52 protein-coding genes are annotated in these 57671 nt (G+C 50.1%); 40 read left to right on the top strand and 12 right to left on the bottom strand.

Annotation, left to right across the window (positions count from 1 at the left end; translation table 11 throughout):
* The first annotated feature begins 167 nt into the window (after positions 1–167).
* Complete coding sequence (glnL, locus tag ACN0R1_RS12945; protein WP_417583490.1) at positions 168–1241, top strand: nitrogen regulation protein NR(II); 1074 nt, start codon at positions 168–170, stop codon at positions 1239–1241.
* Positions 1225–2652 carry a nitrogen regulation protein NR(I) gene (glnG, locus tag ACN0R1_RS12940; protein ID WP_417583488.1) on the top strand — a complete coding sequence of 476 codons (1428 nt, stop codon included), beginning with the start codon at positions 1225–1227 and terminating at the stop codon, positions 2650–2652. Before glnL ends, glnG begins: the two co-directional genes overlap by 17 nt.
* 78 nt (positions 2653–2730) lie before the next feature.
* On the opposite strand, the gene ACN0R1_RS12935 is transcribed toward glnG, so the two are convergent.
* The 6 genes from ACN0R1_RS12935 to leuS form a co-directional block, all read right to left on the bottom strand.
* On the bottom strand, positions 2731–2907 hold the full coding sequence (locus tag ACN0R1_RS12935; protein WP_417583486.1) for a hypothetical protein: 177 nt from the start codon (positions 2905–2907) through the stop codon (positions 2731–2733).
* Positions 2908–2955: 48 nt separating this feature from the next.
* On the bottom strand, positions 2956–4332 hold the full coding sequence (locus ACN0R1_RS12930) for an ammonium transporter (RefSeq protein ID WP_417583484.1): 1377 nt from the start codon (positions 4330–4332) through the stop codon (positions 2956–2958).
* 288 nt (positions 4333–4620) lie between these two features.
* On the bottom strand, positions 4621–4974 hold the full coding sequence (locus tag ACN0R1_RS12925) for a c-type cytochrome (RefSeq protein ID WP_417583482.1): 354 nt from the start codon (positions 4972–4974) through the stop codon (positions 4621–4623).
* Complete coding sequence (gene holA, locus ACN0R1_RS12920; RefSeq protein WP_417583480.1) at positions 4971–6005, bottom strand: DNA polymerase III subunit delta; 1035 nt, start codon at positions 6003–6005, stop codon at positions 4971–4973. The genes ACN0R1_RS12925 and holA overlap by 4 nt, the downstream gene beginning before the upstream one ends.
* A gap of 2 nt (positions 6006–6007) precedes the next feature.
* On the bottom strand, positions 6008–6544 hold the full coding sequence (lptE, locus tag ACN0R1_RS12915) for an LPS assembly lipoprotein LptE (protein ID WP_417583478.1): 537 nt from the start codon (positions 6542–6544) through the stop codon (positions 6008–6010).
* Between the two features lie 9 nt (positions 6545–6553).
* Positions 6554–9148 carry a leucine--tRNA ligase gene (gene leuS, locus ACN0R1_RS12910; protein ID WP_417583476.1) on the bottom strand — a complete coding sequence of 865 codons (2595 nt, stop codon included), beginning with the start codon at positions 9146–9148 and terminating at the stop codon, positions 6554–6556.
* A gap of 162 nt (positions 9149–9310) precedes the next feature.
* On the opposite strand from leuS, the gene ACN0R1_RS12905 reads away from it, so the two are divergent.
* The gene (locus tag ACN0R1_RS12905) at positions 9311–9862 is read left to right on the top strand and encodes a zinc ribbon-containing protein (protein WP_417583474.1); all 552 of its coding nucleotides are present in this window, start codon (positions 9311–9313) and stop codon (positions 9860–9862) included.
* Here ACN0R1_RS12905 and lnt read toward each other — a convergent pair.
* Genes lnt through miaB form a run of 5 tightly spaced genes read right to left on the bottom strand, consistent with a single transcriptional unit; the run spans position 9800 to position 15000 of the window.
* On the bottom strand, positions 9800–11296 hold the full coding sequence (gene lnt / locus ACN0R1_RS12900; RefSeq protein WP_417583472.1) for an apolipoprotein N-acyltransferase: 1497 nt from the start codon (positions 11294–11296) through the stop codon (positions 9800–9802). The two genes, ACN0R1_RS12905 and lnt, sit on opposite strands and share 63 nt — an antisense overlap.
* Before the next feature lie 3 nt (positions 11297–11299).
* Positions 11300–12142, bottom strand: coding sequence for an HlyC/CorC family transporter (locus tag ACN0R1_RS12895; protein ID WP_417583470.1), 843 nt, complete (start codon positions 12140–12142; stop codon positions 11300–11302).
* Positions 12143–12150: 8 nt separating this feature from the next.
* Entirely contained in the window at positions 12151–12606 is a 456-nt protein-coding gene (gene ybeY, locus ACN0R1_RS12890) for an rRNA maturation RNase YbeY (RefSeq protein ID WP_417583468.1), read from the bottom strand.
* Complete coding sequence (locus ACN0R1_RS12885) at positions 12606–13622, bottom strand: PhoH family protein (protein WP_417583466.1); 1017 nt, start codon at positions 13620–13622, stop codon at positions 12606–12608. Before ACN0R1_RS12885 ends, ybeY begins: the two co-directional genes overlap by 1 nt.
* Before the next feature lie 28 nt (positions 13623–13650).
* On the bottom strand, positions 13651–15000 hold the full coding sequence (gene miaB, locus ACN0R1_RS12880; RefSeq protein ID WP_417583464.1) for a tRNA (N6-isopentenyl adenosine(37)-C2)-methylthiotransferase MiaB: 1350 nt from the start codon (positions 14998–15000) through the stop codon (positions 13651–13653).
* A gap of 181 nt (positions 15001–15181) precedes the next feature.
* On the opposite strand from miaB, the gene ACN0R1_RS12875 reads away from it, so the two are divergent.
* From ACN0R1_RS12875 to ACN0R1_RS12850, 6 genes are all read left to right on the top strand, one after another.
* Positions 15182–15505, top strand: coding sequence for a DUF1820 family protein (locus ACN0R1_RS12875; RefSeq protein WP_417583462.1), 324 nt, complete (start codon positions 15182–15184; stop codon positions 15503–15505).
* A 93-nt stretch (positions 15506–15598) separates the two neighbouring features.
* Positions 15599–17044 carry a sigma-54 dependent transcriptional regulator gene (locus ACN0R1_RS12870; RefSeq protein ID WP_417583460.1) on the top strand — a complete coding sequence of 482 codons (1446 nt, stop codon included), beginning with the start codon at positions 15599–15601 and terminating at the stop codon, positions 17042–17044.
* Positions 17041–18114, top strand: a complete 1074-nt coding sequence (locus ACN0R1_RS12865) for a sensor histidine kinase (RefSeq protein WP_417583458.1) — start codon at positions 17041–17043, stop codon at positions 18112–18114. Before ACN0R1_RS12870 ends, ACN0R1_RS12865 begins: the two co-directional genes overlap by 4 nt.
* Before the next feature lie 3 nt (positions 18115–18117).
* Positions 18118–19503, top strand: coding sequence for a sigma-54-dependent transcriptional regulator (locus ACN0R1_RS12860; protein ID WP_417583456.1), 1386 nt, complete (start codon positions 18118–18120; stop codon positions 19501–19503).
* 191 nt (positions 19504–19694) lie between these two features.
* Positions 19695–21653, top strand: a complete 1959-nt coding sequence (acs, locus tag ACN0R1_RS12855; protein ID WP_417583454.1) for an acetate--CoA ligase — start codon at positions 19695–19697, stop codon at positions 21651–21653.
* Between the two features lie 126 nt (positions 21654–21779).
* Complete coding sequence (locus ACN0R1_RS12850; RefSeq protein WP_417583452.1) at positions 21780–22442, top strand: response regulator; 663 nt, start codon at positions 21780–21782, stop codon at positions 22440–22442.
* A gap of 9 nt (positions 22443–22451) precedes the next feature.
* On the opposite strand, the gene ACN0R1_RS12845 is transcribed toward ACN0R1_RS12850, so the two are convergent.
* Positions 22452–26387, bottom strand: a complete 3936-nt coding sequence (locus ACN0R1_RS12845; protein WP_417583450.1) for a NahK/ErcS family hybrid sensor histidine kinase/response regulator — start codon at positions 26385–26387, stop codon at positions 22452–22454.
* 291 nt (positions 26388–26678) lie between these two features.
* Between ACN0R1_RS12845 and ACN0R1_RS12840 the strand changes: the two genes are divergently transcribed.
* The 31 genes from ACN0R1_RS12840 to ACN0R1_RS12690 all read left to right on the top strand — a co-directional run.
* The gene (locus tag ACN0R1_RS12840; protein ID WP_417583448.1) at positions 26679–26939 is read left to right on the top strand and encodes a DUF4212 domain-containing protein; all 261 of its coding nucleotides are present in this window, start codon (positions 26679–26681) and stop codon (positions 26937–26939) included.
* Positions 26940–26945: 6 nt separating this feature from the next.
* The gene (locus tag ACN0R1_RS12835; protein ID WP_417583446.1) at positions 26946–28742 is read left to right on the top strand and encodes a sodium:solute symporter family protein; all 1797 of its coding nucleotides are present in this window, start codon (positions 26946–26948) and stop codon (positions 28740–28742) included.
* A gap of 96 nt (positions 28743–28838) precedes the next feature.
* Positions 28839–29348 carry a hypothetical protein gene (locus tag ACN0R1_RS12830; RefSeq protein ID WP_417583444.1) on the top strand — a complete coding sequence of 170 codons (510 nt, stop codon included), beginning with the start codon at positions 28839–28841 and terminating at the stop codon, positions 29346–29348.
* Between the two features lie 91 nt (positions 29349–29439).
* Positions 29440–31179, top strand: a complete 1740-nt coding sequence (locus tag ACN0R1_RS12825) for a sodium:solute symporter family transporter (RefSeq protein ID WP_417583442.1) — start codon at positions 29440–29442, stop codon at positions 31177–31179.
* A 35-nt stretch (positions 31180–31214) separates the two neighbouring features.
* Positions 31215–33047 carry a putative nucleotidyltransferase substrate binding domain-containing protein gene (locus ACN0R1_RS12820; RefSeq protein ID WP_417583440.1) on the top strand — a complete coding sequence of 611 codons (1833 nt, stop codon included), beginning with the start codon at positions 31215–31217 and terminating at the stop codon, positions 33045–33047.
* 4 nt (positions 33048–33051) lie between these two features.
* The gene (locus ACN0R1_RS12815) at positions 33052–33675 is read left to right on the top strand and encodes a 3'-5' exonuclease (RefSeq protein WP_417583438.1); all 624 of its coding nucleotides are present in this window, start codon (positions 33052–33054) and stop codon (positions 33673–33675) included.
* Positions 33676–33872: 197 nt separating this feature from the next.
* Complete coding sequence (fliE, locus tag ACN0R1_RS12810) at positions 33873–34235, top strand: flagellar hook-basal body complex protein FliE (RefSeq protein ID WP_417583436.1); 363 nt, start codon at positions 33873–33875, stop codon at positions 34233–34235.
* Between the two features lie 56 nt (positions 34236–34291).
* Positions 34292–35923, top strand: a complete 1632-nt coding sequence (gene fliF, locus ACN0R1_RS12805; protein WP_417583434.1) for a flagellar basal-body MS-ring/collar protein FliF — start codon at positions 34292–34294, stop codon at positions 35921–35923.
* Positions 35916–36911, top strand: coding sequence for a flagellar motor switch protein FliG (gene fliG, locus ACN0R1_RS12800; protein ID WP_417583432.1), 996 nt, complete (start codon positions 35916–35918; stop codon positions 36909–36911). Before fliF ends, fliG begins: the two co-directional genes overlap by 8 nt.
* A gap of 4 nt (positions 36912–36915) precedes the next feature.
* Complete coding sequence (locus tag ACN0R1_RS12795) at positions 36916–37656, top strand: flagellar assembly protein FliH (RefSeq protein WP_417583430.1); 741 nt, start codon at positions 36916–36918, stop codon at positions 37654–37656.
* 10 nt (positions 37657–37666) lie between these two features.
* Entirely contained in the window at positions 37667–39040 is a 1374-nt protein-coding gene (fliI, locus tag ACN0R1_RS12790) for a flagellar protein export ATPase FliI (protein ID WP_417583428.1), read from the top strand.
* Positions 39037–39483 carry a flagellar export protein FliJ gene (fliJ, locus tag ACN0R1_RS12785; RefSeq protein ID WP_417583426.1) on the top strand — a complete coding sequence of 149 codons (447 nt, stop codon included), beginning with the start codon at positions 39037–39039 and terminating at the stop codon, positions 39481–39483. The genes fliI and fliJ overlap by 4 nt, the downstream gene beginning before the upstream one ends.
* A 59-nt stretch (positions 39484–39542) precedes the next feature.
* Positions 39543–41348: a flagellar hook-length control protein FliK gene (locus ACN0R1_RS12780; protein WP_417583424.1), complete on the top strand. Its 1806-nt coding sequence runs from the start codon at positions 39543–39545 to the stop codon at positions 41346–41348.
* 74 nt (positions 41349–41422) lie between these two features.
* On the top strand, positions 41423–41938 hold the full coding sequence (locus ACN0R1_RS12775) for a flagellar basal body-associated FliL family protein (protein ID WP_417583422.1): 516 nt from the start codon (positions 41423–41425) through the stop codon (positions 41936–41938).
* Positions 41939–41951: 13 nt separating this feature from the next.
* The gene (gene fliM / locus ACN0R1_RS12770) at positions 41952–42935 is read left to right on the top strand and encodes a flagellar motor switch protein FliM (RefSeq protein WP_417583420.1); all 984 of its coding nucleotides are present in this window, start codon (positions 41952–41954) and stop codon (positions 42933–42935) included.
* 24 nt (positions 42936–42959) lie between these two features.
* Positions 42960–43382 carry a flagellar motor switch protein FliN gene (fliN, locus tag ACN0R1_RS12765; protein ID WP_417583418.1) on the top strand — a complete coding sequence of 141 codons (423 nt, stop codon included), beginning with the start codon at positions 42960–42962 and terminating at the stop codon, positions 43380–43382.
* Positions 43383–43384: 2 nt separating this feature from the next.
* Entirely contained in the window at positions 43385–43810 is a 426-nt protein-coding gene (gene fliO, locus ACN0R1_RS12760; RefSeq protein ID WP_417583416.1) for a flagellar biosynthetic protein FliO, read from the top strand.
* The gene (gene fliP / locus ACN0R1_RS12755; RefSeq protein ID WP_417583414.1) at positions 43810–44553 is read left to right on the top strand and encodes a flagellar type III secretion system pore protein FliP; all 744 of its coding nucleotides are present in this window, start codon (positions 43810–43812) and stop codon (positions 44551–44553) included. Before fliO ends, fliP begins: the two co-directional genes overlap by 1 nt.
* Positions 44554–44567: 14 nt before the next feature.
* Positions 44568–44837, top strand: a complete 270-nt coding sequence (gene fliQ, locus ACN0R1_RS12750; protein WP_417583412.1) for a flagellar biosynthesis protein FliQ — start codon at positions 44568–44570, stop codon at positions 44835–44837.
* Positions 44838–44862: 25 nt separating this feature from the next.
* Entirely contained in the window at positions 44863–45624 is a 762-nt protein-coding gene (fliR, locus tag ACN0R1_RS12745; protein ID WP_417583533.1) for a flagellar biosynthetic protein FliR, read from the top strand.
* A gap of 3 nt (positions 45625–45627) precedes the next feature.
* Complete coding sequence (gene flhB, locus ACN0R1_RS12740) at positions 45628–46764, top strand: flagellar biosynthesis protein FlhB (protein ID WP_417583410.1); 1137 nt, start codon at positions 45628–45630, stop codon at positions 46762–46764.
* A 69-nt stretch (positions 46765–46833) separates the two neighbouring features.
* Positions 46834–49005, top strand: coding sequence for a flagellar biosynthesis protein FlhA (gene flhA / locus ACN0R1_RS12735; protein WP_417583408.1), 2172 nt, complete (start codon positions 46834–46836; stop codon positions 49003–49005).
* Between the two features lie 41 nt (positions 49006–49046).
* A complete protein-coding gene (flhF, locus tag ACN0R1_RS12730) occupies positions 49047–50489 on the top strand; it encodes a flagellar biosynthesis protein FlhF (RefSeq protein WP_417583406.1) in 1443 nt (480 codons plus the stop codon).
* A gap of 6 nt (positions 50490–50495) precedes the next feature.
* Positions 50496–51311 (top strand): MinD/ParA family protein, encoded by an 816-nt coding sequence (locus tag ACN0R1_RS12725; RefSeq protein WP_417583404.1) that lies wholly within the window; start codon positions 50496–50498, stop codon positions 51309–51311.
* Positions 51312–51335: 24 nt separating this feature from the next.
* The gene (locus ACN0R1_RS12720; RefSeq protein WP_417583402.1) at positions 51336–52046 is read left to right on the top strand and encodes an RNA polymerase sigma factor FliA; all 711 of its coding nucleotides are present in this window, start codon (positions 51336–51338) and stop codon (positions 52044–52046) included.
* Between the two features lie 99 nt (positions 52047–52145).
* Positions 52146–52517 (top strand): chemotaxis response regulator CheY, encoded by a 372-nt coding sequence (gene cheY / locus ACN0R1_RS12715; protein ID WP_325063018.1) that lies wholly within the window; start codon positions 52146–52148, stop codon positions 52515–52517.
* A 23-nt stretch (positions 52518–52540) separates the two neighbouring features.
* Positions 52541–53335, top strand: a complete 795-nt coding sequence (locus ACN0R1_RS12710) for a protein phosphatase CheZ (RefSeq protein ID WP_417583400.1) — start codon at positions 52541–52543, stop codon at positions 53333–53335.
* 13 nt (positions 53336–53348) lie between these two features.
* A complete protein-coding gene (locus ACN0R1_RS12705; RefSeq protein WP_417583398.1) occupies positions 53349–55397 on the top strand; it encodes a chemotaxis protein CheW in 2049 nt (682 codons plus the stop codon).
* A gap of 28 nt (positions 55398–55425) precedes the next feature.
* Entirely contained in the window at positions 55426–56634 is a 1209-nt protein-coding gene (locus tag ACN0R1_RS12700) for a protein-glutamate methylesterase/protein-glutamine glutaminase (RefSeq protein ID WP_417583396.1), read from the top strand.
* Positions 56635–56660: 26 nt separating this feature from the next.
* A complete protein-coding gene (locus ACN0R1_RS12695; RefSeq protein ID WP_417583394.1) occupies positions 56661–57449 on the top strand; it encodes a ParA family protein in 789 nt (262 codons plus the stop codon).
* Positions 57442–57671 (top strand): hypothetical protein (locus ACN0R1_RS12690; protein WP_417583392.1); only part of this gene is annotated, 230 nt, incomplete at its 3' end. The genes ACN0R1_RS12695 and ACN0R1_RS12690, both read left to right, overlap by 8 nt.

Genomic DNA, 57671 nt, shown 5'->3' with positions numbered 1-57671 from the left:
CAAATCTCTGTACTAATAAATAGCAAGCGCACAGAATTGGTGCGTTAAGTATAAGCTGTATAAGGCTAATATGGATGAGAAACCCGTATCCACTGCACTTATTTGGATCGTGAAGGGGCATTTAAGTGGCACCTTTCTTGCTATAACAATGCAAGAGGAGATGTTAAATGGCAATAAAATCGATTCATCAGCAGATACTGGATAACCTGACAACCTCAGTGATTCTGCTAGATAATCAGTTATTTATAACCTATATGAACCCAGCGGCAGAAATGCTGTTGCAGGCATCCATACGCCGCTTAAAAGGTAAGGCTGTGTATGAGTGGCTGGTGTTCAGCGAGGAAGATCTGGAGTTGATGCGTGATGCCTTAACATCGTTGCATCCATACAGTAAACGCGAAGCGCGTCTGATGAACGCAATGGGCCAAGAGTTATTAATCGACTACAGTGTTAATTTATCACCCACGTTGGGATTGCTTTTAGAAGTTCAGGCAAGAGACCGTTTGTTGCGTATTGAGCGTGAAGAGGAGCTGTTATCTCGACATGCAACAGCGCGTTCATTGGTCAGAGGTCTTGCGCATGAAATTAAAAATCCCTTAGGTGGCATTCGCGGTGCGGCACAGTTGCTCGAACGTGAGTTGACGGATGTCGAGCTGCATGATTATACCCGTGTGATCATTGATGAGGCGGATCGCTTGCGCAACCTGGTGGATCGTTTATTAGGCCCACATAAGTTGCCCCATCTGGAAATGGTTAATATTCATGCCATTCTGGAGCGCGTCTGTCACTTGGTCAGAGCTGAATCTGAAGAGAAAATCAGTTTGACGCGGGATTATGACCCGAGCATTCCAGAGTTTTCTGGGGACAAAGAGCAACTGATTCAGGCCATTCTGAATATTGTCCGTAACGCCATGCAAGCGCTGCATGAATCGGCTACTGAAAATCCATCCATTACCATTAAAACTCGGGCGTTGCGTCAGATGACGCTGGGTACTGAAAGACACCGACTGGTGTGTTCGATTGAAATAATTGATAACGGTCCGGGCATTCCTGAAGAGCTGGCTTCGACGATCTTTTACCCGATGGTTACTGGGCGTGCGGAAGGTTCCGGCCTGGGCTTGTCCATTGCTCAAGCTATCATCAATCGACACCGTGGATTGATAGAGTGCACCACCGAGCCGGGTCAGACACGATTTCACTTACTAATACCACTGGAGCAGAATCATGAATACAAGCGGTAATGTCTGGGTGGTTGATGATGACCGTTCGATACGCTGGGTGCTGGATAAGGCCTTAAGTTCCGCGGGTCTGAAGACCGCTATTTTTGAAAGTGCAGATCAGTTGCTGAAAAAGCTTTCGCTGGAACAGCCGGATGCCATTATCAGTGATATCCGTATGCCGGGAATGGATGGATTGGAAATGCTGGAGCGTATCCATGTTGACTATCCGGATCTGCCCATTATTATCATGACCGCGCATTCCGATCTGGATAGTGCCGTAGCGTCATACCGTGGCGGCGCATTTGAATACCTGCCTAAACCCTTCGATGTGGATGATGCCGTTGCGCTGGTTGCGAGAGCTGTAGAGCACGCGCATGAACGGCGTGAAAAATCACCTGATCTCATCGAAGCCGATACTGCCGAGATCATTGGTGAAGCGCCGGCTATGCAGGAAGTGTTTCGTGCCATCGGTCGCCTGTCGCAATCCAATATAACCGTGTTGATCAATGGCGACTCAGGCACGGGCAAAGAATTGGTGGCACATGCACTGCATCGGCACAGTCCACGGGTGGCGCATCCGTTTATTCCTCTCAATATGGCGGCCATTCCCAAGGATTTGATTGAGTCTGAGTTGTTTGGCCATGAAAAAGGCGCTTTTACAGGTGCTGCTGCCGCTCGTCGGGGGCGCTTTGAGCAGGCGGATGGCGGTACCTTGTTTCTGGATGAAATCGGCGACATGCCGGCTGATACACAAACGCGGTTGCTGCGCGTGTTGGCCGATGGTGAGTTTTATCGTGTAGGTGGTCACACCCCGGTGAAGGTGGATGTGCGCATTATTGCGGCGACCCATCAGAACTTGGAAACCCTGGTGCAGGAGGGACGCTTTCGCGAAGATTTATTCCACCGTCTGAATGTCATCCGTATTCATATTCCCAGATTGTCACAGCGGCGTGAAGATATTCCCAGATTGGCCCGTTATTTTCTGGCGCGTTCTGCTGAAGAGCTGAGTGTGGAGCCGAAAACCCTCAAGTTGGATACAGAAGAGTTTATTTGCGATCTACCCTGGCCGGGCAATGTCAGGCAATTGGAGAATACCTGCCGCTGGTTGACAGTAATGGCTTCAGGTCGGGAGGTGTTGATCTCCGATTTACCCCCAGAGCTACTTGATCGACCAGAAATCAGTCAACCTGTTGGCGGCAGTTGGGATCAGTTGTTACGTAGCTGGGCTGATCAACAGTTGAGTCGTGGTCGCAAATCCATTCTCAATGAAGCCTTGCCAATGTTCGAGCAGGCAATGATAGAGATCGCGCTGAAGCATACCGCAGGGCGTAAGCGGGATGCGGCGGAGTTGTTAGGCTGGGGGCGTAATACCCTTACCCGTAAGATCAAAGAACTAGGTATGGAAGCCGATGAGGATGATGACGAAAGTTGACCGCTGATATGAGCTGTCATAACGATTTCATCCTAGGCACTGGCAGCTCTATTAACGGAGCTGCCAGTGAATCGACTATCAGCGATTTTTCAAAGGATCCATCGGGCTGCTGAAACTGTGTTTCTCGTGTATTGCACTAGCGACCACCACGAGTGTCACCGCTGCGGCAACGCCAAGTGTTATCAGGCCCAGTATCACGGGTTTGTCAAAGAAGGTAAATACGGCGCTGGCGCCTTCAAATGTAGTTAAACTCATGATTGATTTCCTAAATAGATGTTATAGGTTAATGCTGTCTGATTTGGTTTAAGCAAGTTTGTTTTCCATCGCTATAGACGCGGTTGAGTGGCTGTTCTCGAAACGGCTAACGGGGGCTTGCCCATGCATCGCTGCCCATTCGGGATAGGCTTGTGCAGGTACTTCGGTCAGATCAAGTCCGCGCTCTTCGGCCTGTGCGGGAACGCGCAACATACCAACCTGCTTTAGCAAGTAAGAGAGCAGGTAGCCTGGAATGAATCCGAGTGAAGCCATCACAATTGCGCCCACCAGTTGACCGGTAAAGCTGATATCGGCCATACCTTCCATGTTGGGGTAACCGCTGAGAAAAATGCCGCTGATCAGTAGTCCGGCAAATCCAGCGAAACCATGTACAGCAAAAGCACCTACGGCATCATCAATGCGAAGGCGCAGCAATAACTGATTTACCATGGGCGCTAAACAGCCGACGCCGAGGGCGATCAAGTAAGCCAGTCCTGGGTGGTAAAGGTCCAGCCCTGGAGCAACTGAAATAATACCGACCAATCCGCCAGACATCATCCAGAAAGGTTCGCGGCTGACCAGGTAGGCACCGACAACACCACCGGCAAAGCCCATTAATGTGTTAAAAGAAAAAGCTGAGAGGGTGGTCGGTTGACCGTAAATGTTGATCCATTGTGCACCTCCGTTATAGATGATGCAGCCACCGAGAAAGCCAAAAAAGCCGACAATGATCAACATTAGCCCGACGACACTCATGGGCATGCTATGACCGGCTATTGGGTTGACCGAGCCGTCAGGGTTAAAACGGCCGATACGCGGTCCCAGGTTAATCACCACGGCCAGGGCAAAAAAGCCAGCAACCATATGCACTACACCTGCAGCACCTACATCGTGGTAACCCCATTTTACCGTCAGCCAACCTTCTGGATGCCAGCCCCAGGCCGCCGCCAGCAGCCAAAGGACGCCTCCGAGTAATAGAGTCAGAACCAGAAAAGCACTGACACGCGCGCGTTCGATAATAGCACCTGAGAAAATAGAGCCGGTCGTGGCTGCAAAAAGGGCGAAAGCACCCCAGAAAATGCCGGTGGCATTATCCTGGATGTTTGGTCCCATCGATTCGCTCCAGGGCATGGATGCTATAAGAGCATCCATTCTGGGCACTAGCCCATCCGGAAAAGCGTTGTAAATTGCCCAGCCGACCAGGTAAACAACCGGTATGATCAGTGCGAAGGCGAGAATGTTTTTCACCCCAGCAGCCAGAGCATTTTTTAGTCGAGATGCGCCAATTTCATAGGATAGAAATCCAGCATGTATCAGTATCATCAGGGCGGTACACCACCAATAAAAAATCTCCATGTTCAGGGTGTTTGTCATTTCGATCAGAGCATGTAGCTCTGCAAGGGAAGGGGTTTGCAGCTCATCCATAGGTCAATCCTCAGAAAGGTTGTTGGGGCGGCTTAAAACACAGTCATAGACATACCCAAAGGTTAGTCAGTTATTTATTTCTGGTTATATAATGTTCTGGAAGGGAATGTAAGCAGAGTCCGTGCCAGCTTGTGCTAAAGCTGAAGAATTAGACTGGAGGTCAGGGTATCCGGGTAGTGTAGTATCGGTCAGGGTGTTTTTGAAGGTTAATGATCAGTATAAAAATGCGTCATAATCGTCCAATTCTATACCGGCTGCTTAGATATGGGGCAGAGTACGACTGGGAGTTCAGTCTACAGACTGTGTATCTTGTTGCAGGCGTTGTTCGCGTTGACGCCGGCGCAGATCAACGGCATAACGGGCAACAGTATTGGCTTGTTCGTTGCTTAGGTCTGGAAAGTGCCCCATCGGATGGCCAAATTGATAGCCATGTTTAATGATCAGGACAACGTCATGCACCTGCAGTTGGCTGACACCGGCTGGCAGGTTCTGCAGCTCGGCTCCAAGGCCCTGATAAGTGTGGCATTCCTTACAGTAGTAGGCATAAAGCTGATCCCCGCTGGTCATTTTTGCTGGCGGCACCTCAGCGTCACAGGCAGTCAAGAACAGCATGCCGAGCAGTAAGGCTAGGGCTGACTTCATAGAACCTCCGGAGTCGGTAATAGAGACACTCCCGCAAGCTTGAGAGCGATTTGACGGATGATCAGCCAAGGGCTTTGGTCAGTCATTCCCTTGATGGCATGGTCAGCCAGAGCCGCGGATTTCAGTAGAGATTCCAGTGTTGTCGAAGCCAGGTTCTGGCTGGCTTTACGGACCAATGCTTTACGTTTACCCCAGATGCGTTCTTTTTGGCACAGGTTATCGTATTGTTGACCCTGCTGCAGAGCCAACTGAACATTATACAGCGTACGGATTTCCCGGGTCAGAGCCCAAAGCACTACGGGTGCTTCAAGTCCTTCCTGAATCAATGCCGTTAGAATTTTTTCACAGCGCTCGGGCTGTCGGCTCAGGGCGGCTTCTGTTAATGCAAATACATCATAACGTGAGCTGTCTGATACCGATGCTATAACCTGCTCTGCACTGATTTGGGTACCTGGAAAGAGTAGTTGTAGTTTAGCCAGTTCCTGGTGTGCCGCCAAAAGATTGCCTTCAATACGCTCTGCCAATACCTGCAGGGCCTCATCGTTGAGTTGCATGCCCTGTGAAATTGCACGCTGCGACAACCATTGTGGCAGTTGTGCCGCGTCAGGGGCGTGTACCTCGACAAGTAAGCCTTCTGCTTCCAGATGTTTGAACCAGGCCGCTTTACGGCTGGCGGCATCGGCTTTTTCCATAATCAGCAGTAATGCGGTATCAGGTGGAGGATCCTTGAGCCAGGTGAGCAGTAACTGACCATCGCCTTTATTGATCTTATGACTACCCAAGCGGATCTCGACAATCTTGCGATCAGCAAACAGGGACAGTTCATTTGTGCCCAATAAGGTGGTTTCCCAGCTGAAATGGCTATCTGATTGATGCACATCACGTTCACTAAACCCCTGCTGTCTCAGGTAAGCACGAATCTGATCGGCAGCTTCTTGAGATTGCAAGGGTTCGTCACCGATTACCATAAAAACGGGGCTGGCAGAAAATCGCTGCAAGGCCCCGGGCAATTGTTCGGTTCGGAGTTTCATTATCAGTTAGCAGAGGCCGGTGGGCGCAAGCGAATATACTGGCGCATGATCTGCTGTGCCAGATCCTGATGCATCTGCTGGCGTAATACCGGTTCCTGTGAGTCACTGGCGGTAATGTTGCTGCTATCTACGTTGTAGGAGCGCTCAGATATCAAGGAGCGTGCGGGTAGTAATTCCTCTCCGTCCTGGTTAGTCACTCTGAAGGTGACTTCACCACGCAGCTCGTATTCCGATGCTCTTGCACTGCTATCCAATGACAGGGTGCGGCGGTCAAATCGCTGCTCCATCAGTTCGATACGATAAGGTGCCTGACCGGTAATTTCCACGCCATTGGCTTCCAGCGCCTGTTTTAGAATGTTCTCCAGTCGAGAGTCATTCGAGTCGCTCAGCAGTGTCACCTGCTTCAGAGATTCAGGAATATCATAGAGCCCCCGCAGTTTGAAGCCACAGCCGCTTAGCAACAGCAGGAGTAGTGCTAACAGCAGTACTTGAACCTGCCACCGCTGAAACGGGGTTTGAGAGCCAGTTAGATGGATCATAGGGATCTCCTAGCCTACCACGATGTTAAGCAGCTTATTGGGAACGGCAATTTTCTTGCGCAGGGTTTTACCCTGCATGTGTTTCTGCACATTTTCTTCAGCCAGTGCTAAATGCAACAAGGTATCTTCATCAGCATCAGCCGCGACTTCAATACGAGCACGTACCTTGCCATTCACCTGTACCACAATTTCTACAGTTGCCCGTGTCAACGCGGCTTCATCCACCTGTGGCCAGGCAGCCGAGATCACTGCCTGCTTGTGGCCGAGATGCTGCCAGAGTTGGTGGCAGATATGCGGGACGATGGGTGACAGCAGCAGCACGGCTGTTTCCAGCGCTTCGTGCATAACAGCACGACCCTGTGGGCTAACATCATGAAAGCGGCCAATCGCATTGGACAGTTCCATGATAGCGGCAATAGCTGTATTGAAAGTCTGGCGCCGTTCAGTGTCATCGGTTACTTTTTGAATTGTTTCATGTACCTTGCGGCGCAACTCAGTTTGTTCATCACTCAGGTCTGAGGCTGTCAGTGAACTGACTGGCAGGCTGTGCTGAAGATGATCATGAACCTGTTTCCACAGACGGCGAAGGAAGCGATGCGCTCCTTCAACGGCCGAATCAGACCATTCCAGAGATTGCTCAGGTGGTGCTGCAAACATCATGAACAGACGCACAGTATCGGCACCGTAGCGATCAATCATCACCTGTGGGTCGATACCATTGTTTTTAGATTTAGACATCTTCGCCATGCCGGACACGATCACCGGTTCGCCATCTAGCTTGTGGCGAGCACTGATAATGCGGCCTTTGTCATCGGTTTCAGTAACGACATCGGTCGGGGCTATCCAGGTCTGAGCACCACGCTCATCTTCGCGGTAATAGGTTTCGGCCAGCACCATCCCCTGGCAGAGCAAACGTGTAAACGGCTCGTCTGAGTCGACCAGGCCTTCATCACGCAGCAACTTGTGATAAAAGCGAGAGTAAAGCAGATGCAAAATGGCATGTTCTATGCCGCCAATATACTGATCTACGGGCAGCCAGTAACTGGACTGAGCCGGATCGAGCATGGCGTTGGCTGAAGAGCGGCTGGCAAAACGGGCCGCATACCAACTGGATTCCATAAAGGTATCGAAGGTGTCGGTTTCGCGTTCAGCCGGACCACCACATTCAGGGCAAGTGGTCTGGATGAAGCTGGCCATTTTTTTAAGTGGTGAGCCGACACCGTCAAATTCGACGTCTTCTGGAAGCACCACTGGCAGTTGGTCTTCCGGCACAGCGACCGGTCCACAGTCCGGACAGTTAATCACTGGAATAGGTGCACCCCAGTAACGCTGACGGGAAACGCCCCAGTCACGCAGGCGGTAATGAATGGTCACTTTGCCGCGTTTGCGGCGCGATAATTCCTTGGTAATGGCCTTGAATGCCATATCGAATTCCAGGTCATCATAGTCACCGGAATTGATTAACGGACCTTTTTCGGTAAAGGCTTCTTTCTCCAGGTTAATTTCAACCTGGTCGTTCTGGCTGGTGATGACCTGCTTGAGTGGCAGGCCATACTTCTGGGCGAACTCCCAGTCCCGCTGATCATGGGCGGGTACTGACATGACGGCCCCCGAGCCGTAATCCATCAGTACGAAGTTGGCAGTCCAGACAGGGACTAACTCTCCTGTCAGGGGGTGCACGGCTTCAATACCCAGCGCAATTCCCTTCTTTTCCATCACGGCCATGTCAGCTTCGGCCACTTTCATATTGCGGCAGTCGGCAATGAATTCGGCGATGTCTGAATTGCTTTCAGCCGCTTTGAGTGCCAATGGGTGCTGTGGCGCTACAGCCATATAGGTGACGCCCAGCAGGGTATCTGGGCGAGTGGTAAAGACTTCCAGATCACCATAATCGGGTACATGGAAGCTGATTTCAGCCCCTTTTGAACGGCCTATCCAGTTACGCTGCATGGTCTTGACCTGCTCAGGCCAGTGCTCCAGCTTATCCAGATCATCTAATAACTGATCGGCGTAGTCGGTGATTTTCAGGAACCATTGCGGTATTTTTTTACGTTCTACCAGGGCACCAGAGCGCCAGCCGCGACCATCTATGACCTGTTCGTTGGCCAATACGGTCTGATCGACTGGGTCCCAGTTCACTTCGGCATCACGCTTGTAAACCAGCCCTTTTTTCATCAGCTTGGTGAAGAACCATTGTTCCCAGCGATAGTATTCCGGGTGGCAGGTGGCCAGTTCACGCGACCAGTCGTAACCGAACCCCATGCGACAGAGTTGATTGCGCATGTAGTCAATGTTTTCGTAGGTCCACTTGGCGGGAGCTACTTTGTTGTTGATCGCCGCATTTTCAGCAGGCAGACCGAACGCGTCCCAACCCATGGGTTGCAGTACACTTTTACCCTGCATGCGCTGGTAGCGTGAAATGACGTCGCCAATGGTGTAGTTACGTACGTGCCCCATGTGCAGTCGACCGCTGGGGTAGGGGAACATAGACAGGCAGTAGAATTTTTCTTTCTGCGGGTCATTAATGGCTTTAAAACTTCCCTTTTCTTCCCAGAAGCGCTGGGCAAGGGGTTCTATTTCCTGCGGCTGATAGTGCTCGTTCATCGTATCTGGTTAAAACTCTTATTCATGGGCCCGGGAGAAGGTAACTTCTGCAGCCACTCGTAATTTATTGGAAAGATTTACAGATGCGGCATAGCATACAATATATACAAGCCTGCAAACAGAGCTTAATCTCATCACCCTGACGGTGATTAAGGAGTAGATATGCAAGATTCAGATAAAAAACCGGTAAAGCATTCCGAAGTGGCCCCCGAAGTCTATGATCGTATTCTGGACAGGTTGCGCCGAAATATCGATGAAGCCGGTGAATCGACCTGGGAATCACTGCAGGAAACTATTCAGGAGGCTATCGAACTGGAGATGGCGGCTGAAGAGATGACTCGGGATGAAATGGACCTTCTCCGAGCCTATATTGAACGTGATCTGAAACAGATAGGCTATTATGCGCATGAAACTGGCGAAGGGATTGCCGCCTGGTTGAATTTTGATCTGAATGCGCTGGAGCAGACTGTAATGAACCGGCTGTGGGAGTTGGCGGATAAAACCCGCGTGCAGCATGAGCTGTTACGTGAACAGTTAACGCATGCTGATCAGCAATATCTGGCGGGCGAAATTACCTTGCCGGGACGTTTGCAATGTGTCAGTTGTGGTGAACAGCAGCTGTTAATTCAAAGTGCTGTGATTGAGGTCTGCTCAGCCTGCCATGGGGTGATCTTTGAACGCTCGCCAGGGTCTTGGCCACAAGCTGAGCAGTAATAGCAGCAGACTGATTCCCAGCACCGGCCACACACCCAGCTTTTGGTAAGGTGTCTGGCCCTGCATGGACGGGATGCTTGCACTGAGTACACCGGGTTGCTCTCGACTGAGTCGTTGGCTGAGGCCGCCATCCGGGGCAATGACGGCGGTGATGCCGTCGTTAGTGCCGCGAATCACCCAGCGCCCGTTCTCCAGTGCGCGCATTCGGGCAATTTGCAGGTGTTGTTCAGCGGCGAGTGAGTCACCAAACCAGGCATCATTGGATACCGTCAGAATCAAATCGCTTTCCAGTGCCGAGCGGCGGGACAGCTCCGGATAGGCAATTTCATAGCAGATAAGGGCCGCCAGCTGGGTTTGCCCTACTTGCAACATCAAGTCAGTGTGTTCTGGCAGACTGAATTCGGACATCGGCAAGTCAAAAAAATCGATCAGCCCGCGTAACTGCTGCTCCAGTGGTACATATTCACCAAAGGGAACCAAGCGTTGCTTATGGTAAACGCCACTACCTTGGCTGAAAATACCCAGACTGTTATGAAAGCGTCTTATATCAGGGTTGTCAGTGTCATAGGTCATAAACGGAAACCCACTGATCAGCGTGGTGCCAACGGCATTCAAATGACTGAAAAAATCCTCGGTGTAGGGTGCTGCCTGATAGTAGAGACTTGGGATGGCTGTTTCCGGCCAAACGATCAGGTCATGGTCCTGATAGGGTTTGCTCAGGTCAATATGCTGCTGCAATATCGTTCTCAGTTGGCTTTGATCCCATTTTTCATGCTGGGATATATTGGGTTGTACCAGGGCCACTTGCAGATGGGGTACAGGTTTTTCGCTGGTCCAACTGCTGGGTAGACTTAAGCTTAGCAAAGGCAGCGCCAGTGCCAGCAATAAGGGTTTGGGAGAGCGTTGGGTCATAGCCTGAACGCTCCCGATCGCCAGGCAGAGCGTCATCAGTGATAACCCCCATACCCCCGCTAGCCCGGCCAGTGATTTAAGCGGTGTATCCAGCCAGGTGTAGCCGAGCAGCAGCCAGGGAAAACCGGTGAGAAACCAGCTGCGCAACCACTCAAACCCTATCCATATTGCAATAAAGCCCAGCCACAGGGTGGTTTTGCGGCGACAGATACGCATCAGTAGCCAGGCTTGTAGAGCGAACAGCAGTGCCAGTGCCATCACAAACAGGCTGGTGGCGAGTGTCGCCAGTAGGATCGAGGCGCCACCATAGACATGGATGCTAACCCAGACCCAGGAAACGCCTGCACCAAAGAATCCACAACCATAGCACCAGCCAAGCCAGGCGGCTTTGCGTGGTTGGGTATCTTTTAGCAATAGGAAAAGGGCCGCAGGGCTGACCAGTGCAAACAGGGGCAGGCTGAAAGGTGCGAATGCAAACACAGCTAAGGCACCGCTCAGCAATGCCCCTGCAGTTCGGATCATCAATCAGACTTCCTCAGGAGTAACCTGTAATAAGCGTACGCGGCGGTTGTCAGCAGAGATAACACTGAAGGCCAGACCTTCAAGTGACACTGCATCACCCTTGCAGGGCAGGCGACCAAAGCTCTGGGTGATGATGCCACCAATGGTATCGAACTCTTCATCCGAGAATCCGCTGTTGAAAAACTCATTGAAATCATCGATTGGAGTCAGGGCTTTTACCAGATAGCCGTTGTCATCCAGTGCTTTGATATTGCCTTCGTTTTCATCTTCATCGTGCTCGTCTTCTATTTCGCCGACGATTTGTTCGAGTACATCCTCAATGGTGATCAGGCCGGAAATACCGCCATATTCGTCAACCACGATGGCCATGTGGTTACGTGTACCTCGAAACTCCCGCAGTAGTACGTTTAAACGCTTGCCCTCGGGAATAAACACGGCGGGCCGCAGGCAATCTTGCAGGCTGAAGTTTTCCAGGTTGCCGTCCAGCATGTACGTCAGCAGGTCTTTAGCCAGCAGTATGCCAACGACTTCATCCGGGTTTTCACCACAGACAGGAAAGCGTGAGTGAGCCGTTTCAATAATGACTGGCAGAAAGTCGGCGGGACACTGATTGATCTGAACCATGGTGACTTGCGAGCGTGGAATCATCGCATCGCGTACTTTCATGTCAGAAACCTGCATGGCGCCTTCAATGATACTCAAGGCATCATTATCAAGCACGCCAGCTTCGGCCGCTTCATACAGGCCGTTGATCAGGTCTTCGCGTGTGGGTGGCTCGTCTGAGAAGGCTTGGGCTAATTTTCCTAGCCAGCCTTTACTTACGGTTCCCGATCGGTCTTCGCTCATGATGTCCTCTAAGCGGATAAATAAGGGTTAGGTATGTCCAGTTGAGCCAGCAAAGACACTTCAAGTGCCTCCATTGTTTCAGCTTCATCGTCATTTATATGATCGAATCCGATTAGATGCAAGACTCCATGAATTACCATGTGTGCCCAATGGGCCTCCGGCGACTTCTGTTGCTCCTGAGCTTCGGTGGCAACTACCTCGGCGCAGATGGCCAGGTCACCGATCAGATGGGTATCTATGCCCGGTGGTGTTTCAAATGGAAAGGATAAAACATTGGTGGGTTTGTCCTGGCCACGCCAGGTATGATTCAGCTCACGGCTTTCTTCCAGTGACACGATGCGGATACAGACTTCGGCCTGCTCCAGTCGGCCGGATAGGGCCGCGTCCACCCAGCGTTGAAAGGCGGCTTCATCTGGCAAAGCCTGATCTTCCACGGCAATCTGTATATCAACCTCAAACGGCATCAGTGCTGGTCTCTGCGATGGTTGTTTTGACTATTGTTTTGTCCGGCTTCCAGTTTTTCATAGCGATCATAAGCCAGAACGATGTGTTGTACCAGTGGGTGTCTGACGACATCTTTGGCACTGAAGTGGGTGAAGCCGATACCCTCAACACCCTTGAGTACTTCAATCGCATGCACCAGTCCAGAGCGCACGCCTTTGGGTAGATCTATTTGAGTAACATCGCCGGTAATGACGGCCGTTGAGCCAAAACCTATACGTGTCAGGAACATTTTCATCTGTTCGCGGGTGGTGTTCTGGCTTTCATCCAGAATAACAAAAGAACCATTCAGGGTTCGGCCACGCATATAGGCTAAGGGTGCGATCTCAATGACATTTTTTTCAATCAGGCGCGCGACTTTTTCAATGCCGATCATTTCGTACAGGGCATCATAAAGTGGACGCAGGTAAGGGTCGACCTTCTGTGACAGGTCGCCTGGTAGAAAGCCAAGCTTTTCCCCGGCTTCTACGGCCGGCCTGACCAGCAGAATACGACTAACCTCTTCCCGCTCCAACGCTTCAACAGCACAAGCAACCGCCAGATAGGTTTTACCGGTACCGGCTGGGCCTACACCGAAGTTGATATCAAGTGTCTGTACCGACTGCACATATTTTTTCTGATTGTCGCTACGCGGCCGAATCTGCATTTTTCGAGTACGGATAGCCAGGTCGCGGTCTGTGACGGTACTGGCAGGCAGGCGCATGTCGGCTCCTGTCTGTTTCAATGCCAGGTGGATGTGCGCAGGCGTTAACTCTATGCCCTGGCAAGCTTCCTGATATAACTGCAACAGAACGGGTTTAAACGTCTGGCAGGTTTCAGGATCACCCATCAACTGAACGTGATTGCCACGGTGCAACACCTCTATTCCGAGACGCTCTTCCATCAGCAGAATATGTTCGTTGAGCTGGCCACAGAGGTTGGCCAGCGCCGCTGGATTGTCCGGTTCGAGTAAAAAACTGAGTGTAATGGGGTTAGACAAATCAATATCCTGAAGCCGGCATGCCGGATTAATGGGTTGTGTCGAGTTCGGAGCTGACTAACTCACCGATCAGCGAATTGGCGTAGGCCTGAATAATTTTCACATCGGCAAAATGACCGATCAGATCGGGGTTGTCACTGCGAAAATTTACCACCCGGTTATTCTCAGTTCGACCGGACAGTTGTCCTGGATCTTTTTTGGAATAGCCATTGACCAGAATGCGCTCGACTTTGCCCACCATGCGACGGCTGATCGCCATGGCTTGCTGGGTAATACGATGCTGCAGCAGGCTGAGGCGCTGTTTTTTGACCTCATCGTCCACATTGTCAGGCAGGTCAGCTGCCGGGGTGCCTGGGCGACGGCTATAAATAAAGCTAAACGACGCATCAAAACCGATATCATCAATTAACTTCATCGTGGCTTCAAAATCGGCCTCAGTTTCATTGGGAAAGCCAATAATAAAATCTGATGAGAAACTGATCTCAGGACGCAGCTTGCGAATACGGCGGAGTTTCGATTTATATTCCAGTGCGGTATGCCCGCGCTTCATCGCCATCAAAATACGGTCTGAACCACTTTGTACCGGCAGATGTAAATGACTAACCAGTTCGGGAACCTCGCCATAGACCTCAATCAAGCTGTCACTGAACTCAACTGGATGAGAGGTGGTGAAACGTATCCGGTCTATGCCGTCAATCGTGGCAACACGACGAATAAGCTCGGCCAGATCAACCTCGTCACCCTGAGGTGTGTCACCGCGATAGGCATTGACGTTTTGCCCCAGCAGATTGACCTCGCGAACGCCCTGGTCAGCCAGTTCCTGGCATTCATTCAGAACATCCTGCAAGGGGCGGCTGACTTCCTCACCACGGGTGTAAGGCACCACACAAAAGGTACAGTATTTACTGCAGCCTTCCATAATAGAGACAAAGGCTTCGGCGCCTTCCGCTCGCGGTGCTGGCAGTCGGTCGAATTTTTCAATTTCTGGAAAGCTGATATCGACGATGCCAACGCTGCCCTTGCGGCTTTCGTTGATCATCTCTGGTAAGCGGTGCAAGGTTTGCGGGCCAAAAATCATATCGACATAGGGCGCGCGGTCACGAATCGCATTACCTTCCTGACTGGCTACACAACCCCCTACGCCGATTATCAGCTCTGGGCGCTGTTCTTTAAGTTTGCGCCATCGACCTAGCTGATGGAATACCTTTTCTTGAGCCTTTTCACGAATAGAGCAGGTGTTGAGTAGCAGTATATCCGCTTCATTGGCGTTGTCCGTCAGCTCCAGGGCGTGACTGTCGCCCAGCAAATCAGCCATACGGGATGAATCATATTCGTTCATCTGACAACCATGTGTCTTGATAAACAGCTTTTTGCTCATGTGTTACCTGCAATCCGGACTTGGGTTTTAAATAGGGCGGTAATTATAGCTGACGTGTCGCTGGGTCGCTATACGCTGTCTATTTTGTAACCAATTTTTATTGAATGCTTGAAACACATGACTAGCGCCCCGATTTATAAGAGGTGAATTGTCTTTTTTAACCCGGAGTGAAGCGAATTTTATGGCTGCTGAAGAACCTATCTACCGAGTCGCCTTTGTGAATCAGGATAAGGTGTATGAATTGTACGTCCGGCATGTGTTTCAGAGTGACCTCTGGGGCTTTCTTGAGCTGGAAGGGTTTGTGTTTGGTTCGCGTTCCGAATTGGTCGTGGACCCCTCAGAGGAAAAGCTACGTCAGCAGTTTGGTGAGGTCAAGCGAACCTATGTGCCGATGCATGCAGTGATTCGCATCGATGAGGTGCGTCAGAGTGGTGTGGCAAAAATCAGCGATGCCAAGGGAACGATTAGCCAGTTTCCAGTCATGCCACCGAAAAAATCAACTTAACCGTGATGAAATTGATGATTAAATAGTCAAAGTATTGACGTAAATGCGCGCCCAAGGTAGTGTTGCGGCAGACATCTTAGCCGGTTTGCACGCATGAATAGTAAATTTTCTGACGTTTTAGTCCTGGATGATGAACCAGAACGCCAGCTGGCCCTTAAAACTTCCTTGGAGTTTATGGGCCTAAACTGTCATATTTTTGACTTTGTTACCTGGCTGCAACAGGGTCGAAATTTTGATTTATCCAAAATTGGACTGGTAATGATTGGCCAGAGTAGTTTGCCGATCGCCTTGGATAAGCTGATCACAGAACTACGTGTTGGTCAGCGTCCTTTACCCAAGCTGCTGCTATGCGAGTGGTCCGAACTGGACTCCAGTGATCTTCTGCAACTGGGCATTCTGGGTAGCTTTCTGCCACCCTACCGTTACAACACTTTCATTGATCTGTTGCACCGTTGCCACGTGTTTTTTAACCGTGAAGAAGCCGAACGTCAGCCTGCAATCGAGTGTGAGGGGTTTGTCGGACAGAGCGAACGTATCTGTGATATTCGCAACTTGATTGCACAAGTGGCCTGTCGTGATGTCAGTGTATTGATAACCGGCGAGTCGGGTACTGGTAAAGAGGTAGTGGCGCGCGGACTTCACCAGCACTCCCCTCGCTGTGACAAGCCCTTTGTGCCGGTTAATTGTGGCGCTATTCCCTCGGAGCTGTTAGAGAGCGAGCTGTTCGGGCATGAAAAGGGAGCGTTTACTGGTGCCATCAGTAGTCGAGCAGGGCGTTTTGAATTGGCTGACGGAGGCACGCTGTTTCTGGATGAAATCGGCGATATGCCCTTGCCGATGCAAGTAAAGTTGCTACGAGTGTTGCAGGAACGTCAGTTTGAGCGTGTGGGTGGTAGCCGCACACTGGAAGTGGATGTGCGTATTATTACCGCTACACATAAAAACCTGGAAAAGATGATCGTTACAGGTGAGTTTCGCGAAGACTTGTATTACCGGCTGAATGTGTTTCCTATCGAGATGCCACCGCTGAGAGAACGGGTGGAGGATCTGCCTTTGTTGATTGCGGAGTTTTCCAAGCGCCTGGAGTCCCAAGGTTTGGGTGGATTACAGTTTCTTCCCGATGCACTGGAGTCCTTGCGGCGTCACCCTTGGCCGGGCAACGTTCGGGAGTTGTCCAATTTACTCGAGCGGCTGGCCATTATTAATCCTGGTGGGGTTATCGGTGTGTCTGAGTTGCCGCCGAAGTTTCGCCATGTGGATGAACCAGATCCTGCGCGTTATGAGGTTGCTCAAGGGCACGTTAGCATGAATGATGAAACTCAGGGCGCGAGCTCATCCAGTGTAAGGCTGGATAGTCTCCCGCATTCATGGCAACAGGGTATGGATCTGAAGCAGTATCTTGAAAACATGGAACAGCAGTTAATTGAACAGGCGCTGGATCAATCGGCTCAGGTAGTGGCACGAGCCGCCCGAGTGCTGGGTATACGCCGTACCACACTGGTAGAAAAGATGCGTAAATATGGAATCGTGCGCTTATGAGCTCAGAGTTGAATCAGGACGCCGTCACAGCACGCATTGCTGCCCTTGAAGCTGAGGTCTTGGCATTAAAGACCGAGAAACGTGCACTGACACGCCTGCGTAAACTGGTAAATTTGATGCCTACCGGGTTCCTGGTGATCGATAATCGTGGCCGTATCAGTGAAACGAATCCAGCAGCCGAAAGTCTGTTGGGCGTTAATCTGCGCGAACGCGCCTGGCTTGAGGTAATACAACAGTGCTTTGCACCACGCCCGGATGATGGCCATGAGGTTTCATTAAAGAATGGTCGCCGGATTTTGCTGTCAACCCTGGCGTTACCTGATGAACCAGGGCAGTTAGTGTTCATGACGGATCAGACTCAGACCCGTGATCTGCAGTCCAAGTTACATCATTATCAGCGCCTGTCAGAAATGGGACGGATGATGGCATCACTGGCTCATCAGGTCAGAACACCACTGTCAGCCGCGTTAATTTATGCCTCGCATCTGACGGCCGCTGAACTGTCAGACAGTCAACGTATACGTTTTGCCGGTAAGGTCCGGGTGCACCTGACGCATCTGGAGCAACAGGTGCGCGATATGCTGATTTTTGCACGCGGAGAAACTCGCCTGGAAAACCGTGTATCGGCGGATGAGCTGTTGGCGCGGATTGAAGATTTACTGGACCAGCCGCTGGCGCAATACAATGCCGAGTGTGACTTTATTAACACACTAGGTGATGCCAGCCTGCAGTGTAATCTGGAAGCGCTGCTTGGGGCCGTGCTGAATCTGGTAAACAATGCGTTGCAAGCGACGGGGCAGGGTGCGGAGCTGTTAATTCGTCTGGACCCAGATGCTGACGGGTTGCAACTGAGTGTTACTGACAATGGTCCCGGGATGGACGCTGAGGCTATCAGTAAAGCACTGGAACCTTTTTATACCACCAAGTCTCACGGTACCGGCCTGGGTTTGGCTATTGCACAGGTGATCGCTCGAGCCCATCACGGCCAATTTGAACTGATTTCAGCGCCCGGACAGGGCACTCGAGCCGTGTTTCGGCTACCCTTACTCAAGTCGTCAACACAGGATTAAGCTATGACATCCAAGGTACTGATCGTAGAAGATGATCTGGGATTGCGCGAAGCCTTGACTGATACCTTGGCACTTGAAGGTATCGGCTATGTGGAGGCGGGGTCTGGCGAGGAGGCATTGCAACTGCTGAAAACTCAAGCCGTGGATATGGTCATTTCTGACGTTAATATGCCGGGTATGGATGGTCATGCGCTGTTGGCACAGGTACGTAAAACCTATCCGATGTTACCGGTTGCGCTGATCACTGCCTATGGACAGGTGGAGCGTGCTGTCGACGCGATACGCCAGGGAGCGGTCGATTATTTGATGAAGCCCTTTGAGCCTTCACAGCTTATCGAGCTGGTGCAGCGCCATGCCGGTGGTGTTTTGGATACTGGCGCCGAAGTGGACCCTGTCGCCGTTGCGGCGTCCAGTCAGCAGTTGTTGCAACTGGCTCGTCGTGTGGCGGTCACCGACTCGACTGTACTGATTACCGGGGAGTCGGGTACGGGCAAGGAAGTGCTGGCGCGTTATATTCACACGCACTCAGGTCGAGTGGATCAACCCTTTGTGGCAATAAACTGCGCCGCTATTCCCGAAAGTATGCTGGAAGCCACCTTATTTGGCCATGAAAAAGGCGCTTTTACCGGTGCACTTCAAGCCGTGCCGGGTAAATTTGAGCAGGCCAACGGAGGGACGCTGCTGCTAGACGAAATCAGTGAGATGGATCTTGGGCTGCAGGCAAAATTGCTGCGAGTTCTGCAGGAACAAGAGGTCGAGCGCATCGGCAGCCGTAAGCTGATTAAGTTGAATGTCAGGGTGTTGGCGACCAGTAATCGTGATTTGGTGCAGTGTGTGGCCGATCGTAGTTTTCGTGAAGACCTGTATTACCGCTTGAACGTTTTTCCGTTGCAGTGGTTGCCGTTACGGGACCGACCTGAGGATATAGTCCCTCTGGCGCAACGATTACTGCAGTATCATTGCGGTAAAATGCGTCGTAATCTGGTGAGTTTATCTGAGGCGGCGGCGGCGGCTTTAACCACTCACCTCTGGCCAGGTAACGTCAGGGAGTTGGATAATGTCGTACAGCGGGCTTTGATTTTACAATCCGGTACACGGATTCAGCCCACCGATTTGCATCTTTCGGATTCCTCTATCACACTGCAAGATGAGGTAGTGATGGATAATTATCGACCAGAAACCCTTAAGCCTGAATCAGGTGCTGGCGTGTTGGACCAGGATTTGCGTCAGCATGAATATCAGATCATTGTTGAAGCCTTGGTTAGCTTTAAGGGCAGTCGTAAGTTGGCAGCCGATCATCTGGGCATCAGTCCGCGTACTTTGCGTTATAAGCTGGCAAAAATCAGAGAGCAGGGAATCGATCTGGAGCAGGTGTTAGCTGGTAAGTGAGCGCTCGCTCTTGTTGATCTATAGGACTAACGTAGCCCCCTTGATCAGACCAATGTCTAATTAAGAGGCATTCAAGGCTTCTGTATAAACAGAGTATCCAGAATTAGAAACGCCTGAATGTATCGTTACCTCGCGTAATAATCCGGCGTGAGAGTCAATAACAACAATTCCTAAGCGAAGGACGACAACCCATGAGTCAAGAAAATCTTTTTCCGGTCAAGCCGGAATTTGCTGCCAACGCACATATAGATAATGCCAAGTATCTGGCGATGTACGAGCAGTCCATTAATGATCCGGAAGCCTTCTGGGGAGAGCAGGGTAAGCGCCTGGACTGGATCAAGCCCTACACCAAGGTTAAAAACACTTCTTTTGATCCACATAATGTTTCTATTAAATGGTATGAAGACGGTACCCTCAACGTCTCTGCCAACTGCCTGGATCGCCACCTTGAAACCCGTGGTGATCAGGTAGCGATCATCTGGGAAGGTGACAGTCCTGATGAAGACGAAAAAATCACCTATCGTGACCTGCATGAGCGAGTGTGCCGGTTTGCTAATGCCCTTAAAGCTCAGGGCGTTGGCAAAGGCGATGTAGTTACCCTGTACCTGCCGATGATCCCTGAAGCCGCTGTGGCTATGCTGGCGTGTACCCGTATCGGTGCAATCCACTCTATCGTTTTCGGTGGTTTTTCACCGGAAGCACTGGCAAGCCGTATCATTGGTGCCAAATCCAAACTGGTGATCACCTCTAACTACTCATTGCGCGGTGGTAAGCAGGTTCCACTGAAAGCCAATGTTGATGATGCCATCGATAAGCATGGTGCCAGTGAATATGCTAAGTCAGTTGTGGTGGTTCAGCGCACCACCAAAGATGTTGCTTGGCACGGTGATCGCGATGTGTGGTATCACGAAGTTTGTGCGGCGGCATCAACTGAGAGTGTGCCAGAAGAGATGAATGCCGAAGATCCGATGTTCATTCTGTATACCTCAGGTTCAACGGGTCAGCCGAAGGGGCTGCAGCATACGACAGGTGGTTATCTGGTTTATGCGGCGATGACCCATGAATACATCTTTGATTACCATGAAGGCGATGTTTACTGGTGTACCGCCGATGTGGGTTGGGTAACAGGTCACTCCTATATTGTTTACGGTCCGCTGGCTAATGGCGCCACCACACTGATGTTTGAAGGGGTGCCGAACTACCCTGATTTCAGCCGCTTCGGTCGTGTTATTGAGAAACACAAGGTTAACCAGTTCTATACAGCACCTACCGCCATACGCTCGCTGATGCAGCAGGGTGAAGATGTGCTGGGTAATGCCGATCTGTCTAGCTTGAAGCTGCTGGGTTCTGTTGGCGAGCCGATCAACCCTGAAGCCTGGACCTGGTACCACCGTATCTTTGGTAAAGGCAATTGCCCGATTGTAGATACCTGGTGGCAGACCGAGACAGGCGGCATCATGATTGTACCACTTCCTGGTGCTACCGATCTGAAGCCTGGCTCTGCAACCCGTCCATTCTTCGGTGTACAGCCAGCTTTGGTTGATAATGAAGGTAATCCGATTGAAGGCGCTGGCGATGGCAATCTGGTTATTGCTGACTCCTGGCCGGGGCAGAGCCGGACTATCTTTGGTGATCATGAACGTTATGTTCAGACGTATTTCTCCACCTTCAAAGGTTATTACACTACCGGTGATGGTGCCCGTCGTGACGAAGATGGCTACTACTGGATTACCGGACGTGTAGATGACGTGATCAACGTGTCTGGCCACCGTATGGGTACGGCTGAAGTCGAATCTGCACTGGTTGCACACCCTGCAGTTGCTGAGGCGGCGGTAGTTGGCTATCCGCATGAGCTGAAGGGGCAAGGTATTTATGTGTATGTAACGCTGCAGTCTGGCTTTGAAGAGTCTGAAGAGTTGATGAAAGAGCTGCGTAACTGGGTTCGTTCTGAGATTGGACCGATTGCATCGCCTGACTTGATTCAGTTCTCACCGGGTATGCCGAAAACACGCTCTGGTAAAATCATGCGCCGTATTTTGCGCAAGATCGCAGAAGATGATTTCAGCGCGCTAGGCGATACATCGACTCTGGCCGATCCATCGGTAGTGGATGATCTGATTGAACATCGTATGAACCGCAAAACTAGCTGAAAAAATACCTGATTAGGCGTTTTTGTCCTGAAAACTCCCCTCTGACTCAAGTCAGGGGGGAGTTTTGCATTTAAAGAGATGCTATTATGCGGTTCTGAAAAAAACTGGGGTCGGGGGAGACACACTATGCAACTGGCACAGAAAGTTATAATCGCCGATGATCATCCGTTATTTCGCGCCGCATTGAAGCAGGCTGTCCTGCAGGCCGTTCCGGGTGTTGAAATCGTGGAAGCCGATTCATTAACTGCAGTGCAGGCAGCAGCTGAGCAGCATGCCGATGCTGATCTGATCCTGCTGGATATTCATATGCCTGGCGCACAGGGGTTTTCCGGTTTGGTGTTCTTGCGAGGGCAGCACCCTTCGGTACCTGTTATCGTGGTTTCAGGCAGTGAAGAAGTGCACGTAATGAAGCGTGCGATGGATTACGGTGCATCCGGCTTTATCCCGAAATCATCACCACTTGAAACCATATCAGAAGCTATTTCCCAAGTTCTTCAGGGTGATGAGTGGTTACCACAAGATATCAGTGACAGCATGGATGAGTTGCCCCAGGAAGACTATAAATTTGCCAATGCGATTGCTTCGCTGACGCCTCAGCAGTTTCGTGTACTGACGATGCTGACCGAAGGCTTGCTGAACAAACAAATTGCCTATGAACTAAGTGTTTCGGAGGCCACCATCAAGGCACATGTCACTGCGATTTTACGCAAGCTGGGTGTGCACAGTCGGACCCAAGCCGTTATAGCGGCTCAACGTCTGGGTGTTGAACCGCCCAAAACTGAAGTCTGAGGTTTTTAGCTACTCGCGTGCCTGTGCAATCACCCGATTGATCATGGCACGTAGGGCGGCGGGTCTGACTGGCTTGGTTAATAGCTGAGCCGCTGCTGCTTCAATCTCCATTTTGACCGCTTCAGTGCGGTCTGCGGTGATTACGATGCTCGGTACAGGTTGACGCCAGAGCGGTTGCAGTTGCTCCAGTGCCATTAACCCCGTATGAACATCACTTAAATGATAGTCTGCCAGAATAATGTCTGGCGTGAAACTCTGCTCTCTGATTCGTGTTTCAGCCTCATCGGCACTCAGGGCCGTGAGTACTTCGCAGGACCAGCCTTTGAGTAATGCCTGCATGCCTTCAAGGATTTTGGGTTCGTTATCGATTACCAGAATATGAATACCGATCAGGCCTTTACTACGAATCCAGCCGCGTTGCTCCGGTTTGCTGCGCACGGCCAGATCGGCTTGCCCCAGTGGTACTGTGACGCTGAATACAGATCCTTTACCCTGCCATGAGCGTACCGTTATTGCATGCCCGAGCATTCTGGCGATACGCTCGGTAATTGCCAGACCCAGGCCCAGTCCTTTAACCTGGCTATGGCGTGGGTTATCAATTCGCTTGAATTCCTCAAAAATCTCACTGATTTTGTCATCCGGGATGCCGACACCTGTATCCCAGACTTCTAATCTCAAGGATTGGCCCGTACGGCGAGCTCCAAGCAATACCTTGCCTGTTTGAGTGTAGCGCATGGCGTTGGACAGAAAATTCTGTAGGATGCGGCGCAACAGTGTGGGGTCTGAGTAGATCACCTGGTTGCAGTTCACATGGCGAAAATTTAGCTGGCGTTCGCTCGCTAGCGCTGAAAACTCAGCCGATAGGTTGCTCATCAAGCTGGTCAGGGAGAAGTGTCTGGGGTTCGCCTCCAGTGCACCAGCGTCCAATTTTGATATATCCAGTATGGTGGTGATGAGCTCTTCCGCGGCCCTCAACGAACCGTCGAGGTTTTCCACTAACTGATTAACTTCCGGCTCATAACTGTGCTGTGCCAGGGCCGAGGTGAAAAGCCGTGCGGCATTTAAGGGTTGTAGCAGGTCATGACTGGCAGCGGCCAGAAAGCGTGTTTTACCCAGGTTAGCGGCTTCAGCCTCAGATTTGGCTTGGCGCAGTTCATCTTCCATGAGTGCGCGTATGGTATTTTCCTTGCGCAGATCCTTGTTGGCGACCGAAAGAGCCAGGGTGCGCTCGCGTACACGATTTTCCAGGTTTTCATTGGTTTCCTGCAGGGCAAGTTCAGCATGTCGACGTTCAGTAATATCCTGATAGAGGGTAAAGTAACCCAGTAGGTCACCATGTTCGCCTTTATGAGGAATATAGGTAACTTCTGCAAAGCGGTCGCTGCCATCCGGTGTAGGCAATCGGGTTTCGAAACGCTGACGCTCACCAGCCAGTGCCTGATCTATATAGTGGCGTCGGTATTCATATTCCTCTGCTGATAGCACTTTATAACAGGGCACCCCGGCAATCGAGTGGCGATCAAGCCCGAAGGTGTCCGCATAGGCTTTGTTAACGAATAGGTATTGTAGCTGGGGATCGAGGTAGGCAATGAGCACAGGCACATTGTCAGTGTAAATACGAATATTCTGCTCACTTTCACGCAGCGCCTCTTCAATGCGCTTATGCTCAGTGATATCCATGTAGGTATTTACGTAGCCACCGTTAGGCATGGGGTTTCCACGCACTTCGAGTACCGTACCATCGGGTCGCAGGCGTTCGTATGAGTGCGGCTCCCGATCCTGCAGCAGACGTAAGCGCATCTGTACATGCACCTCGGTATCTCCGCCACCGTATTCGCCACGGCTGGCATTATGCCGAAAAATATCCACGATTGGCCGGCCAATGCAGACCAATCCATCTGGGTACTCAAACATTTCCACATAACGCTTGTTCCAGGCGACCAGTCGCAGATGTTGATCAACTACGCTGATTCCCATGCCGATATTTTCGATGGTGGACTGTAGCAAGGAACGGTTAAATCGCAGTGCTTGTGAGGCTTCGTCAACGATGGCGACGACGTCACCTATCTGCATCTCTTTGCCACGCAGGGTTGAGTCCATAACGATACGTGCCGAAGACGCACCAATAACACCGGCAAGTAAGCGTTCGGTATATTGAATCAGCTCAGAGGTGGCTTTATCACCACTGAGGGGGTAGGACTCGCCTCGCTGTAATGAAAATCCGGTAAAGGCGTGTTCGGTCCGCTGTGAGCCCAGAAAGCGTTCAGTCAGTGTTTGCAGGTCTCCGACAGTGACCTGTCCGAGCAGGCGTGATTGATCAGACAGGTCTTTGTTGTAGGCGTTGATAAAAGCGCTGGCCTGGATACGGTCAACCAGCCTTCCAGAGGAAAGCCGGGAAATAAGAATATATAGGATCAGGTTAACTGACAGGCTCCAGAACACCCCGTGTGTGAGCGGATCCATGCCTGAGAAGCCGAACAGGGCGGTGGGCTGCAGCCACTCAGCGGTGTTGAGTGTAGGAGGTAGCAGGGTATCCAGTACGGAAGGTATGACATTGGCTTCTCGCATGGTGGGTAACACCAAGGTGTAGCACCAGAGCAGCATGCCTGCACTCATGCCCGCCAGTACGCCGTGGCGGGTGGCATTTTTCCAGTAAATGCCACCAATGATTGCAGGCAAAAACTGAATTGCAGCGACAAAAGCGAGTAGGCCAAAGGAGGCTAGGGGGCCATGATCACCAAATACACGGTAGTAAAAATAGGCGAGTAACATCAGTCCGAGAATAGTGATGCGCCTGACGCGCAATAGCAGAGCCCCCAGGTCTTTAGACTCAGACAGCTTCAGCCAACGAATACGCAGCAGCAGTGGCATGATAATGTCATTGCACACCATGGTAGATAAAGTGATGCTGGCGACAATGACCATGCTGGTTGCCGCTGATAGCCCCCCTATGAAGGCAAGTACAGTGAGGTATTCCCAGCCAGCTACGCTGGGCAGCATGAGTACATAAGCATCAGCATCAGTATTGCTGCCTGCAAAGATATCCAGTCCGGCTACCGCAATGGGTAACACAAACAGGCCCAGCAATATCAGGTAAAGCGGAAACAGCCAGCGGGCCATGAGCAAGCTGCGCGGGTTGGTGCTTTCAACTACGGTAACGTGGAATTGCCTTGGTAGACAAATGACAGCGGCACAGGCGAGTAGTATTTCCGTCAAAAAACTGCCGGAAAAGGGTGTCTGAAAGTTTGGATTAAATCGCAGTTGTTCTGAAACGGCTGAAAGGGTATTTGCCGGCCCCTCAAAAAGATAAAACACTACAAAGAAACCAACCGCCAGAAAAGCGGTGAGTTTGACGACAGATTCAAAGGCAACCGCCAATACCAAGCCTGGATGATGCTCAGTGGCATCAATGTGACGTGTGCCAAACAAAATGCTGAAAGTCGCCATGAGTATGGCAACAAACAGTGCCGTATCACTGCCTTTACTGAGGGCTTCAGTCGTACCTGGGGCTATGGCGTTGTAACTGATGGCGACGGCTTTGAGTTGCAGGGCAATATAGGGCATGGTGCCCAGCACCGCGATGACTGTGACCATAACTGCGAGGCTTTGGCTTTTGCCATAGCGCGAAGAGATAAAGTCAGCAATGGTGGTGATATTTTGTTGCTTGCTGACCAGAATGATTTTTTCAATCATGTGCCAGCCAAGAATGAACACGATGACCGGACCGATATACGTGGCCATAAACTCCCAGCCGGTGGTTGATGCCCGGCCCACGGCACCGTAAAAGGTCCAGGATGAGCAGTAAACGGCCAGTGACAAGGAATAGACTACTGGGTGGCTGGCCCAGCGTTGTCCGGTGGCGCTTTTGTCACCGTAGTAAGCGATCGCAAACAGCAGCATCAGGTAGGTAATTGATATTAGAATTATGATCCAGCCGGACAGCATAGGGTTACCTGTAAATTCAATCAGTTTGGTCTAGTGTAACGTCTTGTAGATCACAGCACAGTCTCTGGTGATTTGTTCTTATACTATTGTCCTGTAAGGCGAAAGGTTTAGCTAGGTGTTAATTCTGATTTTTTCGAATTAATCGATTGATATAAAACAACAAATATTTGAATAAGTGTTGCTGCTGAGCGTTGTTCATACTAAAGTCGGGGCTTCTATTCCGCTGATTAATTTTGCAAGATTGTTCTTGGTAATTTCTCAACTCCAATAACAAAAAAATGGAGAGTAACTATGGCAGATGAAAAATCTAATGCTGCTGCGTACTGGTCGGCTAACGTCCGGCTTATCTTCGGGAGCTTGTTTGTATGGGCTCTTGTTTCCTACGGTTTCGCCATCCTGCTGCGTCCTTTGTTGGCCGGCATTGAAATAGGCGGCACGGATCTTGGCTTCTGGTTCGCCCAGCAGGGATCCATTCTTTGCTTCCTGGCGATTATTTTCCACTATGCGTGGAGAATGAACAAGCTGGATAAAGAATTTGGTCTCGAGGAGTAAGCCGGTATGAGTCAATTTGCAATCAACCTGCTATTCGTAGGTGCCTCGTTTGCGCTCTATATCGGTATAGCGATATGGGCGCGGGCAGGATCAACCAAAGAGTTCTATGTTGCCGGTGGTGGTGTAAACCCCATTACTAATGGTATGGCAACAGCGGCTGACTGGATGTCAGCGGCATCCTTCATTTCCATGGCAGGCCTCTTGGCTGCTGGTGGTTATGCCAACTCCTCCTTCCTGATGGGTTGGACCGGTGGTTACGTTATCCTGGCCATGTTGCTGGCGCCTTATCTGCGTAAGTTCGGTAAGTTCACAGTGCCTGACTTTATCGGTGATCGCTTCTACAGTCGTGGTGCTCGTCTGGTAGCTGTTGCCTGTCTGATCATCGCATCGGTTACCTATGTAATCGGTCAGATGACTGGTGCTGGTGTGGCTTTCTCACGCTTCCTCGAAGTCAGCAATACTATGGGTATCTGGATCGCTGCGGTGATTGTATTCCTGTATGCCGTTTTCGGCGGTATGAAAGGGATTACTTACACTCAGGTGGCTCAGTACGTGGTACTGATCATTGCCTATACGATTCCAGCTGTGTTTATCTCGCTGCAGTTGACTAACAATCCGATTCCACCACTGGGTATGTTTAGTACACATGCTGAATCCGGTGTGCCATTGTTGGCTAAGCTGAGTGAAGTGCTGACTGAACTGGGCTTCCGTGACTATGCCGCTGATGTGCCAAATAAACTGAACATGGTTCTGTTTACTCTGTCACTGATGGTGGGTACAGCCGGTCTGCCTCACGTTATCATTCGCTTCTTCACTGTGCCTAAAGTTGCTGACGCACGTTGGTCTGCTGGTTGGGCGCTGGTGTTTATTGCACTGCTGTATTTGACAGCTCCTGCTGTTGCTTCTATGGCTCGTTTGAATCTGCTGACAACTGTTTATCCAGATGCCGCAGGTCAGGTGACCAGCTATGAAGATGCAATGAATAATGCGCTGGTGTATGACGAGCGTCCTGAATGGGTGAGAACCTGGGAAACCACAGGTCTGATCACGTTCACCGATAAGAATAATGATGGTCGTATACAGATGTATAACGACGGTAATGCTGACTTTGCTACGACTGCTCAGGCACGTGGTTGGGAAGGTAATGAACTGGTTGTTAACAACGACATTCTGGTACTGGCTAACCCTGAAATTGCCAATCTTCCTGGTTGGGTTATCGGGTTGATCGCGGCAGGTGGTATTGCAGCGGCACTGTCAACTGCGGCAGGTCTGCTGTTGGCGATCTCGTCTGCCATCAGTCATGACTTGATCAAGAACACCATCAATCCAGATATCAGTGAGAAAGGCGAAATGCTGGCGGCACGTATCTCGATGGGGGTGGCGATTCTCCTGGCAACCTATCTGGGTCTGAACCCACCGGGCTTTGCAGCTCAGGTAGTGGCGCTGGCCTTTGGTATTGCCGGTGCATCACTCTTCCCTGTGTTGATGATGGGTATCTTCTCCAAGCGTGTGAACAGTAAAGGTGCCATTGCCGGTATGCTGGCAGGTTTGATTGCAACCTTGTTGTACATCTTTACCTACCTGGGCTGGTTCTTCATTCCTGGAACAGAAATGCTGGAAAACAAACCGGAATACTGGATACTGGGTGTATCCCCACTGTCCTTCGGTGCGGTGGGTGCGGTGATTAACTTTGCCGTAGCCTTTGCAGTATCTTATGCAACTGAAGAGCCTCCACAGGAGATTCAGGATCTGGTTGAAAGCGTTCGTTACCCTAAAGGTGCCGGTACTGCGATAGATCACTAAGTTGTAAAAACCTGTTACAGTTAACTGCTGTTAAGGGTTGGTCACAAAATCGGGCTTCCAATCGGAAGCCCGACTTATTTCAGGAAGTTGAAATCTATGTTTTGGAATTTGGTTGCTACGGTTTTCGCAGGTCTCGGGGCTGCTGGTATTGCGCTGCTGCTTCGGTCAATAACGCGCAATAAGCTGCCTAAATGGATTATTCCGGTGTTTGCCGGTGCTGGTATGCTGGGGTATCAGATCTACTATGAGTACTCCTGGTTTGATCATCAGCAAGGCCGTCAACCTGAGGGCAGTGTGGTTATTTCCTCTGAGCGTGGTGAAGTATTCTGGCGTCCCTGGACATATTTCTATCCAATGACAGTCGCTTTTACAGTTGTGGACACCAAGAACCTAGTTAAGCATGAAACGGAAGATGCTACGTTGGTAGAGTTTATTCTTTACCGGTTTGAAAAAAAACATATCGATCTGGTCACTCACCGTGCACATTTGCTCAACTGTGATACGGCTGAAGTACTACCTATGACAGAAGCGCGTCAGGCGGATATAACACGGTTACGCACGCTGGATACTTCGGATACACTTTATAAAGCTGTGTGTCAGCACTGAGTGCCGCTGAGACTAAAGTTCGGCTATCGGCACGGAAGGGGCTTTGCTAAATTGGTCTGTGAATGCTGGTTAACGCTCAGGGGATGATCAGATGCGAACAGATCTGTTTATATTTCTGTTAGTCGGCGCTACGGCAACATTTTATTTGTTAGTGATGGTATCCAGCCGTAGCGGGTCTGGCCGGGATTTTTACACGCTAAGTGGTAGTTCAACACCCTTGGCCAGTGGTATGGCTTCGGCGGCCGACTGGCTCTGTGCAGCAACCTTTCTGGGTTTGTTTGGCCTATTTTCTGTTAACCCGCTGGATAGTCAACTAATACTAACAGGCTGGCTGGCTGGTTTGGTTTTAATGGGGCTTTGGGTTGCACCAGCTCAATTTCATTCCGGAAAGCTGTGTTTGTCTGGTTATCTTGGGGCGGGTTACAACTCGCGCCTGGTCGGATACCTTGCCTTAATCATTGTTGTGTTGATCAGTACTCTGCTGTTGGCGTTGCAGTTGCGCGGAATGAGTTTGATCTTTTCGAGACATTTGCAGTTGTCTGTTCAGGCTGGCGTTATTATCAGCATGTTTTTGCTGCTTTTCTATGTCGTACTTGGGTCAATGAAGGCGATGACTCAAGTGCAAATGTTGCAGTATTGCATCCTTTTTTGCGCACTGATGATTCCATCTGTCTATCTGGCTGGCAAGTTTGATGAGCGCTTTGGTGTGCTTTTCAGTCGTAGTTTTTTTTCGGGTTCAGGTTTTGAGTTTCAGTTGTCGCTGGACAGTCTGAGACAGCAGTTGGGTTTTACGTCAAACCTGCCTTCGCGCGATACTGTGGATGTTGTATTCCTGCTGCTGTCATTGATGGCTGGAGTCGCCGTCCTTCCTCACCTGTTGTTACGCTACCAGTCAGTTAAAAAAACGGCTGATATAAGCCAGAGCACCGTCTGGATGCTGGTGTTTCTCGGGCTGATCTATTCCTCCATGCCGCTCATCGCCAGCATGGGTGAGTTACGCCTGATTCAGTCCGTTAATGGTGAATTTAATGAGGGTACAGCTTATAGCCGCATGCCAGACTGGTTTTACGCTTGGGAACAAAATAAGCAACTTGCCTGGTACGATCATACCCAGGATGGCAAGGTGCAGTATGCAGCAGGATCGCCATTTGAAGGCTCAATGCCTTTATACAATGATAAAACCGGTTTGTCTGGAGAGCCGCTTATACTCAATCCTGCCGCCGGTATTTATGAGCCACTGCAGCAGCGCTTTCCATCTGAGTTATATGTGGCAGAAGAGCTGCGTTTATTTTTAATACCGGAAGTCTCTGCTATGCCTGTGTGGGTGGTAGGTATACTCAGTGTAGGTATAGTGGCCGCGATCCTATCCAGTGCTTCGGTGTTAATGATTTCGGCTGCTCATTCTGCTGCTGTCCAGCTACTGTCTAAACGTTTAACGCAAAGAGCAGAGCTTAAGCTGGCGCGGTTAGTAGCGGTGTGTATGTTGTTGATGGCTGGGCTTCTGGCGCTAATCCTGCCTGGTACCTTGATTGAACTGATGAACCGCATTATTGCGCTGGCCGCCGCTACCTTGTTTGCGCCTACTTTGTTGCTAATTTTCAGGCCGGGACTGCATCCTTATGCCGTGTTTACAGGCATATTAGCAGGCTTTACCAGCTATCTGGCCTATACCCTTGTGTTTGATCTGAGTCTGATGCAAATGGGCCAAACATCGTTATCAACGATACTCTCACCAGAAGCGTTTGGGGCCTGCGCTATGTTGCTGAATTTGGGTGTTACGCTGTTGATGACCGTTTTTTTTAAAGTGGCTGTGCTGCCTGTCAAGCAGTAAGCCCAATGCGCTGAATAATAACAATAGGAGTCACTATGTCAGAATCGTTTAATATGGATAACTTGCCCTTCAGCCTGCTGAGTCAGAAAGAGCAGGCGATGCTTAACAGCCATCTGGATATTGCTTACTTCCAAAAAGGCGAAACCATTATTACGGCGGGTGAGGTACCAGAAGGCGTTTTTATTGTGCTCAAGGGAAAGGTGGGCGAAAGCGACGGCTCCGAGTTAGTTGATAATGATGCGGCTGCCAGTGTGTTTGTTCATTATCAGGATGAAGATTACTTTGGTGGCTGGTCGGTTCTGAATGGTAAGGCAATTCATAATTTTATTGCCGTAGAAGAAACTATCTGCCATGTGTTACCCACCCGAACTTTGATGGATCTGATCGCCAGTAATGCATTGTTTGCTGATTATTTCCAGCAAAGCCTTACCGCTAAACGTGAAATTGTCGCTCAGTATGGTCAAAATCAAGATATGGCTGAGTTTATGCTGGCGCGAATTGAAGATGGCACTATCCGTGAACCGCTCATAGTGCTGGAGGGTACGTCGATTTTTGAAGCTACCCGCATGATGCGTGAAATGAAAGCAGATTGTGTTCTAGCTAAGAAAGGTAACCGCTATGGCATGGTTACCGGCACGGATCTGCTTGATGCGGTCATCATCAAGAATATGCCCCTGGAGTCTGATGTGTCAGAAATTGCCAGTTACCGTCTGATTACTACGGATCCGCAGGACTATCTGTTTAATGCGCTGATAATGATGACGCAGCAGCAGATAGAGCGTGTGGTGGTAATGCGAGGCACTGAGCTGTTCGGTATTGTTGAGCTGACAGACGTGCTGAGCCATTTTTCCAGTCATTCACATGTCATTGGCTTGCGTGTTGAGCGTGCACAGACCCTTGATGATCTGAGGGAAGCTGCTCAGGGTCTGACCGACTTGATTAAGGCGTTGATTTCAACAGGGGTGAAAACTCGCTTTACCATGGAGTTGCTGGCCGCCATGAATGGCCGCATTATTTCCAAGCTGTTTGATCTGGTGATACCTAATGATATGCGGCCGCATGTTTGTCTGATCGTAATGGGTTCAGAAGGACGGGGCGAGCAAATAATGAAAACTGACCAGGACAATGGTCTGATATTCAGGGATGGTCTGGAATGGTCGGAAATGCATAAAGTGATGCAGAAGTTCAGTGAGACTTTGATCTCATTTGGTTTCCCGCCCTGTCCGGGTAATATCATGGTATCAAATCCGGAGTGGGTTAATTCCACCAACGAATGGGCTGCCAAACTGAGTCGCTGGAGTCAAAAATTTGACGGTGAGTCGGTAATGAAGCTGGCTATTGCGGTGGATGGGAAGCCGCTTGCCGGTAATGCGGCTATGTTTAAGGTGGCCAGGAATGCTTTTCTTCGGAGTATAAAAAACAACGACATCTTTTTTTCGCATTTTGCCAAGGCCGCGCTGAACTTTGATACGCCACTGACTTTTTTTGGAAATCTGAAAGATAAAGGCATGTTGGATATCAAGAAGGGCGGTATTTTTCCGATAGTGCATGGTGTTCGCACTATGGCGCTGGAGTATCGGATACTGGAAACTAATACCTTTAAGCGCATAGAAGTGTTGGTGGAAATGGAGCAGTTGCGCAAATCCGTGGGCGAAAACTTGTCTGAGGCTTTGTCTTTGTTCGTGCAAATCCGGCTGAAGCACCAAATTCAGCGCGTGGAAGAGAGTGCAGATGGCGTAGATAAAACACCGAATGCTATTGATTTGCAGCGCTTGAATAAGCTGGAGAGGGATTTGCTCAGAGATGCGTTAAGAATTGTCAAGGATTTCAAGAAACACTTGGCTTCGCGTTACCATATAGGCTCATAACAATATGATTATTCCAAGAACAATCCGGCGCTTTAAAGAGCGCAGAGAGTTTCGGGACAGCCCCTATGCCCCTCTATTTGAACCTTATAAGGGTGATGAGGTGGTCTCACTTGATTGTGAAACCACCAGTCTGGATGTAAAGAAAGGCGAAATTCTGTCTATAGGTGCTGTACGTATTCGTGGTCGGCGAGTGATTACCAGCGAGCGCCTGGATATTAAGCTCAAGCCGCCAGCTTCCCTGACAGGGGATTCTATCAAGATACATAAAATTCGCGCCAGTGATCTGGTTGATGGCATAGAGCTTGATGATGCCTTGGAGCAAGTGCTGGAGTTTGTCGGCAATCGTCCGATTCTTGGGTATTATGTAAATTATGATATTCGCATGCTGGATAAATATATCCGACCGAAATATGGCTTTGGCTTGCCAAATAAGGCAATAGAGCTATCCCACGTCTATCACGATATCATTAAATGGAAGACGGTTGGTGGTGATGTAGACCTGCGTTTCGATACTATCTCCAAGAAACTGGATATTCCAATTATTCAGCGGCACACAGCGTTGGGTGATGCGATAACGGTTGCGTTGATGTATGTGCGGCTAAAATTTGGTGCTCCCTTGGCTGATTAGCAGGACTGTTTGGCTTAAGTCAAAATTACATTATAAAAAAGCAGGCATTGGCCTGCTTTTTGCATTTTTGTACTCACGGTGCCAGGTTTATGATTGGATACGACAAAAAATTGTCATTATTTTGCTTGTCGACTTCTTGTTATTCAATAATGGCGCTATAATGTCAAAAAAATGCCACTATCCAATGAGGTCTGAACATGATTGAGCGGTCTGATATCAATAGTGTTCTGGCGCAAATGCGAACCATGCGGTCAGACATGCAGCAGGCTGCGCGCCAGATCGAGATGCCGGGCTTACGGTCTGAAGCTCCCGGAAATGCTATTAAAGATTCTGAGCGTACCGGATTTACAGACTTGCTTAAGTCTGCTGTGGATCAGGTGAACTCCAATCAAAAAATGTCAAACCAGATGCGTGAGTCTTATGAGCGTGGTGATCCGGGTGTTGACTTGCCTCAGGTGATGATCCAGGCGCAAAAAGCATCTATTTCCTTCGATGCTTTGACCCAAGTGCGTAACCGCCTGGTTCAGGCCTATGAAGATGTCTCGAAGATGCCTATCTAACTGAGTTGGTATAAATGGAAAATACAGCGGGTCCATTAAATGCAAGAGGCGGTCTCATGGCTGGGTTCAACGGCCTGGGGATTTTGCGTCAGTTGGGTTTAATGATTGGACTGGCCGCAAGCGTCGCCATTGGTTTTGCTGTAGTACTTTGGTCGCAGCAGCCAGACTATCGAGTTCTCTACGCCAACTTGAGTTTTTCTGATGCCAATGAGGTTATCGAACAACTGCGTATGAATAAAATCCCCTACCGCTTTGATGCGGACGGGCGAGCTATTTTAGTGCCAGAATCTCATGTACATACGGCTCGGCTACAACTGGCCGCTGATGGCTTCTCTGCGGATAAAACTATAGGTTTTGAACTGTTGGATCAGGACCATGGTATGGGTAGTAGCCAGTTTATGGAAACCACACGTTACCGGCGTGGCCTGGAAGGCGAGCTTGCCAGAACTATCTCCAATATGATGGCTGTCAGGTCGGCGCGTATTCACTTGGCAATTCCGAAGGACACAGTTTTCATCCGCGATCAGAGTAAGCCCCGTGCATCAGTATTCTTAGAGTTATTTTCCGGACGCCAATTAGAGCGTGATCAGGTGGCCGCAATCGCTAATCTGGTTGCTTCCAGTATCCCAGAACTGGATGTCAAGGATGTCACTATTGTCGATCAGCGTGGTCGATTACTTAATATTCGCGATGTCGATTCGGATGTGGTGTTGGCGGCTCGGCAGTTGGAGTATGTACGTCAGGTTGAAGACACCCTGGTTAACCGAGTAAACAGTATTCTGCAGCCGGTTGTTGGACTGGGGAATTTCCGTGCAGAGGTATCTGCTGATATAGACTTCACTGAGATTGAACAAGCCAGTGAAGTCTATAATCCTGATTTGCCAGCTTTACGCAGCGAACAGACCATGGAAGAGCGTCGCGAGGCGGGTGATGTTGCTGCCGGTGTTCCTGGGGCGTTGGCAAACCAGCCACCAGGTCCAGTGGCGGTGCCAGAAATAGCCGGTGCTAATGGAGCTGTTGCTGGAGCTGGGAGTTCCGGAACCAGTCGTAACCAGGCTACCCGTAATTTTGAGCTGGATCGTAGCATCAGTTATACCCGGCAGCAGATGGGAGGCGTCAAACGCTTGTCGGTTGCAGTGGTTGTAGATGACCTGACTAATATTGACCCTGCAACGGGTGAGCAGAGCAGGGCATCTTGGTCAGAAGAAGACCTGGAGCGTTTGCGTCTGCTGGTTCAAAATGCCGTGGGCTTTTCAGCGCTGCGAGGGGATAGCGTTAATGTGATTAACTCTTCTTTTGTGCCGCCTGAGGAGTATGAAGTGGTGGACACGGCTTTTTGGCAGCAAGACTGGTTCTGGAACTTGATTAAACAGCTTGGCGCTGGGTTATTTGTGCTGATTCTTGTTCTGGGGATTCTGCGCCCAGTGTTGAAGCACCTGTCTACAGCTGGTGGCAGTCGATCCGTAAATGAACTGGGGCCGGCGGGTCAGATCTCGGCTGAGCTGGACTCTCTGAATGGTTCAGGTATAGCCGACGATAAGGTCACTTTTGGTGGTGTGGAGTCTGCCGCTATGGTCACCCCTAACGAAAGTTTTGATTATCAGTTGAATGAAATTCGCAGTATGGTAGCCGAAGATCCGGCCCGTGTGGCTCAAGCGATTAAGCAGTGGGTGGTAGAGCGTGAGTGACGGACTGACAGATATTGAAAAGGCTGCCGTGCTGCTGATTAGTCTGGGTGAGAGTGATGCTGCTGAAATACTCAAGCACCTTGGGCCGAAAGAGGTGCAGCGGATAGGTGAGGCTATGTCACGTCTGGATAATGTGCCGCAGTCACGAGTCGAATCAGTAGTTTCAGATTTTCTGGATGTTGTCAGCGATCAAACCGGTATCGGCATCAATAATGACCGCTATATCCGGGCAATGTTAAATCAGGCCTTGGGTGAAGATAAGGCTAAAACGCTTATCGACAGAATCCTGTTCAGCACCAATACCTCGGGTCTGGATACGTTGCGTTGGATGGACGCGCGACAGGTGGCCGAAATCATACGCTTTGAACATCCGCAGATTCAGGCTGTCATAGTCTCGTATCTGGAGCCGGATCAGGCGGCAAGTGTTCTGAGTTTTTTTGATGATAAAGTGCGCCTGGATATTGTCATGCGTGTTGCTGCACTGGACCAGATTCAACCACAGGCCTTGCAGGAGCTGAATGATATGCTGGAAAGTCAGTTCAGTGGTCCTCGCTCAACTCAGTTGACTCGTCTGGGTGGGGTGAAGTCGGCGGCAAATATTATGAACTTTATTGACACCCAGATAGAAGCCGAGCTGATGGATGCCATTAAAGAAACCGACGAAGGGTTGGCGAATCAAATCTCTGATCTGATGTTTGTGTTCGATAATTTACTGGATGTCGAAGATCGAGGCATTCAGGTTATTTTGCGAGAAATTCAGACAGATCAGCTGGTTGTGGCCCTTAAAGGGGCTGATACGCAGCTGCAGGAAAAAATCTTCAAGAACATGTCCAAGCGTGCTGCCGAGCTGCTGCGTGATGACCTTGAAGCGAAAGGTCCTGTACGAATCAGCGAAGTCGAGTCTGCCCAGAAAGAAATACTCAACGTTGCCCGACGACTTGCCGATGATGGCGAAATTACGCTGGGTGGCGGTGATGATATGATTTAATCCTATGAAAGCGGACAATATATTTCCCGTTAGAATCCCGGCTGCTGAGGCCAGGCGCTTGAATGCCTGGGAGCTTCCAGCGATGGAAAGTGAACCGCAAGGGTCCGCTTTTAATACCGTCTATCAGGAAGAAAAAGTGACGGTGACGGATGAAGAAGTTGCCGCTGAAAAACTGACATTGGCTGAAATAGAGCAAATCCGAGAGGATGCCTTTAAAGAAGGTTTTGCTCAGGGGCGCGAAGAAGGTTTTGAGCAAGGGAAGTCAGACGGGTACAAGCAGGGCTATGAGCAGGGCTTGGCGTCAGGTGAAGTTGAAATTAAGCGGCAACTGGCATTGCTTGATAGTCTGCAATTGTCTTTCAGACAGCCTATTGCTGAACAAGAAAAAGCTCTTGAAGGCTTGTTGATTGATCTGGTTCGGCGTTTTGCTGAAGCGGTGATTCATGCCGAGCTGCAGGCCAGTGAAGCGCACATTGTTAAGGCCGTAGTGTCGGCTTTGGATGAGTTGCCTTCGACAACGCTGAATTGCCAGGTTCAGGTCAATCCCGTTGATCTAAATGCGTTAGAGCGGCTCGCTCAACGCGAAGGTTTTACGCTGGTGTCCGATGAGACTATTACGGCCGGTGGTTGTCGTCTGGTGACCGAAAATAGTCGGGTGGATTACACCGTAGAAACCCGTTTTCAACAGGTTGCCGAGCAATTATCTGCTGCACTGGGGAAATACACCTCGTCTGCTCCGCAATAACGGAGGTCCTATGGCACTTTTCCATAATCAACCACATTTGCAAGACCCTGGATTATTTACACCGACCTATCCTGAGGTGAGCGGGCGTATTACGCGGCTGATTGGGTTGACGTTGGAAGCGGTTGGCTTGAAGGTTGCGCTGGGTGATTACTGTAAAATCGAAGTGCTTAAAGGCCAGTATTCCGAAGCTGAAGTAGTGGGTTTTTCCGGTGATCGAATCTACCTGATGCCACTGCATAGTGTTGATGGGTTACAGCCTGGTGCTCGCGTGATTCCACAACGTAGCGGTAGTTTGGTGCCTGTGGGGTTTGGCTTGCTGGGGCGGGTGATTAATGGCATAGGGCAGCCTATTGATGGTAAGGGGGTGCTGGATGCGGAGCGTTATGTGCCTATGCAGGGTGAGGTCATTAACCCCTTGTCCCGCCATCCCATAGACACCTCTTTAGATGTTGGAATTCGCTCCATAAATGGTTTGTTGACGGTGGGTTGTGGTCAGCGCCTGGGTTTATTTGCCGGAAGTGGTGTCGGTAAGTCGGTATTGCTTGGCATGATGACACGCTATACTGCGGCAGATATCACCGTGGTTGGTTTGATCGGCGAACGTGGCCGAGAGGTGCGTGAGTTTATCGATCACAGCCTGGGGCCGGAGGGTATGGCACGCTCGGTTGTTGTGGCCTCACCAGCAGACGACTCCCCCTTGATGCGTCTCAGGGCCGCGGAGCTTACCACACGAATTGCTGAATACTTTCGCGCTCAGGGCAAGCGAGTCTTGTTGTTGATGGACTCGTTGACGCGCTACGCCCAGGCCCAGCGAGAAATTGCTTTAGCGGTTGGCGAACCACCGGCAACTAAAGGCTATCCCCCTTCTGTTTTTGCACGCTTGCCGCGCCTTGTCGAGCGGGCAGGTAACTCGCAGGAAGGTGAGGGTTCTATTACTGCATTCTATACCGTATTGACAGAAGGTGATGATCAGCAAGATCCGATTGCGGATGCGGCTCGAGCGATTTTGGATGGGCATATCGTCTTGTCTAGACGTTTGGCTGAACAAGGGCATTATCCAGCTATAGATATTGAGGCGTCTATCAGCCGTGTCATGCCGCAGGTAATTTCGCCAGAACATCTGGCCAAGGCGCTTGAGTTCAAGCGGCTGTTTTCACGCTATCAGCAAAATGCTGATCTGATTGCAGTGGGTGCCTATGTGCGCGGTAGTGATCCACAGACAGACCGAGCGATAGATATGCTGCCGGTATTGCAGGCCTATTTACAACAGGGGATGACCGAGTCTTTTGATCTAGAGCGCTCTACCCAGGAATTGATTATGTCGATGAGCATGCCAACACCGTCAATGAACCCGTCACAGGGTATGCGCGGTGAACGGCGATGAATAAAAGCCGCTCCGAACGTCTGGGTGTTGTGCTCGACCTATCCCGGCGTCAGCGAGAAACGGCTGATCTGTATTTGGCTGATGCACAGAAGCGGCTTAAACAGGCAGAAGCGCAACTGATCCAGTTACAGAATTATATGCTGGAATACCAGCAGCAGTTTACCCAGGCAGGACAGCAGGGTATGACGACCAACTCCTTACAGCAGCATCAGGCATTTATCGGTCGTTTGGAGCATGCGTTAAGGCAACAGCATGACACCATACGGGTTTCGCGGCAGCAGTTGGAGCAGGTCAAGCAATATTGGCAAAGTGTTTATGCGCGTTTTAAAGGTATTGAAAAATTAACGGATAAAGCACGCACCGATGAGCAATATGCTCGCGATAAGCGTGAGCAGCAAGAGATGGATGAGCGTTCTCAGCGAAATCGTACTTTCGGCATATAGAGCAATGTGGCGCATTTTTTGCAGATGTTCAGTTGGGTAACGACTTTCTGGAGCTGAACATGTCATCCTCAACTTCTACCACCCCATTATCAGGTGGTTTACTATCGCTGTCTCCCGGCGTCAATGCAGGCATGCCACAGTCGGGTGCTGCTCTGACGACGGCTACACCCGGTGATCCAGGTGGTTTTTATACTCTGTGGATGGGAATAACTGCTCAAGGACAGATGGTAGCACCCAGTGGTGGCGCCCTGCGGCAAAATCCTGTCATGGATCGTGTCGATAACGGCATGGAGTTGCCGCCCGAGACCGCTGAGCAGCTATTACAGAAGCTCGATCAGTTGTTGCAGCAAGTAGGTGAGGATGAAACTGATTTGATTGAATCAGCCGTAGAGTTGCTACGGCTGGGGCTGCAGCAGACTGCGCCGGATGGGCAAATAATGAGTGGTGATTCAGCGACACTGTCGGGTTCAGGCGTTAGTGATGCCGAGCTGCTGGCGTATCTGAAAACACTGGTTGAGACTTCATCTGCTATTACCGATACTGGTCATTCGGCCTTGCCTGAGGATCCCTTGCCATTAAGCGACAGCGCAAAAGATAAGCTGATCAACTATCTTGAGCAGAAGCTGGATGCATCGACAGCCCAGACTCCGGCAAACTCACTACCCATTGTGCCAAACAGTTTATCAACCGAAGAGATGTTAGAAGCCGAGCGTCTAGTTAGACAACTCTGGTCTGAGCTTGAATCAGCTCGTCAGGCGCGTGCTGAATTAGACTCGGCAGTAAATGCAAAAACAGCGGAAGAGAGCAAGGCTGCGGAAGCGGCTGCCGACGATCTAAAGCATAGCAGTCTGCCGCTAGATAAAAGTACTGAGTCCACAGGTCTGACACAGCTGGCTGGTGGCGCAGGGCATGTTAATAGCACCACACATGCCGAGGCTGCTGAAACGAATCCAGTATCCTCTGATCTGGAGGGTGTTATGCGTCAGTCCGATGAGCTGAATGCTCAATCCCCAGCATCGTTAACGGCAGAGCGACAAGCTGCAGCGGACTCTGGCGATAAAGTCGATCGTCTGGCTGTTCCACTGGAGCGTCCGATGCAATCGCGCGAAACAGAAAAAGAGCGTGAAAGGCGTTTGGAATCTGCCGTAGTAGGTGTACGTGAACCCACGGTATCCACTCGTCCAGTTACAGAGGCTCCGCGGACTGAGCTGACGACTGCCGCTATGCCGGAAGCTACCATGCCGGAGGGGGGGCGTTCGGCTTCTATCGAACAAGCCATGAGTGATAGGTTGAAGGTTGCCATGTCAGAGGAGCGCAGCACGACAGTGTCTGTACGTACTGAGAGCAACAACTTGCAATCTGCAGAAGCGCAGCGTATGGCTATGCCGAGTAATACTTCGCCTCAAGCACCTATACAACAAGCCCAGAATTCACAGGATGCGTTGATGCAGAAAATGCTTAACCCTGCCTGGAGCAAGGCACTCGGAGAACGTGCAGTCATGATGGCGCAACAAGGGCCTCGTGTTGCTGAAGTCAGGTTAGACCCGCCGGAACTGGGCTCTTTACGCATCCGTGTACAAGTACATGGTTCAGACCAAGTGTCATTATCCTTCAATGCACCGAGTGCGGCTGTGCGTGAAGTACTAGAGCAGAGTATGCCACGCTTGCGGGAGATGTTTGCTGAGCAGGGATTGAATCTGACGGATGCGTCAGTCGGGGATCAATCTGCGCAGGACCGGGCAGACAAAGAGCAGCGGGAGGCTGTTGCTAAGGGATTCTCCGGTGGTGTTGGCGATGATTTTGGTGATGCGCCGGCCTCGCGAGCCGGAGGGCGTAAAATAGGACTTATTGATTATTATGCCTGAAGCTGTTCCCCTCAGATAAACACACTGTGGTATATTAGCCGTAGTGATGTATGTCCGGATAATTGGGGGAGTTAATGGCTGACGAAGACGTTCAAGCTGATGCAGCAGCCGTGCCGAAGAGTGGTAAGAAAAAGCTGATTATTATCCTTGCCGCCAGCCTGCTGCTGGTTTTGATAGCGAGTGGTGCTGCATTTTTTCTGCTTTCCGGCAGTGGCGATGAATCCGAAGAAGTCGCCGTTGAAAACGTGCAGACCGAAGCGATTTATATCAAGATACGCACGCTGGAAGGGCGGCCAATGTTCGTGGCTTCGCTGGACAACCCAGATGGCAATCGTCATTTTATGCAAATCTATGCAGAAGCTAAAACCCGTGACCCTGCCGTGGAACAGGTGTTGAACCAGCATATGCCGCTGGTGGTTGCGCGACTTAATACCCTGTTTACTACCGCTGATTCAAAAGCATTACGCAGTGTAGAGGGTATACGCGCCTTGCAGAACGATGCGACTGCTTTGGTTAATCGCCTGATTGAAGATCGGGGCGGTGTGCCCGGTGTGGAAATCGTGCTGTTTACCAATTTTGTAATGCAGTGATGGAGCTGTAACCATGTCGGTTAAAGATCTACTTTCGCAGGATGAGATCGATGCCCTGTTGCATGGCGTTGATGATGGCGATGTGGAAACCGCCGACGACGGCGAAGATGACGACGGTAGTGGTGTTCGTCCCTATGACCTGGCTAGTCAGGAGCGTATTGTGCGTGGGCGGATGCCTACGTTGGAAATGGTCAATGAGCGCTTTGCGCGGCTGGCCAGGGTGACGCTGTTCAATCTGCTCAGGCGCTCTGCTGATGTGACTGTGGGTGGTGTGCAGGTGATGAAGTATGGTGACTATATTCACACCCTCTACGTGCCTACCAGTATGTCGTTAATCAAAGTACACCCCTGGCGTGGTACCGGGTTATTCATTATTGACGCCAAGCTGGTGTTTAAACTAGTGGATCAGTATTTTGGCGGTGATGGGCGGCATGCGAAAATTGAAGGCCGTGATTTTACTCCAACAGAAACTCGGCTGGTGCATAAGACCGTAATGCAGCTATTACATGACCTGCGTGAAGCCTGGTTGCCGGTTGCTGAGGTGGCTTTTGAGCAGGTATCCCATGAGCTTAACCCGGCTATGGCCAATGTGGTCGGTCCAAGTGAAGTGGTTATAGTGAGCACGTTTCAGGTAGATCTCGAAGGTGGAAACGGTGATTTTCATGTCACCTTGCCTTATTCCATGGTTGAACCGATCCGTGATCTGCTCATGTCATCTTACCAAAGTAGTGAACACGAGACAGATGAGCGTTGGCTGAACTCTTTGCGCAAAGATATTATCTGTGCACGCCTCAATCTGGATTTGTTGGTGGCTGAGCGTGAAATGACTCTTAGGGATGTCGTAGCGCTTGAGCAGGGTGATGTGATTCCTCTGGACATATCAGATCATCTCACATTGAGTGCAAATGGCTTGCCTATGTACACCTGCCAACTGGGTGCGTCACGTGGTAATCTTGCAGTGAAAATAGTCGAAACAATCCAGCACGATAATGACTGATGTGCAGATCCGGAGATAGAGTGCGTGAGTGAAGACGATAAAAATGTAGACCAGCAAGCCATGGCTGACGAGTGGGCGGCCGCTATGGAAGAGCAGGTGGGTAGCGCTGCTACTGATATGGCGGATGAGGCGGCTGTCAAAGCCGTTGAATTGTCTGAACTAAAAGATGAATCCGCCCCAGTTAGTGATGCCAAGTTGGACGTCATACTTGATATACCTGTTAAACTGACGGTTGAGGTCGGTGGAACCGAAATAGCTATCCGTAACCTGTTGCAACTGAATCAGGGATCAGTGCTTGAGCTCAGTCGTGTAGCAGGTGAGCCACTGGATGTGAAGGTTAACGGAACCTTGATTGCGCATGGCGAAGTAGTGGTTGTTAATGACCACTATGGCATCAGGCTTACTGATGTTATAAGCCCGCAGGAACGTATTTGGCGTCTTAAATAGTTATGTATCGTTTCGCGCTGTGTTTATTGCTGGCAAGTCCTGGGGCCATTGCTGAGATTGAACGTCAGCCTGCTTCAGCTTTTGCCTATTCCGGTGGTGATCCGATGAGTATTGCCTCTGTGTTGCAGTTGGTGCTGGGGCTTGTACTGGTTTTAGGTACAATTTTTTTAATTGCCTGGCTGTTGCGAAAGGTAACTCTACTGCCTGGGCAGCACAGAAAACTTCGGGTTGTGGCGGCCTTGTCTCTGGGTAATCGTGAGCGTGCAGTATTGGTACAAGTAGGTGATCAGCAGTTGTTGCTGGGAGTGGCTCAGGGGCAGGTGAGCTTGTTAAAAAGCTTTGATCAGCCGGTAATTGAACTGGAAAATGGTCAGGATTCGGCATTTTCCAAAAAACTCAGTCAATACTTACATAAGCGGAGCGAATAATGGCGCGCTACCTCTGGCTGCTAGCTCTACTGCTTTGTTTTTTGCCGTCGTTGTCCTATGCCGATCAGGGTATATCTGCTATCACGCTGAGTGTTGACGAAGATGGCAATACCGAGTATTCGGTAACCATTCAAATTCTTGCTCTGATGACATTGCTGACATTCCTGCCAGCCATGTTGATGATGATGACTTCGTTTACCCGCATCATTATTGTGTTTGCTATTTTGAGGCAGGCATTGGGTCTGCAGCAGACACCTTCAAATCAGGTTATGGTTGGCTTGGCACTGTTCCTGACGTTTTTCATTATGGCGCCAGTGTTTGATCGTATTAATGAAGTGGCAGTGCAGCCTTATCTGGCAGAAGAGTTGACGAGCATGGAAGCGCTTGAGGCGGCTTCGCGGCCGTTTCACCAGTTTATGATGGGTAATACCCGCGAAAGTGATCTTGATCTGTTTATGCGCATTTCTGATACGCCGCGCGTCGAAAGTCCTGAAGATGTGCCCATGCGGATACTGGTGCCCGCCTTTGTAATCAGTGAGCTGAAAACAGCTTTTCAGATAGGCTTTATGCTCTTTATCCCATTTCTGGTAATTGATCTGGTAGTGGCGAGTGTGTTGATGGCGATGGGTATGATGATGTTGTCGCCGGTGATAGTGTCCCTGCCGTTTAAAATTATGCTGTTTGTCCTTGCTGATGGTTGGGCTATGGTGGTGGGTACACTGGCGGCAAGCTTTGGTGTCTAGCGGAGGGCTACAGTATGTTGATTGAAACCATACTGGATCTTTATGGTGGTGCTTTCTGGTTGATTATCAAGTTTGTTACCGTAATTGTTGGGCCTGCGTTGGTTGTGGGTCTGATCATTTCAGTGTTTCAGGCCGCAACTCAGATCAACGAACAAACCCTCAGTTTTCTTCCGCGTCTTATCGTCAGTCTGCTTGCATTAATGTATTTTGGTCCGTGGATAGTCACGCAGATCCTGGATCTGTTTAACTACCTGTTTATGAATATACCGATCTTAATAGGCTAACGCAGTGTTTGTCTCTCTGGCTGAAATGGAGTATTGGGTAGCTGCTCTGCTATTGCCGCTCTTTCGTATTGGCTCTTTTTTTATGTCCGTACCCATAATCGGTACCCAGATGGTCCCTGTGAGAGTGCGTCTGGGGCTGGCGCTAGCGGTTACTTTTTTATTGATTCCGGTGCTGCCAGAGATGCCCGTTTATGATCCTTTCTCGCTTAACACTTGGCTGGTCATTTTGCATCAAATCCTTATCGGAACACTCATGGGTTTTGCGTTGCAAATTTTATTTCAGAGCTTTATTACTGGAGCCCAGATGATCGCTATGCAATCTGGTCTGGGGTTTGCGTCAATGACGGATCCCAGTAGCGGGGTGCAAATCGTTGTGGTGGCACAGTTTTATTCCATGATGGCTATTTTGTTGTTTTTGTCTATGAATGGCCACTTGGTTATGATGGAAATTATGGCTCAGAGTTTTTTTGCCTTGCCAGTCGGGATGGTTGGTTTTGATGGTGAGGTGTTTATGCGGGTGGTGTTATCACTCAGTTGGTTATTTGCTGCTGCATTACTGATGGCGCTGCCTGCGATTACTGCCTTGTTGATTATTAACCTGGCATTTGGTGTGATGACCAAGGCCGCACCACAGCTGAATATATTTGCTATAGGTTTTCCGTTTACCATGCTGATGGGTTTGATTATGCATTGGATCTTTTTACCGACTTTTTACGATCACTACATACGAACGACTCATTATGTGCTGGACTTTGTGCAGAGTATGTTGCCTCCAATAAGCGGGTAAGTCATGGCTGAAGATACAGGTCAGGAAAAGTCGCAGGAACCCACGCAAAAGCGCATTCAGGATGCGCGGAAAAAGGGTGATATAGCACGCTCAAAAGAGTTGAGTACACTGGCTTTATTGATGGCATCAGCTGCATCAGCCTTATTATTTGGTCCGAGTGTCGCCGCGGCCATGTTGGGGGTGTTTAGGTTTAATTTTTCAGTGCGTGGCGAAGCTATTTCAGACCCCGCCTTTATGTTGCAGCATCTTTATATTTCGCTATACGGCGCTTTTTTCAGCTTGTGGGGCTTTTTTTTGTTAGTGGTGTTGGCCTCTGTTTTTTCGGCAGCCGCATTAGGTGGTTGGAATTTTAGCGGTGAAGCCTTGCAGCCAAAAGGCAGTCGCTTGGATCCAATTGCAGGCATCAAGCGCATGTTCTCATTAAAGTCACTAATTGAGCTGTTTAAAGCTGTGGGTAAAGTGGTCGTTGTGGGGGCTATTGCTATTCTTGCAGTGTATTTGCTGCAACCAGAGTTGATTGGTCTCACCGCTGAGGCTATTAATCCAGCTATGGCTCATGCCGTCAGCATTTTGGCCTGGGCTTTCCTGGTGATTAGTGCCGCTATGATTTTTATTGTGCTGGTGGATGTGCCCTTCCAGCTCTACGACTATAACAAAAAGCTGAAAATGACTATGCAGGAAGTCAAGGATGAGATGAAGAGCACCGAAGGGAAGCCCGAGGTTAAGAGTAAAATTCGACAGCTACAGTATGAAATGTCACAGCGTAAGATGATGAAAGAAGTGCCAACAGCTGACGTCGTTATCACCAACCCAACTCACTATGCTGTTGCTATACGTTACGATCAGAGTCAGAGTGATGCACCGATTGTTGTTGCCAAGGGTGTCGATTTTATGGCACTTAAAATCCGCGAAGTGGCTCAGGAATATGGTGTCACTGTACTTGAAGCACCCTCTTTGGCGCGAGCCCTCTACTATGCGGCGGAAATTGATGAAGAGGTTCCGTCCGGCCTTTATACTGCGGTAGCCCAGGTGCTGGCCTATGTGTTTCAGCTCAGGGATGCCGGGCAAGGTAAATCTATCAGTCCACCGCCAAGAGATCATCAATTGGATATTCCTGATGCTCTGCGTCGAGACGAATAACTGGCGTATTTTTTGCAGTAAATACAGAGGCGTATAGTTGTGTCATTAAGTTGACGCATTCTGTACAATATGCATAAATTTACCGATGGTTTGATTGGTAAACAGTTATTTGACATTTATTTGACGGTAGGTGACGTGGATAGAGCAGCCATTCTGCAGAGTGCCAGAAGTATTAGTCGGGGAAACCTGGGCATTCCGTTGCTGCTGCTTGTGGTATTGGCAATGGTTACTTTGCCGATGCCGACTTTTCTTCTGGATGTATTCTTTACCTTCAATATTGCCCTGTCCATAGTGGTTTTGCTGGTGTGTATTTATGCCCTGCGCCCGCTGGACTTTGCTGTTTTTCCTACCATTTTGCTGGCAGCCACCTTACTTAGATTGGCACTAAATGTCGCTTCAACCCGTGTAGTGCTGTTAAACGGTCATGAGGGTGGTGCTGCTGCTGGGCAGGTGATACAAGCCTTCGGTGAAGTGGTTGTTGGCGGTAATTACGTCGTTGGTATCGTGGTCTTTATGATTCTGGTCATTATCAACTTTGTTGTTGTGACTAAAGGTGCTGGGCGTATATCTGAGGTTAGTGCGCGGTTTACGCTGGATGCGATGCCGGGTAAACAGATGGCTATTGATGCCGATGTAAATGCCGGCTTGATCACCCAGGATGATGCACGCATACGTCGGCAAGAGGTTACCCAGGAGGCCGATTTCTATGGTGCGATGGACGGTGCGTCAAAATTTGTTCGTGGTGATGCTGTTGCAGGTATTTTGATTCTGATCATTAACCTGTTAGGCGGGCTGGGAATCGGTATCATCCAGCACGGCTTGGACTTTGACACCGCGATGCGTAACTATTCGTTGCTCACTATTGGTGATGGCCTGGTAGCGCAGCTCCCTTCTTTATTGCTCTCCACGGCGGCGGCCGTAATGGTTACTCGGGCAAACTCCTCTGAGGCGATGGGGAGTCAGGTGTTCAGCCAGATGTTTGGTTCACCCCGGGCCCTTTTTGTTGCTGCTGGCGTTATCTTTTTAATGGGTATCGTCCCTGGTATGCCGCATCTGGCATTTTTATCGCTCGCTGCAGCAGCTGGCGGTGCTGGTTGGTTGATTATTCGGCGTCAGCAGCAGTTGGCGGCTGAGTCGTCGGTGGCTGAAATGGATGCAGCCGAACCCGAGCAGTCTGAGGAGCGTCGTGATCTGGACTGGGATGATGTAATGCCGGTTGATATGGTCGGGTTAGAGGTGGGTTACCGCCTGATACCCATGGTAGATAAAATGCAGGGTGGGCAGTTGTTGAGCCGGATTAAAGGGGTGCGTAAAAAACTATCCCAGGATCTGGGCTTTTTGGTGCCTTCAGTGCATATTCGTGACAATCTGGATTTGATGCCGGGTGCCTACAGGATAACTTTGATGGGTGTTATCAGTGGTGAGGGCGATGTTTATCCTGATCGAGAGCTAGCCATCAATCCGGGGCAAGTTTTTGGAACCCTAAAAGGTGTATCGGTGAAAGATCCAGCCTTTGGTCTTGATGCGGTGTGGATAGAAAAAGGTCAAAAGGAGCATGCGCAGACTCTGGGTTATACTGTAGTGGATGCCAGTACTGTAGTTGCAACGCACTTGAATCAGATATTGCAAAGTAACGCACATGCCCTATTGGGGCATGAAGAGGTTCAGCAACTACTGGATATGCTCACCAAATCATCACCGAAGCTGGTTGAAGAACTGGTGCCGAAAAAGCTGTCGATCAGTGTGTTGCTGAAAGTGCTGCAGAACTTGTTGATGGAGCAGGTCTCTTTGAAAGATTTTCGTTCTGTCGCAGAAGCTCTGGCAGAAGCCGTAGACAGAACGCAGGACCCTTTGTCGCTGACAGCCGCTGTACGGATTGCCTTGTCCAGGCTGATCGTGCAGAGTATCAATGGTTCTGATCCGGAATTGCCAGTCATTACCCTGGATCCATCGCTGGAGCAGATGTTGCTGGGTTCGATGCAGCAAGGCGGCCCGAATGACGAGACACTGGTGCTGGAGCCTGGTATGGCTGAGCGTTTGCAAACTTCTTTAGGGCAGGCAGCACAGCAGCAGGAAATGATGGGTAAACCTTCAGTGTTGCTGGTGGCAGCACCGATTCGACCGCTGATGGCTCGGTTTGTACGCTATGGCGAGCATCAGGTGCACGTGCTGTCGTATCAGGAAATACCAGAGAATAAGCGTGTGACGATCGTGGCTACAGTCGGAGGTGGTAATGCCTAGGGGTATGCGGGCTTTTAGCAGCTGGCTAATAAGGAATTGTTATGAAAGTTAAGCGCATTTTTGCGCCGGATATGCGTCAGGCAATGCGGCGGGTCAGAGATGAGATAGGTGCGGATGCTGTCATTATCTCCAATCATCGTGTTGCCGGCGGTGTTGAGGTGGTTGCTGCACGAGAAGAGGACTACGAGTTGGCGCAGGCTGAGCTTCGGCGCAATCAGCAGCGTAATCAGCCAAAGAATCGTCCTGTCGCTCCTGTGCCCAGTAATGCGGTAGCGGATGATGCGTTAGCATCGGAACTTCGACGTGCACAGGTGCGCATATCCGAAGCTCGGCGTCGGGCCGAACAGCCTGAACCTCAAGTCAATCAGACTGTTAACCGACAAATAGATGCTGAAGACGATGAAGACCTGCGCTTTATATTACAGTCGCTGAAAACGCGGCAGGAAGAGCAGGCACGTAAAGAAATTTCAAATGAGCACAGCCAAGAGCCAGACAGTCTTTGGGGTTCAGCCACTACGATGCCGGCATCATCATCTGCCGATGAAGAATCCAATCGCTTGGTTAAAAGTATGCAGCAGGAGATACAGCAGCTCAGAACAATGATGGAGCAGCAACTGGGTCAGGGACGGCATTCGTTGGCGGCTCCAGATGTGGTGCCTGATCGTGTCGCAGAAACGCCCTTGCATGCCCGTCTGCATGCATTGGGTCTTGGTGAAAGATTGATTCGCCAGTTGACTGCCAGCATTGAGCCGGACTTGAGTGCCGAGATGGCCTGGAAAAACACCCTGGCGCGGCTGGCAGATTCAGTGCCTGTGGTTGGGGAAGAATACATTGCCCGTGGCGGTATGATTGCCTTTGTAGGTGCCACCGGTGTAGGTAAGACCACTACGATAGGGAAGTTGGCGGCGCGTTATGTGCTGCAGCATGGCAGTTCAGGCTTGGCGTTGGTGACTACGGATTGTTATCGAATTGCTGCACATGAGCAGTTGAAAACATTTGGTCGTATTCTGGATGTGCCCGTGCGTGTGGTGGATGAAAACCATAATCTCGATGAGGTGTTGTTGTCGCTACGTGGTAAGCGCCTGGTGCTAATAGATACAGCAGGTATGAATGCGGGTGATGCGGAAGGTGTGCAACAAAAGCAGATGCTGGCATCCGTATCGGTTCGTCTAAAAAAACTTCTGGTGCTGTCCTGTTCTAGTCAGCGTCAGTTGTTAGAAAAAGCCTGGGCTAATTACCAGGAGCTTGAGCTCAATGCGTGTGTGCTGACTAAGCTGGATGAGTCTGGCAGTATCGGGGATGCTTTGACGCTTGCGGTAGAACGCCGTTTACCGGTGGCCTATGTAACTGATGGACAGAAAATACCGGATGATCTGATTGTGGCTCAGCGTCAGGATTTGGTCAGCCGAGCGGTGCTTGCGGCGCAATATACAGGTTCCGAGACCGACAGTGAAACCGACAGTCAAATGTTCAGGGCGGGTTAGGAATTCATGAAGCAGGCACATCCAGTAAAAGTAATTGCCGTGACCGGTGGTAAAGGCGGGGTCGGTAAAACCAACGTCTCAGTGAATCTGTCGGCTGCGCTGAGTGAAATGGGGCGGCGTGTTGTGTTGATGGATGCGGACCTGGGACTTGCTAATGTGGATGTGTTGCTGGGGTTGCGAGTAAAAAAGAATATTACCGATGTGCTTGATGGCCGCTGCTCACTAGCTGAGGTGCTGGTTAAAGTGGATAAGAATATGTCTATCGTTCCTGCATCTTCAGGGACACAGGCTATGACGGCTTTATCAGAGCATCAGCATGCTGAACTGATTCATGCCTTTAATGATATTGCCGATATGATGGATATTCTGATCATAGATACGGCCGCTGGTATATCGGAGTCGGTGGTTAGTTTTGTTAAGGCGGCTCAAGAAGTATTAGTGGTTGTTTGTGATGAACCTACGTCAATTACCGATGCGTATGCTTTAATTAAGATGTTGAACCGTGATCATAAGATGACCCACTTTCGGATACTGGCCAATATGGTCCATTCGGAAACCGAGGGACGTAACATGTTTAATAAAATACTCACAGTTACTGACAGGTTTTTGGATGTAACGCTTCAATACGTCGGATCAATACCTTATGATGAGGCTGTTCGTAAAGCGGTGCAGAAACAAACGCCTGTTTTAAAAGCATTTTCAGGCAGTAAGGCCTCTGCAGCTTATCGGCAGTTGGCCAATAAGGTAGACAACTGGCCGGTGTTAAAAACACCACGTGGTCATTTGGAATTTTTTGTTGAGCAGTTGGTCAAGCGACATTAACTGGATACTGGAAACTTAGGCTGTATGTATAATCAGCTTCAATTTAAAACCAGTAATGAACTGCTGGAGCAATATGGTCCTTTGGTGAAGCGTATTGCTCAGCATCTGCTGGCTAGGCTGCCATCCAGTGTTGTGCTGGATGATTTGGTGCAGGCTGGTATGATCGGTTTGCTGGAAGCCGCCAGAAAGTTTGATCCTGGCAAGGGTGCAAGTTTTGAAACCTATGCTGGCATCCGCATTCGAGGATCTATCATTGATGAGGTTCGTCGAGGAGATTGGACGCCACGCTCGGTTCACCGTAATGGCCGTCGTGTCAGTGAGGCGATTCGGGTCGTAGAGCTACGTACCGGTCGGGACGCATCAGATGCTGATGTGGCTGCTGAACTGCAGATAACTGTATCGGCTTATCATGCTTTGTTGCAAGACTCGCTGGATAGTCGGCTTTTCAGTATAGATGAGCTGAGCCATGATGAAGATGACTCAGTGGGTATGCAGTTTGAAGGTGATGATCCTGGTCCGGATGAGTCTTTTCAGAGTGCATCATTTCGTCAGGCTTTAGTCGATGCTATTGGTAATTTGCCTGAGCGCGAAAAATTAGTGATGGCACTATATTATGATGAAGAGATGAATTTAAAAGAAATTGGCAGCGTTCTGGGTGTCAGTGAGTCAAGGGTTAGCCAGATTCATACTCAGGCCGCGCTGCGGTTAAAGGGGCGGTTACGTGATTGGCAGTGATTTTTGTTTGTTATCCGTGTCGGGCCTGTCTAGTATAGGTTTAGCACGCTTATCTTTTACTGTAGAAAGCCGGGGGGGCAGTGTCTTGTGAAAAAAGACATCAGGATTCTTGTTGTGGATGATTTTTCCACCATGAGACGAATAATCAAAAACTTGCTGCGAGATCTAGGCTTTACCAACGTGGAAGAGGCTGATGATGGCAAAACAGCCTTGCCTATTCTTAAGCAGGGCCGTATTGAGTTTCTGATAACTGACTGGAATATGCCGGGTATGACCGGTATTGATCTGCTCAAAGAAGTTCGTGCTGATCCAGAGCTTTCACATATACCAGTGCTTATGGTTACGGCCGAAGCCAAACGTGAACAGATCATTGCAGCCGCTCAAGCCGGCGTGAATGGTTATGTGATCAAGCCCTTTACGGCTGTCGTTCTCAAAGAAAAAATCGAAAAAATATTTGAACGTATCACCTGAAGTAGTCGGCAAGAGATGGAATAATGAAAAAAAAGATAGCCTCACTTGAATACGATGGCCTAGACGATCTGCTTGGACAGATGGCCAGAGAGTTGGTCGAGACGATTGACCGAGGAAACCTCAGTCATGCAATGGAGATAATTAACGATCTTCAGGAAGCTCGGCATCAGGTTTTCTATAATGAAGTCGGACATTTAACCCGCGGGCTTCACGAGGCTATCAAGGCTTTCTCTTCCGATATTGATGATAAAATTCCGTCGACAGATGCTGGCAGTATGACTGCAATGACGGATGCTTCTGATCGGTTGGCTTATGTTATAGAGCTGACAGATAAAAGTTCGCATGAAACCATGGATAGGGTAGATCGTTCGCTGAGTCTGGTAGATCGTCTGGATGGGCAGTCTGAGCGCTTTCGTGATTTGCTGCTGTTGGTGGGGCAGTTAGAGGGCGATTTCAAAGCACTGGACGGTGTTTATGACCGTACTTGCGATGTCAAAAATGAATCCGAAAAAACAATAGCAGAACTGCGTGCCACCTTGACTGATATTTTGGTATCCCAAAGTGTTCAGGATATTACCGGTCAACTGATTCGACGGGTAATTACCTTGATGACCCAGGTTGAATCACAGCTGGTCAAACTGATGGATATGGCGGCCAAGGTGGAGCGTCTCACCGGTATCGAAATGCCCCATGGGGATGCTTCCAATGAGGATCAGGATGCGATACGTGCACAGGGGCCACAGCTCAAAAAGAAAGAAGCCGGTGCAGTCAGTAGTCAGGATGATGTGGATGAACTGCTCTCGAGCCTTGGGTTTTGATTAGGAGATCGCTATGAGTTTGGATGTTGATCAGGAAATTCTTGAAGATTTCCTAGTAGAAGCAGGAGAGATACTTGAGCTTCTGTCAGAGCAGTTAGTCGAACTTGAACAGCGCCCTGATGATCGGGATCTGCTGAATGCGATCTTTCGCGGGTTTCATACGGTCAAGGGTGGAGCCGGCTTTTTGCAGCTTGACACTATGGTGGACTGCTGCCACAAAGCTGAAAACCTTTTCGACCTGCTGCGGAATGGTGAGCTAAGTATTTCTCCGTCACTGATGGATGCGGTGCTTCAGGCATTGGATTCGGTAAATCTGATGTTCGAGCAGGTGCGTGGTGGCAAAGAGCCAGTGGCAGCGCCACAATCTCTGCTCGATACACTGGATGCTTATACCAAGGGACAGGTGCCGGAACCGGTTGCCGCGTCACCAAAATCGACGCCCGCGGCTCCTAAGGCCAAACCCGTTACGTCAGCTAACCCCAATACCCCCAATGATGAGTTTGATCAGTTATTAGGGGATCTGGTTGGTGCTGATGCAGCTGCAACGTCATCAGATTCTGATGATTTGATCACGGAAGATGAATTTGATGCGCTGCTGGATGAGTTGCATGGTGCTGGCAAAGGGCCAGGTAAGCATGATGAGTTAACTCAAGCGGCTGCCACGAGTAGCGATGAAATCACTGAGGATGAATTTGAAGCCTTGCTGGATGAACTGCAATCAAAAGGTCAGGGTGCATTTACCGCTGCTCAGGCAAGTGCCAGTGCTGAAGTATCTAAATCTGAACCGATGGATAGCCAAGCGGTACCTGTATCAGATGAACTGGCTGTACCAGCAGAGTCACTAGCGAAACCCGTTGATTCACCTCGTGCCGTGCCAGCTCAGCAGAAGCCAGTGCAGGAAAGTAACGTCAGGGTAGATACGGCGTTGCTGGACAAGATTATGAACATGGTCGGTGAGTTGGTGTTGGTCAGAAATCGTCTGGTAAGGCTCGGTGGGGCACGCGAAGACGAAGAAATGGCCAAAGCCCTGGGAACGCTGGATATGGTAACGGCTGACCTGCAAACCTCGGTTATGAAGACGCGGATGCAGCCAGTGAAAAAAGTATTTGGTCGTTTCCCAAGGCTGATACGCGATCTGTCCCGTAGTCTGAAAAAAGAGATTCGTCTTGAGCTGCGTGGAGAAGAGACTGATCTTGATAAAAACCTGGTGGAAGCACTTGCAGACCCCTTGATTCACTTGGTCAGAAACTCAGTCGATCATGGCATTGAAGCACCAGATGTCAGGGAAAAGTTAGGCAAGCCTCGTGAAGGCAGTGTGTTGCTCTCGGCTGAGCAGGAGGGTGATCACATCCTGCTGATCATTCGTGATGATGGTGCTGGGATGGATCCGGAAAAGCTGCGTCGTCTGGCTGTGGACCGGGGCATGCTCGATACCGAGTCGGCGGCACGTTTGACAGATCAGGAGTGTTTTAACCTGATATTTCATGCCGGCTTCTCCACCAAAACCGAGATTTCAGATGTATCCGGTCGTGGTGTGGGCATGGATGTGGTCAAGACCAAGATCACCCAGTTAAATGGTACCTTGGCAATTGACTCTATCCTTGGGCAGGGTACTCAGATAGCTATTCAAGTACCGTTAACCTTGGCAATTATGCCGACCTTGATGGTTACACTGGAGGCGCAGGCTTTTGCGCTGCCGCTGGTGAATGTTAATGAAATATACAATCTGGATCTGACTAAAACTAACATTGTTGATGGGCAGCAGGTGGTCATCGTTCGTGATCAGGCTTTACCACTGTTTCATCTTAAACGCTGGATGGTGAAAGGTTGTGAAAGTGAGCCGTTGCCGGATCAGGGGCATGTGGTGATCGTTTCAGTTGGTACAACTCGCGTCGGTTTTGTTGTCGATCAGTTGGTAGGACAGGAAGAAGTGGTTATCAAACCATTGGGTTCGATTTTACATGGAACTCAGGGTTTATCAGGTGCGACTATCACCGGTGACGGGCGTATCGCACTAATCATTGATATTCCTAATCTACTGAAGCGTTATGCTGCCTCATGATACTGACTTATAAAAGGAACAGCATCAAATGGCCGTGACGGTTTTGGTTGTTGATGATTCCAGTTTTTTTCGTAACAGGATTCAAGAGGCGCTGAGTAGCGACTCACGCATCAAAATAGTCGGTACTGCTGTTGATGGTCGCGAGGCTGTGGAAAAGGCAAAGGAATTGCGACCTGATTTGATCACCATGGATGTCGAGATGCCACAGCTGAACGGTATAGAGGCGGTGAGGCAGATTATGCGTCAGTCACCAACCAATGTACTGATGCTGTCTTCGTTGACGCATGAAGGAGCACGTGTCACCCTTGAGGCATTGGAAGCGGGCGCGGCTGATTATCTATCTAAAGACATACGTGCCTGGATGGATCGATCCAGTGTATTGCGTCAGGAGCTTATTGAACGTGTAGTTGCGCTAGGTAAATCACGCCGAGTCAGCAGTGCGCCCTCATTTGGCCGAAATCCACCACCAGCTAAAAGCGATAGCAGTCGGGTTTTCCGCTCCAGTACCTCCGCCCCGCCAAGTCAGCCAGGAAGTGATGCGCGAGGTCGGCTGGCAAGAGAAGGGGTGGCACAAGAGAAGCCTTATTCAAGAACGACAGAAACTCCACGTGGCGTTGACTCTCAAAGCGGGGCCGCAACTTACCCGCTGACACGCATCAGGGTGCCTGATGCGCGGATAGTGGTCATAGGTGCCTCAACCGGTGGTCCAGCCGCGTTGCAGAAAGTACTGGTATCTTTACCAGCGGATTTTCCGTGTCCTATTCTGCTTGTTCAACATATGCCAGCAACGTTTACCAAGGTGTTTGCAGAGCGTCTGAATCAGCAGTGTAGAATCCGTGTCAGAGAGGCTGTTGATGGTGATCGACTTGAGCCTGGGCTCGCCTTACTCTGCCAGGGCGGAATGCAGATGATGTTGGATCCGCGTCAGCATGACCGTGTCAAGATTTTTCCAGGTGATGACAGAATGACCTATAAGCCCAGTGTGGATGTGACCTATGCATCAGCCGCTAAGGCATTTGGGTCAAAAGTCATGGCGGTGATGTTGACTGGCATGGGTGCTGATGGTTGTGATGGTGCGCGCCTGCTGAAACAAGCGGGTGGTACCTTATGGGCGCAGAGCAAAGATACCTGCACCATTTATGGCATGCCCCAGGCTGTCGTTAATGCAGGCCTTGCTGATGCAATATTGGATCTGGATGATATAGGTTCTATGCTTGCCAAATGCAAGTATGCCTGATCACTGAATAGCCGCAGGAAATGAATATGCAGGTATGGTCAGTAGCTAATCAGAAAGGTGGTGTGGGTAAAACTACCACCGTTGTATCTATGGCTGGGTTGCTGGCTGAGGTTGGATACCGTGTGCTTATTATCGATCTGGATCCGCATGGCTCACTGACCAGCTACTTCCGTTTTGATCCGGATGAGATCGAACAGAGTGTTTACGATTTATTTGAAAATCCTGACATCACAGCGGCGCATTTCCGCTCTTTAATTCTGAAAACCAGCCATGAGAGTATCGACTTAATACCTTCTTCTACTGCGCTGGCAACACTGGAGCGTAAAGCGGTTGGGAGAGAAGGGCTCGGTCTGCAAGTGGCGAAGTCGCTGCGTTATGTGCGTGAAGACTATGACTATGTATTGATTGACAGTCCTCCGGTACTGGGGGTGTTGATGGTGAATGCGCTTGCGGCCTGCGACCATCTTCTGGTGCCAGTTCAGACTGAATTTCTGGCATTGAAGGGTCTTGAGCGTATGATCCGGACAATAGAGATGATAAACCGGGCGCGTAAAAATAAATTAACCTATACCATAATTCCGACGTTTTATGATCGGCGAACCCAGGCTTCTGTTATTAGTTTGCGTGAGTTGCACCAGCGCTATGCTGACCAGGTTTCTAATGCCGTAATTCCTGTAGATACCAAATTTCGTAATGCCAGTATCAAAGGGTTAGTGCCATCATCACTTGATGCCGGTAGCCGAGGTGTGCATGCATACGCACGCCTGCTTAGGGGTTTGCTTGAGCGTCGTAAACAGGGGCAGGTCGATGGCTGATCAAAAAAAAGTTGTATTTGAATATCTTGAAGCCCTGCTGTCAGATCCGGAAGCAGAGCAGCCTGTATCCGAGGCTGATATTGAAAATGACAGTGACGCAGAAAATAGTTTGAAACCACCGATGCAAGTCGACAACACTATTAATGAGCCAGAGCCAGAGCCAGAGCCAGAGCCAGAGCCAGAGCCAGAGCCAGAGCCAGAGCCAGAGCCAGAGCCAGAGCC

The sequence above is a fragment of the Nitrincola sp. genome, from assembly GCF_048264025.1.
Lineage (GTDB): Bacteria > Pseudomonadota > Gammaproteobacteria > Pseudomonadales > Balneatricaceae > Nitrincola.
The sequence above is the reverse complement of the archived record's forward strand: the minus strand, read 5'-3'. Positions and strand labels throughout refer to the sequence as shown.

What these genes read in the sequence shown, in the direction of transcription:
- glnL (WP_417583490.1), top strand. Translation starts at nt 168, where the DNA reads ATGGCAATAAAATCGATTCATCAGCAGATACTGGATAACCTGACAACC.
- glnG (WP_417583488.1), top strand. Translation starts at nt 1,225, where the DNA reads ATGAATACAAGCGGTAATGTCTGGGTGGTTGATGATGACCGTTCGATA.
- ACN0R1_RS12935 (WP_417583486.1), bottom strand. Translation starts at nt 2,907, where the DNA reads ATGAGTTTAACTACATTTGAAGGCGCCAGCGCCGTATTTACCTTCTTT.
- ACN0R1_RS12930 (WP_417583484.1), bottom strand. Translation starts at nt 4,332, where the DNA reads ATGGATGAGCTGCAAACCCCTTCCCTTGCAGAGCTACATGCTCTGATC.
- ACN0R1_RS12925 (WP_417583482.1), bottom strand. Translation starts at nt 4,974, where the DNA reads ATGAAGTCAGCCCTAGCCTTACTGCTCGGCATGCTGTTCTTGACTGCC.
- holA (WP_417583480.1), bottom strand. Translation starts at nt 6,005, where the DNA reads ATGAAACTCCGAACCGAACAATTGCCCGGGGCCTTGCAGCGATTTTCT.
- lptE (WP_417583478.1), bottom strand. Translation starts at nt 6,544, where the DNA reads ATGATCCATCTAACTGGCTCTCAAACCCCGTTTCAGCGGTGGCAGGTT.
- leuS (WP_417583476.1), bottom strand. Translation starts at nt 9,148, where the DNA reads ATGAACGAGCACTATCAGCCGCAGGAAATAGAACCCCTTGCCCAGCGC.
- ACN0R1_RS12905 (WP_417583474.1), top strand. Translation starts at nt 9,311, where the DNA reads ATGCAAGATTCAGATAAAAAACCGGTAAAGCATTCCGAAGTGGCCCCC.
- lnt (WP_417583472.1), bottom strand. Translation starts at nt 11,296, where the DNA reads ATGATCCGAACTGCAGGGGCATTGCTGAGCGGTGCCTTAGCTGTGTTT.
- ACN0R1_RS12895 (WP_417583470.1), bottom strand. Translation starts at nt 12,142, where the DNA reads ATGAGCGAAGACCGATCGGGAACCGTAAGTAAAGGCTGGCTAGGAAAA.
- ybeY (WP_417583468.1), bottom strand. Translation starts at nt 12,606, where the DNA reads ATGCCGTTTGAGGTTGATATACAGATTGCCGTGGAAGATCAGGCTTTG.
- miaB (WP_417583464.1), bottom strand. Translation starts at nt 15,000, where the DNA reads ATGAGCAAAAAGCTGTTTATCAAGACACATGGTTGTCAGATGAACGAA.
- ACN0R1_RS12875 (WP_417583462.1), top strand. Translation starts at nt 15,182, where the DNA reads ATGGCTGCTGAAGAACCTATCTACCGAGTCGCCTTTGTGAATCAGGAT.
- ACN0R1_RS12870 (WP_417583460.1), top strand. Translation starts at nt 15,599, where the DNA reads ATGAATAGTAAATTTTCTGACGTTTTAGTCCTGGATGATGAACCAGAA.
- ACN0R1_RS12865 (WP_417583458.1), top strand. Translation starts at nt 17,041, where the DNA reads ATGAGCTCAGAGTTGAATCAGGACGCCGTCACAGCACGCATTGCTGCC.
- ACN0R1_RS12860 (WP_417583456.1), top strand. Translation starts at nt 18,118, where the DNA reads ATGACATCCAAGGTACTGATCGTAGAAGATGATCTGGGATTGCGCGAA.
- acs (WP_417583454.1), top strand. Translation starts at nt 19,695, where the DNA reads ATGAGTCAAGAAAATCTTTTTCCGGTCAAGCCGGAATTTGCTGCCAAC.
- ACN0R1_RS12850 (WP_417583452.1), top strand. Translation starts at nt 21,780, where the DNA reads ATGCAACTGGCACAGAAAGTTATAATCGCCGATGATCATCCGTTATTT.
- ACN0R1_RS12845 (WP_417583450.1), bottom strand. Translation starts at nt 26,387, where the DNA reads ATGCTGTCCGGCTGGATCATAATTCTAATATCAATTACCTACCTGATG.
- ACN0R1_RS12840 (WP_417583448.1), top strand. Translation starts at nt 26,679, where the DNA reads ATGGCAGATGAAAAATCTAATGCTGCTGCGTACTGGTCGGCTAACGTC.
- ACN0R1_RS12835 (WP_417583446.1), top strand. Translation starts at nt 26,946, where the DNA reads ATGAGTCAATTTGCAATCAACCTGCTATTCGTAGGTGCCTCGTTTGCG.
- ACN0R1_RS12830 (WP_417583444.1), top strand. Translation starts at nt 28,839, where the DNA reads ATGTTTTGGAATTTGGTTGCTACGGTTTTCGCAGGTCTCGGGGCTGCT.
- ACN0R1_RS12825 (WP_417583442.1), top strand. Translation starts at nt 29,440, where the DNA reads ATGCGAACAGATCTGTTTATATTTCTGTTAGTCGGCGCTACGGCAACA.
- ACN0R1_RS12820 (WP_417583440.1), top strand. Translation starts at nt 31,215, where the DNA reads ATGTCAGAATCGTTTAATATGGATAACTTGCCCTTCAGCCTGCTGAGT.
- ACN0R1_RS12815 (WP_417583438.1), top strand. Translation starts at nt 33,052, where the DNA reads ATGATTATTCCAAGAACAATCCGGCGCTTTAAAGAGCGCAGAGAGTTT.
- fliE (WP_417583436.1), top strand. Translation starts at nt 33,873, where the DNA reads ATGATTGAGCGGTCTGATATCAATAGTGTTCTGGCGCAAATGCGAACC.
- fliF (WP_417583434.1), top strand. Translation starts at nt 34,292, where the DNA reads ATGGCTGGGTTCAACGGCCTGGGGATTTTGCGTCAGTTGGGTTTAATG.
- ACN0R1_RS12795 (WP_417583430.1), top strand. Translation starts at nt 36,916, where the DNA reads ATGAAAGCGGACAATATATTTCCCGTTAGAATCCCGGCTGCTGAGGCC.
- fliI (WP_417583428.1), top strand. Translation starts at nt 37,667, where the DNA reads ATGGCACTTTTCCATAATCAACCACATTTGCAAGACCCTGGATTATTT.
- fliJ (WP_417583426.1), top strand. Translation starts at nt 39,037, where the DNA reads ATGAATAAAAGCCGCTCCGAACGTCTGGGTGTTGTGCTCGACCTATCC.
- ACN0R1_RS12780 (WP_417583424.1), top strand. Translation starts at nt 39,543, where the DNA reads ATGTCATCCTCAACTTCTACCACCCCATTATCAGGTGGTTTACTATCG.
- ACN0R1_RS12775 (WP_417583422.1), top strand. Translation starts at nt 41,423, where the DNA reads ATGGCTGACGAAGACGTTCAAGCTGATGCAGCAGCCGTGCCGAAGAGT.
- fliM (WP_417583420.1), top strand. Translation starts at nt 41,952, where the DNA reads ATGTCGGTTAAAGATCTACTTTCGCAGGATGAGATCGATGCCCTGTTG.
- fliO (WP_417583416.1), top strand. Translation starts at nt 43,385, where the DNA reads ATGTATCGTTTCGCGCTGTGTTTATTGCTGGCAAGTCCTGGGGCCATT.
- fliP (WP_417583414.1), top strand. Translation starts at nt 43,810, where the DNA reads ATGGCGCGCTACCTCTGGCTGCTAGCTCTACTGCTTTGTTTTTTGCCG.
- fliQ (WP_417583412.1), top strand. Translation starts at nt 44,568, where the DNA reads ATGTTGATTGAAACCATACTGGATCTTTATGGTGGTGCTTTCTGGTTG.
- fliR (WP_417583533.1), top strand. Translation starts at nt 44,863, where the DNA reads ATGGAGTATTGGGTAGCTGCTCTGCTATTGCCGCTCTTTCGTATTGGC.
- flhB (WP_417583410.1), top strand. Translation starts at nt 45,628, where the DNA reads ATGGCTGAAGATACAGGTCAGGAAAAGTCGCAGGAACCCACGCAAAAG.
- flhA (WP_417583408.1), top strand. Translation starts at nt 46,834, where the DNA reads ATGCATAAATTTACCGATGGTTTGATTGGTAAACAGTTATTTGACATT.
- flhF (WP_417583406.1), top strand. Translation starts at nt 49,047, where the DNA reads ATGAAAGTTAAGCGCATTTTTGCGCCGGATATGCGTCAGGCAATGCGG.
- ACN0R1_RS12725 (WP_417583404.1), top strand. Translation starts at nt 50,496, where the DNA reads ATGAAGCAGGCACATCCAGTAAAAGTAATTGCCGTGACCGGTGGTAAA.
- ACN0R1_RS12720 (WP_417583402.1), top strand. Translation starts at nt 51,336, where the DNA reads ATGTATAATCAGCTTCAATTTAAAACCAGTAATGAACTGCTGGAGCAA.
- ACN0R1_RS12710 (WP_417583400.1), top strand. Translation starts at nt 52,541, where the DNA reads ATGAAAAAAAAGATAGCCTCACTTGAATACGATGGCCTAGACGATCTG.
- ACN0R1_RS12705 (WP_417583398.1), top strand. Translation starts at nt 53,349, where the DNA reads ATGAGTTTGGATGTTGATCAGGAAATTCTTGAAGATTTCCTAGTAGAA.
- ACN0R1_RS12700 (WP_417583396.1), top strand. Translation starts at nt 55,426, where the DNA reads ATGGCCGTGACGGTTTTGGTTGTTGATGATTCCAGTTTTTTTCGTAAC.
- ACN0R1_RS12695 (WP_417583394.1), top strand. Translation starts at nt 56,661, where the DNA reads ATGCAGGTATGGTCAGTAGCTAATCAGAAAGGTGGTGTGGGTAAAACT.